The organism is Pseudoalteromonas sp. NZS127 (assembly GCF_015864805.1).
Classification (GTDB): Bacteria; Pseudomonadota; Gammaproteobacteria; order Enterobacterales; family Alteromonadaceae; genus Pseudoalteromonas; species Pseudoalteromonas nigrifaciens.
The window spans coordinates 173,015-216,111 of the sequence record NZ_JADYWN010000005.1; the positions used below are offsets into that span (position 1 = coordinate 173,015).

General features: G+C 40.3%; 34 protein-coding genes, 1 tRNA gene and 1 other RNA gene (1 of these 36 cut by a window edge). 11 read left to right on the plus strand and 25 right to left on the minus strand.

Going from position 1 to position 43,097, the window contains the following annotated elements:
* Nucleotides 1-310 carry the 5' end (the start) of an erythrose-4-phosphate dehydrogenase gene (gene epd / locus I6E78_RS07305; protein ID WP_089367797.1) on the minus strand. The gene continues 722 nt to the left of window position 1, outside the view, so 310 of the gene's 1,032 nt are visible here — the first part of the coding sequence; the start codon lies at nucleotides 308-310; its stop codon lies off the left edge, out of view.
* Nucleotides 311-821: 511 nt separating this feature from the next.
* Here epd and I6E78_RS18650 point away from each other — a divergent pair.
* Entirely contained in the window at nucleotides 822-1,178 is a 357-nt protein-coding gene (locus I6E78_RS18650) for a hypothetical protein (RefSeq protein ID WP_011327292.1), read from the plus strand.
* Nucleotides 1,179-1,235: 57 nt separating this feature from the next.
* Complete coding sequence (locus I6E78_RS07315) at nucleotides 1,236-1,976, plus strand: complement resistance protein TraT (protein WP_011327291.1); 741 nt, start codon at nucleotides 1,236-1,238, stop codon at nucleotides 1,974-1,976.
* Nucleotides 1,977-2,185: 209 nt separating this feature from the next.
* Here I6E78_RS07315 and I6E78_RS07320 read toward each other — a convergent pair whose 3' ends face one another.
* The 5 genes from I6E78_RS07320 to I6E78_RS07340 all read right to left on the minus strand — a co-directional run bounded on the left by I6E78_RS07320 (nucleotide 2,186) and on the right by I6E78_RS07340 (nucleotide 8,173).
* Nucleotides 2,186-3,283: a transporter substrate-binding domain-containing protein gene (locus I6E78_RS07320; protein WP_115121833.1), complete on the minus strand. Its 1,098-nt coding sequence runs from the start codon at nucleotides 3,281-3,283 to the stop codon at nucleotides 2,186-2,188.
* 266 nt (nucleotides 3,284-3,549) lie between these two features.
* A complete protein-coding gene (locus I6E78_RS07325) occupies nucleotides 3,550-4,173 on the minus strand; it encodes a 3'-5' exonuclease (protein WP_011327289.1) in 624 nt (207 codons plus the stop codon).
* 47 nt (nucleotides 4,174-4,220) lie between these two features.
* A complete protein-coding gene (locus I6E78_RS07330) occupies nucleotides 4,221-6,059 on the minus strand; it encodes a putative nucleotidyltransferase substrate binding domain-containing protein (RefSeq protein WP_089367795.1) in 1,839 nt (612 codons plus the stop codon).
* Between the two features lie 115 nt (nucleotides 6,060-6,174).
* A complete protein-coding gene (locus tag I6E78_RS07335; RefSeq protein ID WP_058372634.1) occupies nucleotides 6,175-7,899 on the minus strand; it encodes a sodium:solute symporter family protein in 1,725 nt (574 codons plus the stop codon).
* 10 nt (nucleotides 7,900-7,909) lie between these two features.
* Nucleotides 7,910-8,173 (minus strand): DUF4212 domain-containing protein, encoded by a 264-nt coding sequence (locus I6E78_RS07340; protein ID WP_011327286.1) that lies wholly within the window; start codon nucleotides 8,171-8,173, stop codon nucleotides 7,910-7,912.
* A 402-nt stretch (nucleotides 8,174-8,575) separates the two neighbouring features.
* On the opposite strand from I6E78_RS07340, the gene I6E78_RS07345 reads away from it, so the two are divergent.
* Entirely contained in the window at nucleotides 8,576-12,016 is a 3,441-nt protein-coding gene (locus I6E78_RS07345) for a PAS domain-containing hybrid sensor histidine kinase/response regulator (protein WP_197182217.1), read from the plus strand.
* Nucleotides 12,017-12,079: 63 nt separating this feature from the next.
* On the opposite strand, the gene I6E78_RS07350 is transcribed toward I6E78_RS07345, so the two are convergent.
* Nucleotides 12,080-14,725 carry a DUF2339 domain-containing protein gene (locus I6E78_RS07350; protein WP_197182218.1) on the minus strand — a complete coding sequence of 882 codons (2,646 nt, stop codon included), beginning with the start codon at nucleotides 14,723-14,725 and terminating at the stop codon, nucleotides 12,080-12,082.
* Between the two features lie 40 nt (nucleotides 14,726-14,765).
* A complete protein-coding gene (locus I6E78_RS07355; RefSeq protein ID WP_197182219.1) occupies nucleotides 14,766-15,350 on the minus strand; it encodes a YqaA family protein in 585 nt (194 codons plus the stop codon).
* A 193-nt stretch (nucleotides 15,351-15,543) separates the two neighbouring features.
* On the opposite strand from I6E78_RS07355, the gene I6E78_RS07360 reads away from it, so the two are divergent.
* Nucleotides 15,544-16,794: a TMEM143 family protein gene (locus I6E78_RS07360; RefSeq protein ID WP_197182220.1), complete on the plus strand. Its 1,251-nt coding sequence runs from the start codon at nucleotides 15,544-15,546 to the stop codon at nucleotides 16,792-16,794.
* An 82-nt stretch (nucleotides 16,795-16,876) separates the two neighbouring features.
* Here the strand turns inward: I6E78_RS07360 and I6E78_RS07365 are convergent, their stop codons facing one another.
* The 4 genes from I6E78_RS07365 to I6E78_RS07380 form a co-directional block, all read right to left on the minus strand.
* On the minus strand, nucleotides 16,877-20,014 hold the full coding sequence (locus I6E78_RS07365; RefSeq protein WP_197182221.1) for an efflux RND transporter permease subunit: 3,138 nt from the start codon (nucleotides 20,012-20,014) through the stop codon (nucleotides 16,877-16,879).
* 8 nt (nucleotides 20,015-20,022) lie between these two features.
* Nucleotides 20,023-21,249 carry an efflux RND transporter periplasmic adaptor subunit gene (locus I6E78_RS07370; protein ID WP_197182222.1) on the minus strand — a complete coding sequence of 409 codons (1,227 nt, stop codon included), beginning with the start codon at nucleotides 21,247-21,249 and terminating at the stop codon, nucleotides 20,023-20,025.
* Nucleotides 21,246-22,511 (minus strand): TolC family protein, encoded by a 1,266-nt coding sequence (locus tag I6E78_RS07375; protein WP_197182223.1) that lies wholly within the window; start codon nucleotides 22,509-22,511, stop codon nucleotides 21,246-21,248. The genes I6E78_RS07370 and I6E78_RS07375 overlap by 4 nt, the downstream gene beginning before the upstream one ends.
* A gap of 165 nt (nucleotides 22,512-22,676) precedes the next feature.
* A complete protein-coding gene (locus tag I6E78_RS07380; RefSeq protein WP_197182224.1) occupies nucleotides 22,677-22,997 on the minus strand; it encodes a hypothetical protein in 321 nt (106 codons plus the stop codon).
* Between the two features lie 97 nt (nucleotides 22,998-23,094).
* Here I6E78_RS07380 and I6E78_RS07385 point away from each other — a divergent pair, with 97 nt between their 5' ends.
* Nucleotides 23,095-23,481, plus strand: coding sequence for a Cd(II)/Pb(II)-responsive transcriptional regulator (locus I6E78_RS07385; RefSeq protein ID WP_011327275.1), 387 nt, complete (start codon nucleotides 23,095-23,097; stop codon nucleotides 23,479-23,481).
* Between the two features lie 59 nt (nucleotides 23,482-23,540).
* On the opposite strand, the gene I6E78_RS07390 is transcribed toward I6E78_RS07385, so the two are convergent.
* The gene (locus I6E78_RS07390) at nucleotides 23,541-24,686 is read right to left on the minus strand and encodes an iron-containing alcohol dehydrogenase (RefSeq protein ID WP_011327274.1); all 1,146 of its coding nucleotides are present in this window, start codon (nucleotides 24,684-24,686) and stop codon (nucleotides 23,541-23,543) included.
* Nucleotides 24,687-24,870: 184 nt separating this feature from the next.
* On the opposite strand from I6E78_RS07390, the gene I6E78_RS07395 reads away from it, so the two are divergent.
* Nucleotides 24,871-25,755, plus strand: a complete 885-nt coding sequence (locus tag I6E78_RS07395; RefSeq protein WP_041454651.1) for an AraC family transcriptional regulator — start codon at nucleotides 24,871-24,873, stop codon at nucleotides 25,753-25,755.
* A gap of 8 nt (nucleotides 25,756-25,763) precedes the next feature.
* Here I6E78_RS07395 and I6E78_RS07400 read toward each other — a convergent pair whose 3' ends face one another.
* Nucleotides 25,764-26,564 (minus strand): hypothetical protein, encoded by an 801-nt coding sequence (locus I6E78_RS07400; RefSeq protein WP_050754469.1) that lies wholly within the window; start codon nucleotides 26,562-26,564, stop codon nucleotides 25,764-25,766.
* A 312-nt stretch (nucleotides 26,565-26,876) separates the two neighbouring features.
* On the opposite strand from I6E78_RS07400, the gene I6E78_RS07405 reads away from it, so the two are divergent.
* Nucleotides 26,877-27,980, plus strand: a complete 1,104-nt coding sequence (locus I6E78_RS07405; protein ID WP_197182225.1) for a polysaccharide lyase family 7 protein — start codon at nucleotides 26,877-26,879, stop codon at nucleotides 27,978-27,980.
* Nucleotides 27,981-28,049: 69 nt separating this feature from the next.
* On the opposite strand, the gene I6E78_RS07410 is transcribed toward I6E78_RS07405, so the two are convergent.
* A complete protein-coding gene (locus I6E78_RS07410) occupies nucleotides 28,050-28,469 on the minus strand; it encodes a VOC family protein (protein WP_011327270.1) in 420 nt (139 codons plus the stop codon).
* A gap of 259 nt (nucleotides 28,470-28,728) precedes the next feature.
* On the opposite strand from I6E78_RS07410, the gene I6E78_RS07415 reads away from it, so the two are divergent.
* Both I6E78_RS07415 and I6E78_RS07420 read left to right on the plus strand, forming a co-directional pair.
* On the plus strand, nucleotides 28,729-29,094 hold the full coding sequence (locus I6E78_RS07415) for a hypothetical protein (protein ID WP_182683821.1): 366 nt from the start codon (nucleotides 28,729-28,731) through the stop codon (nucleotides 29,092-29,094).
* On the plus strand, nucleotides 29,094-29,489 hold the full coding sequence (locus I6E78_RS07420; RefSeq protein ID WP_011327268.1) for a hypothetical protein: 396 nt from the start codon (nucleotides 29,094-29,096) through the stop codon (nucleotides 29,487-29,489). The genes I6E78_RS07415 and I6E78_RS07420 overlap by 1 nt, the downstream gene beginning before the upstream one ends.
* A 4-nt stretch (nucleotides 29,490-29,493) precedes the next feature.
* Here the strand turns inward: I6E78_RS07420 and I6E78_RS07425 are convergent, their stop codons facing one another.
* A complete protein-coding gene (locus tag I6E78_RS07425; protein ID WP_193038825.1) occupies nucleotides 29,494-30,306 on the minus strand; it encodes a sterol desaturase family protein in 813 nt (270 codons plus the stop codon).
* Nucleotides 30,303-30,746 carry an SRPBCC family protein gene (locus tag I6E78_RS07430; RefSeq protein WP_089368931.1) on the minus strand — a complete coding sequence of 148 codons (444 nt, stop codon included), beginning with the start codon at nucleotides 30,744-30,746 and terminating at the stop codon, nucleotides 30,303-30,305. The genes I6E78_RS07425 and I6E78_RS07430 overlap by 4 nt, the downstream gene beginning before the upstream one ends.
* A 96-nt stretch (nucleotides 30,747-30,842) precedes the next feature.
* Between I6E78_RS07430 and I6E78_RS07435 the strand changes: the two genes are divergently transcribed.
* The gene (locus I6E78_RS07435; protein WP_197182226.1) at nucleotides 30,843-31,841 is read left to right on the plus strand and encodes an AraC family transcriptional regulator; all 999 of its coding nucleotides are present in this window, start codon (nucleotides 30,843-30,845) and stop codon (nucleotides 31,839-31,841) included.
* A 153-nt stretch (nucleotides 31,842-31,994) separates the two neighbouring features.
* On the opposite strand, the gene I6E78_RS07440 is transcribed toward I6E78_RS07435, so the two are convergent.
* Genes I6E78_RS07440 through I6E78_RS07455 form a run of 4 tightly spaced genes read right to left on the minus strand, consistent with a single transcriptional unit; the run spans nucleotide 31,995 to nucleotide 36,278 of the window.
* The gene (locus tag I6E78_RS07440) at nucleotides 31,995-33,161 is read right to left on the minus strand and encodes an FAD-dependent oxidoreductase (RefSeq protein ID WP_197182227.1); all 1,167 of its coding nucleotides are present in this window, start codon (nucleotides 33,159-33,161) and stop codon (nucleotides 31,995-31,997) included.
* Nucleotides 33,158-34,348 (minus strand): 2-octaprenyl-6-methoxyphenyl hydroxylase, encoded by a 1,191-nt coding sequence (gene ubiH / locus I6E78_RS07445; RefSeq protein WP_089367785.1) that lies wholly within the window; start codon nucleotides 34,346-34,348, stop codon nucleotides 33,158-33,160. The genes I6E78_RS07440 and ubiH overlap by 4 nt, the downstream gene beginning before the upstream one ends.
* 15 nt (nucleotides 34,349-34,363) lie before the next feature.
* On the minus strand, nucleotides 34,364-35,686 hold the full coding sequence (pepP, locus tag I6E78_RS07450) for a Xaa-Pro aminopeptidase (RefSeq protein WP_197182228.1): 1,323 nt from the start codon (nucleotides 35,684-35,686) through the stop codon (nucleotides 34,364-34,366).
* Between the two features lie 28 nt (nucleotides 35,687-35,714).
* A complete protein-coding gene (locus I6E78_RS07455) occupies nucleotides 35,715-36,278 on the minus strand; it encodes a UPF0149 family protein (RefSeq protein WP_182683824.1) in 564 nt (187 codons plus the stop codon).
* Between the two features lie 289 nt (nucleotides 36,279-36,567).
* Between I6E78_RS07455 and ssrS the strand changes: the two genes are divergently transcribed.
* A non-coding RNA gene (gene ssrS, locus I6E78_RS07460) (6S RNA) lies at nucleotides 36,568-36,749 on the plus strand.
* Between the two features lie 138 nt (nucleotides 36,750-36,887).
* Here ssrS and I6E78_RS07465 read toward each other — a convergent pair.
* From I6E78_RS07465 to I6E78_RS07480, 4 genes are all read right to left on the minus strand, one after another.
* Entirely contained in the window at nucleotides 36,888-39,971 is a 3,084-nt protein-coding gene (locus I6E78_RS07465; RefSeq protein WP_197182229.1) for an efflux RND transporter permease subunit, read from the minus strand.
* A complete protein-coding gene (locus tag I6E78_RS07470) occupies nucleotides 39,968-41,269 on the minus strand; it encodes an efflux RND transporter periplasmic adaptor subunit (RefSeq protein WP_197182230.1) in 1,302 nt (433 codons plus the stop codon). Before I6E78_RS07470 ends, I6E78_RS07465 begins: the two co-directional genes overlap by 4 nt.
* Complete coding sequence (locus I6E78_RS07475; protein ID WP_086993246.1) at nucleotides 41,259-42,677, minus strand: efflux transporter outer membrane subunit; 1,419 nt, start codon at nucleotides 42,675-42,677, stop codon at nucleotides 41,259-41,261. Before I6E78_RS07475 ends, I6E78_RS07470 begins: the two co-directional genes overlap by 11 nt.
* A 309-nt stretch (nucleotides 42,678-42,986) precedes the next feature.
* A tRNA-Phe gene (locus I6E78_RS07480) sits at nucleotides 42,987-43,062 on the minus strand.
* Nucleotides 43,063-43,097: the final 35 nt, after the last annotated feature.

The following is a 43,097-nucleotide window of genomic DNA, read 5'->3' on the forward strand; positions in this document are numbered from 1 at the left end:
GATAAACCCCAGTACATTCAAGTACTACGTCTACACCTAAGGTTTTCCAAGGTAATTCCGCCGGATTTGGCTCACAGAAAAGAGCAATAGCATCGCCTGCTACGCTAATGGTGTCCTCACCAAGCTTTACAGGAAAAGAGAAACGACCATGAGAGGTGTCGTATTTTAATAAGTGAGCAATAGCTTCAGGGTCAGCAAGTTCGTTAATCGCAACAATTTTTATCTCGTTGCTCAAACCTGATTCGTATAACGCGCGGACAATATTTCGACCAATACGACCAAAACCATTAATTGCAAGTTTGATTGCCATGAAATATAAAATCCACTCTTTTTGCGTGCAGATAAAGGCAATGTGCCTTTTAGATGGCGGTATTGTAATCGACCTTGAGCTTTATTATAAGAGGGAGCGATTAGAAACTTTAAATAAATGATAAGTTAAATATGTAACTCGCGGCCATTCGTTGTCAGAACTTTGCTTAATAAATTGCTCCCAGAGCAAAACAACGCCTGCCATTTTCACGCTAGCAATAACGCTACTATAAACAAAGCTAGTCGCCGTTAGTAACCAACCAGCAAAACCCTATATATTTAAGTTATTGTTAAATATAGCATTATTCATTTTTCAATCGCTATTTTATTTTAATACAAAAAACTTTAACTGCATATTTTGACGCTACAGCTGGATACTTATCCATTTAGTATCTACTGCGCATAAGTAAAAAATGTCCCCCTGCCACTCTGGTTGTTTTTTGAACAATGTTGACTATTATATAATTACTGCTACGCACATTCGCTTAAGCAACACTTTAAGGAGCAAGGTTATGAACAGTAGTCATGTTTCACTCTCCAACAGGTTAGTTTTACATCAGTTTCTAGCCATTTTTATTGCTATATGCGCATTTAATACCAACGCACAGCAAACCAAATCAGAAAAAAATGAATTGGCACGCATGCAAGCACAATTGAATGCTGAGGTTATGTCTAGACCCTTTTTGGCTGAAAAGCCTGAAGAGGTCGATGCTTATATAAAAAGTATGCTAGAGAAAAATATTAAACCTGAAGAATACAAAGGCACTTATTGGCGTAACGGCTATACCTGTCGAGATCTACTCAGATATAACTGGACTCAGTATCGTAATTGTCGTTACTACTACCGTTATCACGGCCGGTATTATTAGAGTAATGATTTTAGTTAATCTGTCTGATCCATAAATTCAAATTAGAAGGAAATTACTATGATAATGCATCAAATATATATTGTACTGTTTGCTGTTTTTACGCTTTTTATTTCGGGTTGTGGAGCAATTCATACCTCAATAGCTAAAAAAGATTTGGATGTACAAACCAAGCTCAGTACTTCTATCTTTGTTGATCCTGTTCCATCACAACAGAGAAAAATTTATATGGAGGTTCGATCTGCAGTAATGGAATTTGATCGTAATGTGTTTAGACAATCCCTGATCACTCAAATAGAGAGTAGTGGTAATGGCTATCAAATTGTCGATAGCCCTAGTGATGCGCAATACAGTATGAGTGTTTTTGTACGTAACTTAGAAAAGGCCTCTCCTACAGCAGCTGAAAACTATTTAAGCAGGGGTTACGAAGGCGTTGCTGCAGGTTCTGCAGTAGCATTTGCATCTGGTAGTGGATATCGCGGGGCCGCAGCCGGTGGCATAATTGGTGGCTTAGTTTCAACTGCCACAAATGCGTTTGTTAAAGACGTAACCTATCTTTTGGTGGCCGATATTCAAATAAAAGAGCGAGCTCGTAGTGGCGTAATAGTGCGTCGTGATTCAAAGACCAATACTAAAATATCTGACGATGGCGCAACAACTCAAACTTACTCAGAAGCAACTGATCAAAAAGAATACCGAACCCGTGTGGTCACCACGGCTAATAAAGCAAATTTAGAACTTGAGGAGGCCCAGCCACTTATGTTTGAAAAAACAGCCTACGCAATGGCTTCTTTTTTCTAATAATAATAACTAAAAGTACGGCATTATAGTGCCGTACTTTTATTTTACTTCTTGATTATCTAATCTTAATTACTCTCTAATCTCTAGGCATTTTCAAAACAAATGTAACTACAAAATAAAACTGGCACCCAATAATTTAAATTATTGATGATAAAGTAAATAATAATTAATTATTGCCTTAAGGGTAGCCCCTAAGGCTTATATAACAGTTATTTATCACCTAAATACTCTGCCATTATTTGTTCAATTTTTTGATCTTCTGCAAGCCTTAATAAAACTAAGTTAACGTCGTTAACTAGTTTACTGTCGGCTCTAAATGCGAAGCCGTAACCTTGCTTATAATACTCCGCACTTGGAATATGAATATTCTCTGCTTTATGTTTATTTTTATAAAACAACAATTGTGGACGGTCAAAAACAACGCCATCAACACTTTTATCTTTTAGTCTTTCCATGGCTTGGCTTAGGTTATTTACCAATACTTTTTGGCCTTGATGTTCTTCAATAAAGCCTATAGCTGGCGAGCCTGCTGATGCTGCAATTTTTTTACCTGGAAATTGTTCAACTTGTGTAATAGTAGAACTGCTAAAGCTTGATACGGTAAGAGTACTGGCAATACCTGCAATCATTGATGTAGCAAAAATTAATGAAATAATCATCCAACAACCAGCTACAACTCGGCCTTTTAAGCTCACCGGTGCCATGTCGCCATAACCTGTTGTACTCATAGTCACTATGGCTAGCCACATACCGTTAGCTATCCCTCTTTTTGGATCTGCAGGAAACTGCTCTGGAGAATGTTTGCGCTCAGCAAGCCAAAAGAGCAGCCCAACAATGGCTAGTAAAGATAAAAATATGGCAACAGCAATTAGTAATTGCATACTAAAAAAGGGTTTTATTTTACCCCAAATACTGGCATTTTCATCGCGCGAGGCAATAGTAAGACTCGATTGGTAATAAGGCTGAGAAAACAGAAACTTTTCCACTCGCTCCGAGGTAATACTAATCGGCCCAGCAAGTAAATCAACTTCGCCTTGCTGCAAAGCGGTAAGTGCCTCATCAACCGTAGTAAAATATTTATATTGGTATTCCCAATTTTTTTTATCGGCTATATTTTCCCAAATTGTAAGTGAAATCCCCTCTAGTGAATTATTTTGGGGATTGTGTATAACAAAGGGAGCATCCCCCGCTACACCAACGGTCAAACCTGTCTCTGGCAAAGCACTTTGAGCATGCACCGATAAGGTTAAAATTGCCATAAGGCTTAAAGCGCCTACACGTAATGAATTTAATATTTTTGTTAGCATAAAAACTCAATTGTTTGGGGTGATGTGAATAGCTTATAAGCTCACAAACATACTAATAGAATATGTATAAGGTTACGAAAGTGTAAAATAATTTCAAGCTAAGGTCAAAAATAGCTTGATTTAGCGCTTAATTTTCAGATGGTAGCCTTAGCTTTCAGATAAAAATAAAAGCCAAGTACGGTGTTTAAAATGCATAAACACTATTTATTAAAGAGGTTAAGAGTGCATAAAGTAGTGATTTAAATCGTAGCAAATAAAGCTAGCAACTAAACAAGCTCCCTCACTTTTAATCCTCTGCCACTACTTATTTGATGGCACTGCGCCAAAAATAACTCTGCTGTGGCTTGTGCGTCGGTAAGTGCGTGATGACAATGATAACTAGGCAGTTCGTAGCGATTACGACATTCGTTTAACGTTAAATCATCTTGCTTTATTTCGACGCCTTGATGTTGCAGGCGCTTTTTTTCTATTTGTAAGGTGCAGAGTATTAGTTTTGGCCGCGTAGTAATATTGGCATTTTTAAGCGCTGGTTTTAAAAAACCCCAGTCGAGCATGGCATTATGAAACACTAAAATACAGTCATTAAAGTGCTCACTAAGGTGCTCTAAAATACTATGTAAACTTTGCCCTGCAGCTACATTATCATTATTAATGCCGTGATAAACTGGGCTTTGTGCCAAGTTTTTAACCTCTTTATTAATTAAATGCTGCGACTGACTCATTTTTATACATTGATTTTCTATAACCACCCAAGCTAGCGACACTATTTCGTGCTGCTTGGCGTCAAGCCCAGTTAGCTCTAAGTCAATCACTAGGTAGCGCTGCTTTAAAGCAGCATGTGCCAGTAGCTGTCGCCTTTTAAAATAACGGGTAATTAAGCGCTTAACCATAATGTTTATTACTCGCTTTGTGCGCCGCTTTTTTATAAGCAGCCATACTATAAGCTACCACGGGCAAATTTAAACACAGCGGCTTGCTGCGCTTGTTTTACCAGATAAAATGCTTCTTTGAGTTGGTGGCGCTCTAAAGAGTTTAATTGGTCGGGGTTAATACAATTACTGGGCAGCCCTTCTTGATTTATTTGCGTGCTTAATCGCAGCTGGGTTAAAAAACGCCAGCAATCTTTTAGGTTATAAATATCTTCTTTGCTGAGTAAAGTGTGTTTTAACAATGCGTCTAAACGCTCTTGGGTATTGGCACGGCGAATCCCCGCTCTTAATGCATATAAACGCACTATGTCGTTAATTATTACTACGCCACGTTTTTTTAAGTCGATATATTTATAGTTTTTTTCTGTTTTTTCGGTTTTAAAATTATTAAACAAGCCTATGGGCACGCTGTTTGAGTCAATGTCGTTGGCCATGGCGGCGTAAAATAATTCGTTGCGTGACATGTGCGTAAGTTGCTCATAAAACTTACTATAAAGTGTGTGTGAGCCTTCGATAAAGCGTAAATCAAAAAATATTTTACAGTTGAGCATGGCTTGAGGGGTTGGGCTGCTTATCCATTTAAAAAAGCGCTCGCGCCAGTCACTAATACTCATTCGACACAACTCGCTACTGGCCATTATATTGCCAGGGCAACGTCTAATGCCGCACTCTACTAAGTTTTCGCAAACATATTCCCCCATGCCTTTAAAGTAGGCTAACTCATCGTCATTTAAACCATCGGGTAATAATAAGCCATTGTCTTGATCTGAATGTAGGGTTTGTTCTTCACGGGCTTGGGAGCCAAAACAAATAAAACTAAAACTACTTGGTGCTACTCCATGTTCTTGTTGATACAAGTAAATTAGCCGCGAGGTGAGTGCATCGGTTAGGCCACTGAGTAATTTGCCAATTAGCGATATGTCGTCAATATTATACGAAAAGCCGCGCAGCAACTCTGGGATCTCTTTGGCGTAGCGTTTTAAATCGACAATAGCGCGCGCTTTATAAATACGACCTATAAGTTGTACCGGGTCGCTTTTTTGCTGGCGTAATAAATCGGTACTGGTGATCATTCCCAAAGGTTTGTGGTTTTCGTCAAGTACTGGAATATGATGAATATTATGTTTAAGCATTAGGTGCAGCGCTGAAAAAACCCGGTTATTTTCAAAAATAAACTTGGGTTTTGCTGTCATTATGCTGCTTACGCTTTGCTGTGGATCAACTTCATCTGCCAGTACCCGATTACGTAAGTCGCGGTCGGTTACTACCCCAACTAAGTGCGCATCTTGGGTGATCATAATAGATGACACACCATACTCTTGCATTTGTTTTGCCGCGTGGCGAATACTCGAATCTGGCGTTAAAGTAATGGCTTTTCGGGTCATTAATTCCGATATTTTTCTCTCCGACCAGCTTTCAGTTTTACTTTTATAATGTGATGAGAGTAAGCGGTTTGCATGAGCGCGAACAAAATATTGCTCAAACGGTTTATATTCACGGCGCAAATAATCAAACGGCTCCTGAGGCAGCATATACACTATGCCCTCTTTTTGTACTTCCAACCTGTTTTGCATCGCCTCACCGGTTAATAACGATGGAAAACCAAAATAATCACCTTGTGCTAAACGCGTAACTATATCGCCTTTACTATCCACTAAATCGTATAAGCCTGAGCGAATTAAAAATAACTTAGGATGCTCACTTTGCAGCCATTGTGCTTGGTTTTCACGGTTGAGGTAAGCAATATCAAGGTGCTTTACAAAATAACTGCAAGCACTCGCCTCAAGCATGCTAAACGGGGCCTGCATAGTTACAAATTGGGTTATATCTTGCTGCTCTGCACTCATAGTTACGCTCGTTAAGTGATTTATATAAGGTTTAATGTAATCATTTATTAAACAAATAAAAAGCCCGACTTAAGTCGGGCTTTTGGTACTTTTATTGCCTGTTAAGCAAATAGATTTAGTGATCGTGAGCTTCACTAGACCCTTTAGGATTACGAATACCTTCAACCAACTGCTGAATTTCCAGTGGTGTCGGTTTAGTAAATTTAAGTACTATTGCAGCAACTGCAAAGTTAATTATCATACCTACTAAGCCAATACCTTCAGGCGAAATACCTAAAAACCAATGCTCGGCACTATTAAGCTCTGGGCTAACAAACTTAAAGTAAATAATATAACCGGCGGTAAAACTAATACCCGTTACCATGCCAGCAATTGCGCCTTCTCTGTTCATTGCTTTAGAGAATATACCCATAATAATAGCTGGGAAGAAACTCGCTGCCGCTAAGCCGAAGGCAAATGCGACCACCGATGCCACAAACCCTGGCGGGTTAATCCCAAAGTAGGCGGATATAACAATAGCGACCATGGCAGCTAACCTCGCTGCGAGTAACTCTTGCTTATCGCTAATATTGGGCTTAAGGGTTCGCTTGAGTAAATCGTGCGATACGGAGGTAGAAATAACTAACAGTAAACCTGCGGTTGTTGATAATGCTGCTGCAATACCACCGGCAGCAACTAGGGCAATAACCCATGCTGGTAAGTTAGCAATTTCTGGATTAGCAAGTACCATAATGTCGCGGTCAACATCTACTTCATTAGCACTGTTTGGATCGTTGATGCTGCCTGAAGTGTAAAACATTTTGCCATCACCATTTTTATCATTAAAGGTAATTAAGCCGGTACGTTCCCAGTTTTTGATCCACGTTGGTGCTTGTGCATACTCAGTACCGCTACCATCTTTACCGTTAATTGTATCAACCATGTTTACGCGAGCAAATGCAGCAACTGCTGGTGCTGTAGTATAAACAATAGCAATAAACACTAAGGTCCATGCCGCTGATATACGCGTATCTTTAACGCGAGGTACAGTGAAAAAGCGAACAATTACATGTGGTAAACCTGCAGTACCCACCATTAATGCACCGGTAATAGCAAATACATCAATCATGCTCTTAGAGCCTTCGGTATACTGAGAAAAGCCCAATTGCGAACTTATGCCATCTAGCTTATCAAGCACATAAGCACCTTCTCCGCCAATTAGTGTGGCACCAAAACCAGTTTGTGGCAGGAAGTGACCTGTCATCATCATAGAGATAAAAATGGCCGGTACTAAGTAAGCAAATACCAGCACACAATACTGTGCAACCTGCGTATAAGTAATACCTTTCATACCACCTAAAACAGCATAAAAGAATACAATAACCATACCTATGTATACACCGGTTTCAATTTCTACTTCTAAAAAGCGAGAAAAAACCACGCCTACACCACGCATTTGCCCTGCAATGTAGGTAAAACAAATGAATATGGCACATACAATTGCCACTAAACGTGCGGTACGTGAGTAGTAACGGTCGCCAATAAAGTCTGGCACAGTAAACTTGCCGAATTTACGTAAGTAAGGCGCTAAACACATGGCAAGTAATACATAACCACCTGTCCACCCCATTAAGTAAACGCCGCCGTCGTAACCCGCAAACGAAATAATACCCGCCATTGAAATAAACGACGCCGCGCTCATCCAATCGGCAGCAGTTGCCATACCATTAGCTAAAGGAGGTACGCCGCCACCCGCTACATAAAACTCTTTAGTTGAACCCGCTCGGGCCCAAATTGCAATGCCGATATAAAGCGCGAAGCTTAAACCAACAATTAAAAACGTGAGTGTTTGAACATCCATTGCTTAGCTCCTATTCGTCTACGCCATATTTTTTATCTAACGTATTCATTTTGACTACGTACACAAAAATCAAAGCCACAAAGGTATAAATTGAACCTTGCTGGGAGAACCAGAAGCCAAGTTTAAACCCAAAAAAACGTACTTCATTAAGTACATCAACCAGTAATATGCCAAAACCAAATGACACGACAAACCACACTGCTAATAATTTAAATAACAGTGAAATATTTTCCGCCCAATAAGCTTTTGCTTGTTCTTCATCTTTAAAAGCCATTTTTATTTTCCCCTTTAAGCATCACTAAAAAGTAATGAGTGGTTTATTTTTCATCTACCAATTTAGCAACGCAATGCAAATATTGAATTGCGACCATAGTCGTAACAGCCTGTTAACCTTTAAGTAAAAAATCAGCATTTAGCAGATGTTAAAATTAAAAAGCATTACTTTTCAGCTATTTAAAAATTTAATTAGAGAAGGTTTGTTAATATTTTGCGAGGATTTAGATTACATGCGACATTAGTCTTATACTGTATTGCTATAATTTAATGTTTATAAATAGTATTTAAAAACAACAACTTAAACTTATAAATAAATATCGCACCCACACTTAATTCAAGCTCTGGTATTGTGTATAGTCCATGCTAGTTGAGTGCATATTCAAAAAGGTTTAATAAATACATGACTGCCGTACTAATTTTTGTTGCTTTGAGCTATATAGGGGTGCTGTTTTGGCTCGCAAGTTGGGGCGATAAAACCACGCCTTTGGCTAAGCGTATTAGTCACCACCCTTTTGTGTATGCATTTTCACTGGGTATTTATTGTACATCTTGGACCTACTACGGCTCGGTAGGAACTGCAGCCACAAGCAGTTGGAGTTTTTTGCCAATATTACTAGGCCCCGCATTATTATTTTTTTTCGGCCAAGGCTTTTTACGTAAATTAGTTTTAGTGAGTAAAAAGCAAAATATTACTACCATTGCCGACTTTATTTCTGCCCGTTATGGCAAGCGCCAAACCACCGCTATTATGGTGACTTTAATCGCGCTACTAGCGACTATTCCGTATATTGCGCTGCAATTAAAAGCGCTCAGTTCGAGCTTTTTACTGCTGCAAACAAGTAATAAAATATCTGGAGATATAGTCGCCCTGTCGGCAACTTTAATTATGGCGTTATTTGCGATATTTTTTGGCACTCGAAAAGTTGATGTCACTGAATATCGCTCAGGGCTAATGCTTGCTGTAGCGTTTGAATCTCTCATAAAATTAATTGCACTCATGGCGGTGGCTGGGCTGGCTGTGTATTCTTTATTTAACTTACCTGAGTCTTATGCTAATCAAGTAGACGAGCCTTTGTGGACACACTGGGCCGACTTTGACTTTTTTAGTTTTAACTTTATTGGCCAGTCATTAATGGCTGCGGCGGCTATTATTTGCCTACCGCGTCAGTTTCATGTGACCGTGGTCGACAATCAAGACAAGCGTCATTTATTTACCGCGCGCTGGGCGTTTCCACTGTACTTATTACTTACCGCAGCAATGATTTTTCCAATAGCAACTGCCGCTATTCACCCAGAAATAGGCCGTAGCTTTTCACCCGACAGCTTTGTTTTAGCCCTGCCAATGCTGCACTATAATGCCTTTTTAACCACCTTCGTTTTTATTGGTGGCTTGTCGGCTGCCACTGCTATGATAGTGGTAGCAACACTCACTTTAAGTACTATGATTTCAAACGATGTAGTACTGCCCCTAATACTGCGTCGCAAATTTAAACGCAACTTAATAACCACCAGCTATAGATCGAGAATACTATTAGTACGACGCTTTGCTATTGCCGGTATTTTAACCTTGGCTTATTTTTATCAGCATTGGTTTGGTCACGGAAGTGCATTAGCGAGCATGGGCTTGGTGGCATTTTCGTTAGTAACCCAATTATTACCCGCTATTGTAGGTGGTTTATATTGGCGAAAAGGCCATGCTTATGGCGTTTATGCGGGCTTACTTGCAGGCTTTATATGCTGGGTGCTGTTTTTAATGCTGCCTATTTTAGATGCTGGCAACACGCTAAATAACGAGCTACAACAAACCCTTATGACCCGCGGCACGCTGATTGCGTTATTTGCTAACATAGGTTGTTATATTAGCTTTTCGTTAGGGGCTGAGGAGCGATTAATTGATAAAATTCAGGCCGCTGCATTTGTTAACCCAAAAGATCAGACTATTTTATCAAAGCGTTTAAATAAAGATGTTAAAGCCACAGTATACGACTTTAAAATACTGCTACAGACCTTTTTAGGTATTCAGCGCAGCCAGCAAGTATTAGCCAATTATGCCCTAGCCCATCATTTAAGTGACAACAACGCGCACCCCAAACCTGAGTTTATTGCTTATTGCGAACGTGCGTTAACCGGTGTGCTTGGTGCATCGTCGGCTCAGGCATTAGTGCACACTGTATCGTCTGGTAAGCGCATGGCATTTGAAGAAGTGGTTAACTTTTTTGATGAAACCACCCAAGCACTGCAATTTAACCAAAACTTATTGTTTACCTCGCTTGAAAACTTAAGCCATGGTCTTTCTGTGGTCGACAAAGATTTAAAACTTGTTGCTTGGAACAAACGCTATAGCGAAATGTTTAATTACCCTGAAGGCTTTTTAGAAGTGAGCCAACCGGTAGAAGACATAATACGTTACAACGCAGAGCGTGGTGAATGTGGTCCAGGCGAAATAGAACGCCATGTAGATAAGCGGGTTCGTCATTTAAAAAATGGCACCTCGCATCATTTTATTCGCCACCGCCGCAACGGCCAAGTGTACGAAATGATAGGTAACCCTTTGCCTGATGGCGGCTTTGTTACCAGCTTTTCAGACATAACAACACATATTAATACTCAAAATGCGCTGGAAGAAATTAATATCGATTTAGAAAACCGCATTGAGGCGCGTACTCAAGAAGTACAAACCATTAATAAAGACCTTCAAGCGCAAATAGATAGCCGAGTTCAAACTGAGCAGGCACTAACTTTAGCCAAGCGTGAGGCCGAAAAAGCCAACGACAGTAAAACCCGCTTTTTAGCACTGGCGAGCCACGATATTTTACAGCCATTAAATGCCGCGCGTTTATACCTTGCCGCCATTGACGAAAAGCAGCTCAATAGCACTAATCAAAATAATCTTGATAAACTAGGAGACAGCCTAGACTCTACCGTGCATTTAATGTCGGCTCTGCTCGAAATAGCCAAGTTAGAACAAGGCGCAATGGCGCCTACGCCCCGCCACTTTTGTATTGACGATATTTTGCAACCGCTTAAAAGCGAGTCGAGTATTTTACTCAGTGTAAAAGGGTTATCGTTCAAAGTGCTTTCTAACCAACAAATAGTGCACAGCGATATTACTTATTTACGACGCATTATCCAAAACCTGCTCTCTAATGCAATTAAGTACACACAAAGTGGTAAAGTTTTAATTGCCTGTAGAAACCGTAAACATAGCCTGCGCATAGAAGTATGGGATACAGGACAAGGGATCAGTGAAGCAGAGCAAGCTAAAATTTTTAATGACTTTTACCGGGTTGAGGCTGGCGACAATAAAGGCATAGGCTTAGGTTTAGGAGTAGTAAAAAGAATGGCTGACTTACTCAGCTTACCGCTTGATGTATGCTCAGAGCCCAATAAAGGCAGCCGCTTTAGTATTGAAGTACCTTATGGTGATGCAAAATTTGTACAGCATAAAAATATTGCTAATAGTGTAATGGAAAACCGCGCCGCCATTAATATTGTTGCCGTTGACGACGATCCTGCCAATCTAGCTGCCATGGCAAGCTTACTCAACAAATGGCAAGCCAATTACACCTTATTTGATAACGTTGAACAGGTGCTTGCGCACGCTAATGAGCACAGCGCACCCGATGTGATTTTAATGGATTACCAGTTAGGTAATGATTGCGACGGCATAACACTTATAAAAACCCTGAGAGATATTTGGCAACACCAAGTCCCTGCTATCTTAATAACAGCGGTGCGCGATGAAGAGCTTAAACTAGAAACTAAAGCGGCTAATATTCATTATCTAAGTAAGCCTATTAAACCGGGCAAACTAAAAGCGCTGCTAAATCACAGTACTTAAAAATTATACCCAGCCTGTTAGTAATAGCGGGCTGGGTTTTCCTTTACTTTATTTTATAAAGGCTTAAGCAAGGTTAGCGCGGCTTCTCAGCTTTTGAAACAACCAGCTAAGCCCGACTAAAGATAACCCTAATCCAATAAACGATATCGCTTTTAGTAAACCTGTTAAGTTTGCCATATCGATTAAAAATACTTTTAAAATAACCGCGGCCAATAAGCCTAAACCTACTTTTTGTATTAGTAGCTGATTTTTAAGATGGCCCACAATAACCGTACTTGCTCCCAGTACTAGCCAAATAATAGAATAGCTGTAAAGCTCAGCGTTACCTACCCCCTTAGATAAGTAAATATACGCCCCTTGCCAATATTGACGAATTAAACTGTTAATTGCCAAGAAGGTAAATATTCCCGCAATTGCGAGAACTATTGCAATTACCTTAGTATTTATAGCTTTGCTATTTATAGTTTTAAGTAACCTTGCTAACCACAAAGTTAACCCTGCAGGTACTAACCATAATAACAATAACCAGTTAAATATTGGCGTTGTACCAATATCTATTGCACTCAATAACGGATTGTCGTCAACTAAGGTTTTTAGTGCAAACACACCAGCTAAGCCCGCCAATGCAAAGCCACCAATGCGATACAGTTTTGCTAAACTCCCTGCTATTCGCGCGCGATATAAATACACACAACCTAACCCAAGCCAGTTACAAACCAGTAATACTTGCTCGTAAAAACTCAATGAATCAAATTGTGGATAATGCCCTACTAGCTGATAACTGGTTTCGGTGGTAATAAATAATGCCAAGCAATGCAGCGCTGCACCTTCTAGCCATAACTGCATTTTTGATGTGTTAAAACATCTTGCTGCAACATAAAATAGCACCGTACACAGCGGGTACACCACTATACTCCAGTGCAAACCAAAAATAGTAAGAGCCTCGTAACTTGGTGTCCACGGTGAGAAAGTTAGTCGCAATAATAATGCTGCCACCAGTGCTTTAATAGGCCAATGTGGCATAGGTATGCTGTGGCGTTTGATCAGCAAGCTAATCAATAACACTTGAATAGCCAGCGCTATGGTTAAGCCACTGTCGTTTAATAGCATAGTAATCGCGAGCGTAATATTAGCATTTGCTGCTATCCAGTAGGTAAAACGCTGATACAAACTAGCACTGTGCTGCGCACTTTTTATTAAAACAGCACTACCAACAAGTAATATAACTGCCCAAAGCGGATACGCTGTACTTAACGCTGAATTAGGAATAAGTGCGTATAACGTGGCTATCATTAAAAATAAACTAAATGCGCCGGTAATATGAAATGCCAAGCGCTTAGGAAACTTACGACCAAAATAAAGGCCATAAGCAGTCAAAGTAAAACCTAGTATTAAACCTAGTCCATATTCTTGTTTAAATATAAACAAGGCATCATCAAAATCAAAAGTTTGCTGGGTACTGACTAAAACGACCAGGGCTATGACTAAACACACAGCTTGCCATAAATCCCAGCGGCTATTTTTTAATACTAAAAACAGCATTAGCACTAAAGTTATTAAGCTAAATATCTGAAACTGCGCGTCGAACCTATGCAATAGCATCATCAAAATAAACGGTGCGGTAAACACTAACATTAACGGGTGATCGGGCAGTACATTAATTAAACGCTTTAAGCTGTGCGGGCGAAACTCAATTAGTGTAAACCTTACCCCTAAACGAGGGATAGCTACGAGGCCAATAATACTGGCGACTGCATAAACACCCAGTAACCAAATGGTGCTGCTTTCGAGTAAAACAAAACCCGCTAAGTACCAAAAAACATGCCCAGCCCAGAGTAAATACCACAGCCAAATACGCTGCACTTGGTGCGCCACTATGGCGGCAAATAAACTAACAAAGCCAACATACATAAATAAAGAAAATAAATTAACGCTATTACTACTAACCCAAATAGGCACGCTGTAGGCACCAATAATGCCCAAAACAGCAAGTAAAGGGCCAAACTTAATTGCCATAACGCTTGCACTTAAAGCTATAATCGCCAATAGCACAAATGCAACAGTGGAGCTAAGCATGGCGTAGTTACTGTAAGCAAGTAAGGCTAACGCAAAGCAGGTAATAAAGCCGCCACTAGCAAGGGCTGCCGGAATATAATTATTAAACCCTTCAAATACAATGCGTTTATAATGTAAATACCCTGCAGCTGCTATTAAACCAAGGCCAAATAGTGCACCTAAACTCAACCGCATAACGGGCGAAAGTAACCCAGCTTCTAAGCTGTATTTTGCTAAAAAAATACCGCCAAACGCAAGCGCTATCGCGCCTATCCAGGTCATCCAGTTTTCTTCAAATCCTGCACGTAATTTATTAAATAATGTATGTAAAACGCTAGGTTTTTTAGGGAAGGTATTTGTTTTAGCTGTTTTAGTAACTGCAGCTTCATTGCCGCTTATAGCCGCAGTTTTTACCTGCGTTGAAACAGTTGCTGGTGTGCTTACTCGTGGTTGTGGTTGCGCTTGTGGTGGCGCTTGCTTACTAGCAAGCGGTGTTAATTGCTCTTGTTGCTGGAGTAAACTATTAACTTTAGCTGTTAACTGCACAACTTGTTGCCTTAAACTTTTAAGCTGTGTAAGTGCAATAAACCCGCAAATAGCGCCTGCTATTATCGCTAATATAAATAGCCCTACTAACCCAATCAACTCATCCATGGCATGCTCTTATTATTTTATTTAATATAAATTAGCGGTATTAAATTACCGTCGTTAACCACCATATACCGATTACAAAAACAGTTAAAGTAATCATGGCTTTAGTTTTATGTTTACTAATAAGTTGCTCGGCTTTATTACCGGCGTAATACACAACTACCGCTAAAGCAAAATATCGTATAGCACGCGAAATTGCGCTGGCTAATAAAAATAACCCGAGGGAATATTTAGTCGCCCCCGCTGCCAGCATGGCTATTTGAAATGGAATAGGCACTATGCCTAGCGTTATTACAAACCAGAAGCCTTGATTGTGCATTTGTTGTTTAACATTTTCAAACTGCTCGGGGCTTGAGAAACTATTAATAACCCAATCGCCAACTGCATCAAATAAGTAATAACCCAGCGCATAACCAAATAACGCCCCCACAATACATCCCAAAGTGGCCATTAAAGCAATAAGCCATAATTTTTCACGACGCGCTTGCATTAAGGGTACTAAAACAGCTTCAAGCGGAATAGGTACCATGGTCGACTCTAAAAACGACGCCACGGTAATGCCACTGAGCATATGTTTAGATTCAATAAAATTACGTGTTTTTTGTTTAAGCTTTTTTTGAATCGCCATAATAACTCCCTTTCATTGTGAATAAAACGCGATTTCAGATGCTTTATCATTACATACTTAAGTTAATCTAGACTGAAAATATAAACCGTTAGTTATAAAACACTTTAATTATTAACAAATTGGTAATAGCTACGGCGATCTTTTATTATTGAGTTATATCATTGAATTTACTTATCACAGTAGTTATTAATTTATGCAAAGTGCGCGTTTTATTCCCTTTAGAAAGCAAGATATTGTTGATATGTGTAGCGAAGAGCTCAATAACAGCACACAACAAACATCGTTTAAACAGTTTTGTGATTTACTAGCTAGCCTTATTCATTACGATTACCACGCAACACTTGAGGCACTTAAAAACAATTATGCACCATTTGATCCCAACAGTGACACGCGATCGTTAGCCCCCGTATCGGCTGATCAAAAAGCACAGTGCCAACGTGAGTTTGCTAAAGACTTTGCCAAGGTACTTAACGCCGCTAATTTTGAAGTAATCACCAATGAAGACTTACAAGAGGCATTAAACGAAGAATCACTATTTAAAGTGCGCCTTGAAGTTGAATTTGACGACTTTGAAGAAGTGGTATTTTATCGCCGTGGCGAGTCGCAGCTCACTGAAACGATTACCAGCTTTTGGGGCTTGCGTAAAAAGCCGCTGCATTTTACTAATTACGATCGTGTTGCGGTGTTTATTCGCTTTAAAGATAGCGCTTATTTTGAAGCTAAAAACAAAACGCCACTGGGATTTGAGCCAAGCTCAACCATAGTAAAGTTGTTTCAAAATGTGCCTAAGGCCGATCTCGAAATGCTATTTCCTAATAGCGAAGTACGCATGCGCCCTATTGATAAGGTCATTATTGGATCGTCTGCTTTAGTTGGCGGTGCGGTGGTACTTATTACTAAATTGGGCGCATCAATCGTATTATTGCTTGCTCTGTTTGCTTTTTGGGGTGGTTTTAGAAGTGAAGCTGTAGAAATGACCCAACAACACTTTATTACCTTTGCTATCGGTATGGGCGTGTTTGGCAGCTTTATTTTTAAAGAATGGAGTAAGTTTAAAAACCGCAAAATAAAATTTATGAAAGCCCTAAGCGATAACCTCTACTTTAAAAACCTCGATAACAACGCGGGCGTATTTCACACGCTTATTGATGCCGCCGAAGAAGAAGACATAAAAGAAGCCTTGCTGGCGTATACCTTTTTACTAAAATCGGAAAGCGGATTAAGCGCACAAATGCTTGATGAGCAAATAGAGCATTGGTTTAAAAGCAAATACCAGTGCGTTCTTGATTTTGAAATTAGCGACGCGCTTGAAAAGCTGGTACGTATGCGTTTGGTAACGTGTAGTAACGAAATAGAAGGTAATGAAGTGTATAGCGCGCTGAGTTTAGAACACGCAAAAACCATTTTAGATAAGCGCTGGGATAATCTTTTTCAATATAATTAATGTAGTATTTTTACTAAATAATACTCAAAAAAAGCAGCTGAAACTTCAGCTGCTTTTACGTTATATATTAAGCAGCAACTAGCTAAGCTGCTTGATACTTATTAAACTTTGCATGCACTAACTTATAAAGCGCAGGCAAAATTAACAGCGTAAGTAAAGTTGATGAAATAATACCGCCAACCACTACCGTTGCTAAAGGTTTTTGCACTTCAGAACCCGTCCCCGAATTAAGCGCCATAGGTATAAAGCCTAAGCTCGCCACCAGTGCCGTCATTAATACCGGGCGTAAACGTTGTAATGCGCCATCATTTATTGCATCTATTAAGTTAAGTCCGTCATCTCGTAACTGCTTAATAAACGACAGCATAACCACGCCGTTTAATACCGCTACACCACTTAAGGCTATAAAGCCAACACCTGCTGAAATTGAAAGCGGCATATCGCGCAGCAATAACGCAAGTACACCACCCGTTAATGCCAGTGGCACACCACTAAATATAATTAATGAATCACGAAGCGATCCAAAGGCGCTATAAAGTAAGCCAAATATAAGCAGTAAAGTGACCGGCACAACTAATGATAACCGCTTACTTGCCGATTGTAGCTGCTCAAACGTGCCGCCATATTCAAGCCAATAGCCACTTGGTAAGTTAAGTGATTCATTCATGCTCGCTTGCGCATCACTTACAAAGCTTGCTAAATCGCGCCCCTCTACATTGGCAGTTACCACTACGTTGCGCTTACCACTTTCGCGGTTTATTTGATTAGGCCCTTTTTCAATGCTGATTGTCGCTACTTCGCCAAGCGGTACAAATGCAAGTTCTGGGTTGCTATCTTTAGGTAAAGCAACTGGCAAACGGGCAAGTGCTGATACATCGCTCGACCAACGCTTATCAAGGCGCACTAATAACGAAAAGCGTTTATCGCCCTCAAAAATTAGCCCGGTTTGCACACCACCAACAGCGGCGGCAAGTGTTTGTTGAATGTCGTTTACACTTAAGCCTAATAACGCCATGTGGTCGCGCATTGGTGTTACCGAAAGCGTTGGCAACCCTTCCATTTGCTCCAAACGTACATCGGTAGCGCCTGCAAGATTACGCATTAAGCCTGTGGCTTTTTCGCCAAACTCTTTAAGTACGCTTAAGTCGTCACCGTAAATACGCAGTGCTACATCGGCGCGCACACCAGCAATTAACTCGTTAAAGCGCATTTCTATTGGTTGTGTGAATTCGTAATTATTACCGGGCACATCGTTAACACGAGTACGAATTTGCTGAACCAACTCTTCTTTATTGAGTGCTGGATTTGGCCATTGTTTTTGAGGTTTTAACATTAAAAAAGTATCGGCTACGTTTGGCGGCATAGGATCGCTTGCCACGTCAGCAGTACCAATTTTTGAAAAAACGTTAGCGACTTCGGGTTGCTTTAAAATGGCTTGTTCAAGCTCTTTTTGCATTTGTACCGATTGCTCAATACCGGTGCCAGTAATGCGCAGCGCATGCATAGCAATATCGCCCTCATCAAGCTGCGGTAAAAATTCTGCCCCCATGTTTTTAACTTTAAAACCAAGCACTAATACTAATGCAGTGGCAATACCCACCATAAGCCACGGTAATTTAAGCGATATACTAAGTAATGGCTTATACACTTTTTTAACGCCGCGCATGACTGCGTTTTCGGTTTCATTAACCTTACCGCGAACAAATACCGCAATAGCAGCAGGTACAAAGGTAACGCCAAATATAAGCGCGCCTATTAATGCAGCAACTACAGTAAACGCCATTGGCTGAAACATTTTGCCTTCAACGCCGCTTAGTGCAAATAAAGGTAAGTAAACCAGCATAATAATAACAATACCAAATACAGCCGGTGTAAATACTTCTTTGGTGGCGGCGGTCACTACATTTAGACGCTCATTTAAGGTAAGTAGCCTGCCATGTTTATGCTGAGCTACACCGAGTTGGCGCAGGCAGTTTTCAACAACAATTACAGCGCCATCAACAATTAAACCAAAGTCGATTGCACCTAAGCTCATTAGGTTACCCGATACGCGATTACCCACCATACCTGTAACGGCAAACAACATACTCAACGGAATAACCATTGCCGTAATAAGCGCGCCCGTTACATTGCCCAGCAGTAATAGCAAAACTACTATCACTAAAACGGCACCTTCAAATAAGTTGGTTTGCACGGTTGCTATGGTTTTATCAACAAGCGTAGTACGGTCGTAAACCGCTTCAACAATAACGCCAGCGGGTAAGCTTTTTTGCACATCAACTAACTTATCAGCCATAGCTTTTGCCACCACGCGGCTGTTTTCGCCAATGAGCATCATGGCGGTGCCTAGCACGGTTTCTTCGCCGTTATAAGTCGCCGCACCAGTTCTAAGCTCTTTACCTAAAAGCACGTTAGCCACATCTTTAATGCGTACAGGTGCGTCGTCGCGCTTAGCAACAACGGTATTGGCTATGTCTTCTAGCGTTTTAAGCTGCCCTGGCGAGCGTACTAAATATTGCCCATCAAAGCGCTCAATATAGCCTGCGCCTCGGTTACTGTTATTAACCTCAAGTGCACTAATCACATCGCTAATAGTAAGCTTATAGGCAATGAGTTTTTCGGGCACTGGCGCTACTTGGTATTGACGCTCAAAACCACCTTGGCTGTTTATTTCGGTTACGCCTTTTACTTTTAAAAGCTGCGGACGAATAACCCAATCTTGCAAAGTACGTAAGTCTTCTGCGTTATATGGCGTGCCATCGTCTTTTAACGTATTAGGCTCTGTATGCACAGAGTAAGTAAAAATCTCCCCTAGGCCGCTAGCAATTGGTCCTAAGTTTGGCTCAATATTGGCTGGCAAGTCTGAGCGAATACTTTGAATACGCTCACCTATTTGCTGGCGCGCCCAATAAATATCGGTGCCTTCATCAAAAATAACCGTTACTTGCGAAAGCCCATAACGCGAAAGCGAACGGGTATAATCAAGCTTAGGTATGCCCGCCATGGCGGTTTCTACCAAATAAGTAATGCGTTGCTCTACCTCTAATGGCGTAAACCCCTGCGCTTTGGTATTAATTTGCACTTGTACGTTAGTTATATCGGGTACTGCGTCTACCGCTAAATTTTGAATATTGTATACACCAAATCCAGCAAATAAAAATGTAAGCGCAAGCACCAGCATGCGGCGTTTAACCGCAAAAGAAACTATCCAATTAATCATGGTGCCTCCTAGTGAGCGTGGCTTGCGCCGCTTTTTAAAATATCGGCTTTAATTACATAACTATTGTCTGTTACGTATTCGCTACCCGCGTTTAAGCCTGTTAGTACTTCTACCCATTCGCTATTTTTTGCACCTAAGGTAACGGGGCGCACTTCAAATACATTATTTTTACGAACAAACACACTTGTTTGACCGTTAAACTCTTGAATTGCGTGTGGCTTTACCCGCACGCTGGCATTTATTTTAGCCACACTTACATCGCTATTTATATGCATGCCTGGGCGCCAATGCCCGTCTGGGTTATTAAGCTCTATACGTGCACGGGCTATGTGCCCGCCAGTCATCATTGGGGCTATAAAAAACACTTTACCTTGCGTATTTAAATGATGATGCAAGTCGTACACTTTAGCGCTTTGCCCTATGGCTAGCTTTTCAATGTTTTCGGGAAAAGCCGACAGCTCAACCCATACTTTATCAAGGTTAACTACTTGCATAAGTGCGCTGGTGCTTGCAAGCTCACCACGCTTTAAATATTGCTCAGTTACAACGCCACTAATAGGGCTTTTAATGGTGTAGTTTTGCAGTGTTTCGCGGTTAGTGATACTTACAAGCGCCTCGCCTTTTTTAACGCTTTGGCCAATGCTTACAAAAATATCGCTGATCAATCCTGTATACGGCGCCATTACTTCTACTGTGCCGTGCTGGGTTGGCGCAATAACACCAAAAAGCGTGTCGGTAATATCTACCTCACCACTTTGCGCTATCTCAGTTTTAATACCTGCGCGCTCAATAGCTCGCTCTGTTAACGTGGTACGGCCTTCGTGTTGCTCGTACTCATAGCTAATACTCTCACCGTTATAATTAGCAGTAACGGCAAGTACAAATGAATGCGGTTCGTTAATTGATTGCGTGCTTAAAAGGTAGTCGCCCTCTGTTATGAACTGTATATTTTGCGGCGCTTCAACTAATCGTTTTAAACTCATTGTTATGTTTAAATCACTTATATTAATTGGCTTGCTTTGCTTGTAAGCGTATATACGCAGCTCAACATTACCGGCAAATTCTTGTAATTTAAGTTCAAGAGTTAACTTAGGATCAACTAATAAAAAACCACCGTGTGGACCTTGCTCTTGTTGCTCAGTTTCTCCATGCTCGGCTGATGCAAGTACACTGGTGCTTAACACGCTGCCAGCAAGTGAAAGTGATACTAATAATGCAATTATATTTTTATTCATGATTGGTAAGTCTCAATTAAAGATTGGCCAGTTAAACGCTCAAGAGTAAGTAGCACTTGGTACAGCTCTGCGTGGGTTGCAATGAGTGCGCGTTTAGAGTCAAAGTGTGCTTGCTGGGCATCGAGCAACTGCAACACCGAAATTTGCCCGCGTTGATAGCTGTTTAAGCTTTGCTCAATCAATGTTTGTGTCTGAGGAATTATTTGCTTATTTAATAACGTGGCTTGATTTGCTATCCCTTGATAATAAGCATACAGAGTACGTACTTGCTGGCGTAACTGAACTCGCAACTGCCCTTGCTGCTGGTTTAAAAGCGCAAGTTCACTTGCTGCTGCAGCAATATTACCGCTATTAGCATTACTGATTTGCAGTGGCATAGAAAACGAAAACAACAATGAGCTAGAGTCATTTTTTTGGTTGTAACGCACACCACCACCTACATTAATATCGCTTTGCCCATTGGCTTTTTGCAGCGCTAAGTTAGCCGTTTGCTGTATATATTGCTGCTGAAGTAAGGAAAATTCAGGTGCTAAATTTACCGCATCTAAAAGCGCTTGCTGTGACTTAAGCGGCGTGATGACGTTAATATTTCCCGCTAAAAAAGCACTACTTTGCTCATCAATCCAAAGCTCATTAAGTAATAAACGCGCGCGCTCAAACTCACTTGTTAGCTTTACTTGCTCAAGCTCTACTTGGCTAAGTGCATAACGCATACGACTTACATCGGCTTGCGATACAGCCCCGGCATTTGCTCTTTGCTCAATTGTTTTGAGCGCCTGTGTTACAACGCTTTTTCGCTCAACATTTAATGCTAATAAGGTTTGAAATTTAAGTGCGCTATAGTAACGCTCTGCGGTGGTAGCTAATAACGCTAAACGAGTATTTTGATACTGTATAGCCTGCGCTTTAATATTTGCAGTAGCAAAACCTACTCTACTTTGGCGTTTATCGCCCAGCTCAATAAGTTGGCTAAGCCCGAGCGTTATTTCAGCGCCTTTTACGCCACGCGCATCATTGGTGCCTAACACGTTTTCAACCGCAACACTAAGCACAGGGTTTGGCGAAAGTGTGGCTTGTGATTTAAGCGCGCTCAATATTTTTTGATGATAGGGGTAGCGTTTTAATATCGGATTTTGTTGCTCGGTATTACTCAGCGCTTGCTTAAGCGTGAGTATATTTTCACTGGCACTAACATTAGCCAGCGCATTAAATACCGGCAGCACGCAAAGTAGTGCCACCAGCATAATTGGTTTTTTATTCATATAGCTTGTCCGTTTTTTAACAAACAGGGTTAACTTACAAAATAATTTAAAATTAAAAATCGCAATGTAAATTTGTAAGCAACCTAAATATGCATATAACACAGCCTATATAGCGTCTAAACGCAGGCAGTAAAATGCACCATATTTTATTAAGGTAAATTAAAACTAGCTAAGTGAAATAGGAGGGCGCGACATAGGTGGATAAATTAATCCACAATAGCGTACAGGTAACGCGGGGTTACTCTGCTCAGGGCTGATTGAATGATTTACTGTACTGTAATAGCCACTATGACAATGTTGGTGGGCATGAATTTCGGCAGAGGCTTGAGCCTCATTTTGGCTACCATCGGCAGTTATATTACTTTGTAACTGCGCGCTGGTTATGTGATCCACGTCTTCTTGTAAATGATACGCAGCACCATCACAGCTAATAAAGCTGTGTACAAGTACTAAAAGTATCACTATTAAAAAATGCTTTGAATGCATTGTCTGCCTACAAACTCTAAAAAGAAGTCCCTTCTAAATACTTGAATATAAAAGGAGTCAGCAGCATAATAAACCTTCTAGTTACTGGAAGGTCAATATGCAAATCAAGCAACTTGCTCACTTAGTTAATATTAATGCAAAAACAATTCGCTATTACGAACAAATAAACCTTATTCCTGCTCCAAAAAGAGAGAGCAACGGCTATAGAACCTACACCCAAGCAGATACAGAGCGTCTTATTTTTATTCGACGCTGTCGCGATTTACAAATTCCAATAGACGATATTAAAACTCTACTTGTTGCGCAATCATACGGCGATAAATCGTGTGTTGAGGTTGACGATATTATCGAAAACCAATTAATTAAAGTACGAGCGGCACAAAAAGAACTTAAAAAGCTCGAGGTATCGTTAGCCAGCTTATTAACTAACTGCACCGCAAATACTATAAACGACTGCCAAATAATAAAAGAATTAAATAGTTAATATATATAAAAAAACCGCTAACCTGTAAGGCTAGCGGTTTTTATTAATAACACTTTAAATTAAGCGACTGCTTGTTCTAAAATTTCACGACTTTCTTTTAGCGTGATTGCTTGGTTTTCACCAAGGGCAAGCATGCCATGCGCTTCAAGTTTGCCAATAATATTGTCAATCGCTGCTGCTTTATCTTCACCATGTTCAGTAAGCTGCGTAGCTACATCAAGGCTATGGTAAAACGCTTCAATTGCTTGAATTGTTAGCTCTGCTAAATCGTCTGATTGTGCAAGGCCAAATACGTTTTTACCCATTTGCTCAAGTTTTGCTTTTTTAACTGCAAATTGATTGCGTAGTAAAGAAGGCTGAACTATTGCAAGCGAACGTGCATGGTCAACACCGTATGCAGCTGTAAGTTCGTGACCAATCATGTGGGTTGCCCAATCTTGCGATACGCCAGAACCAATCAAACCGTTTAATGCTTGATTCGCTGACCACATAAGATTTGCACGCCATGCGTCATCTTGGTTTTCAAAGTTATCGCCAAGTACTTTAAGTGCTTTAAGCAATGCTTCAGCGTAACCATCTTGTACTAATGCACCTTCAGGGAACGTTAAGTACTGCTCACAGGTATGCACCCATGCGTCTACTAAACCATTTACAAGTTGACGCTGTGGTAATGTTTTCATTACATCAGGGTCCATAATCGCAAATTTAGGTTGTACTGCTGGTGACATAAACGGGAGTTTTTGTTTTGTAGCAGCTTTGCTTACTACTGAGCCTTGGTTAGACTCTGAGCCAGTAGCTGGTAATGTAAGTACTGCACCAATTGGTAATGCGCTAGTTACTTTATGCTTACCAGTAGGAATATCCCAACCTTCGCCATCGTATACTGCTGAAGCTGCAATGTATTTAACGCCGTCAATTACTGAGCCGCCGCCAACACCTAGTACAAAGTCGATGTCTTGTTCTTTACAGATTTTTACTGCTTGATCTAGTACTTCAATTGTTGGGTTAGCGCCAACGCCCGAAAACTCTACCCAATCAAAACCTTCAAGTGCTGCTGCAACTTGGTCGTATACGCCGTTCTTTTTAATTGATCCGCCGCCGTACACAACTAGTACTTTTTGATCTTTTGCGATCAAATCAGTTAGTGAGGCTATTTGTTGTTGGCCAAATTGAATTAGTGTTGGATTTACGTAGCTAAATTTCATTATTTTATCCTAGGGTGACGATTAAATATGGTTCAACTTACTTAGTTACTAACTAAGTAAATTTTCAATGAGTGCATATTACTGGCAAAACAAACATAAAAAAAGCCCAATAACGCGCAAAAGCTTGCCTAAAACTATCAAGATTGTTATTTTACGTAAAAGTCAGCCATGTAAAGATGCTTTTATGTCCACCATTGCCAATATGTTGCAGCAGTACGCAGAACAAAATCAGTTACTCAGTTTTGAAGGCACGATGGAAACCATTATTACTGGGGTTTATTTTCATCGCGCCAGTAAAAGCTCGCCGCGACAGCCGCTTATTTATAACTCTGGGATTATTGTGGTCGGGCAAGGGCATAAAGTAATTCATTTTACAGATCATAAAATACAATATGGTGCGGGGGATTATTTAGTATTGGGCGTTCCTGTACCGCTAGAGTGCGAAGCCTTTACTGATGGCGACTTACCAGTGCTTGGGATTGCTGTTGATATTAACCCTGCGTTATTGCACAAACTCGTTAACCAAATGACTGAGCATAAACAATTTGCTCTGCCACCAACATGCGGGCAAATGAGTGGCGTGCAATCGGCTAAACTCGATAACGCGATGGAGCTGGTAACTAAGCGTTTATTAACCGTGTTAAATAACCCACTTGAAGCACAAGTATTTGGCGAAGATATAGTAAAAGAATTAGTATACCGTGTACTTTGCGGCCCCCAAGGACATACCTTGTTTGGCCTTGCTATGCACGACGGCCACTATGCACGTATAGCGCGCACACTGTCTATTATGCATAGTAATTATGCCAACCCCATCACAGTAGAAGGGTTAGCAGAGGACGTAAATATGAGCATTTCGTCGTTTCATCGCGCCTTTAAACAAGTGACTTTTGAGTCGCCGTTACAATATTTAAAAAAGCTGCGTTTAGCCAAAGCAAAAGCACTTATAACCGCCAGTGGCAGCAAAGCCAACGAAGCCGCATTAAAAGTAGGCTATACCAGCCCATCGCAATTTAGCCGAGAATTTAAACGCCACTTTAATAAAACACCAAAAGAAATGTTACTCTAAGCAAACCGCTAAAGCTGCGTTTTAGCGGTATTAAAAGCAACCGGATTAACGTATTTACGGTTTATAAAATGGCTAAAAATAAGCGTAAACAACACCGAGCTAATAGTTGCCACTGTATAAACTTGCCAAATTAAAATATCGTATTTTAATAGCAATGCAATGGCGGCAAAAAATATACACCCACCTAATGAGCCAATAATACCGCCGTTTAGTATTTTAAACGCTGAGTCTTTTTTATCACTGATATACGCTATGCTGCCCATTACCGCTAAAATAACCGGAAAAGTAGAAAGCAACCCACTCCATGCCGAGCCAATATGCTCAGAAATAAAGGTAACCAACATAATAAAACTAGTTACTAACACTATTTTTATTGGCAGCTCCCATTTTGAATTTAAAGGCTTTGCATCTATCGCTACTTTTAATTTTGTAGTAGCAAAAGTTAAAGCCAATAAAGTACTAATAGAGAACAAGCACGCTACAAAAATATTAACCGGTAAAAATAATGTCAGTATGCTAAATAAACACCACACACTCAGCGCTATTAACAACGACTTTGCTAAGCCACACTTATACGAAACCGCCATATACACAAAGCAAAATAAACCAATACCACTCATGCCATATAAAGCGCCTACCGCTGAGTTAGCTGCAAACAGTTTTCCTTGCTCTATAGCAATAAAATATGAAATAGGCCCAGAGGTGATTGGCAGGCCAGGAATAATACCGCTTATAAAACTACCAAACTTTTTTTGCGCGTAAGAAATAAAGAGCAGTAATAGCGGGGCAACCATTAATTTAACTAACATGACTAATAATAAAAGATGAGTAATGGCGCAAATTCTACTCACTTAGTTAATACAGTCAATCAATATTGAGTTGAATTTAAATCATCTCATCAGGGCGTATTTATCTTTTTATGACTAATTTATAGCTACTTTTTAATAACTTAAAATTATTTACTCAATTGAGAATGAATTGGCATTACAATTAAGCAGCTAAAAATCAAAGGTTTCAATAATTGGTAATATAATAATTGCACTTTGGTATGTTAAGTTGGTTTTAAATACGTTACAGTCATGTGCAACAATGTAAATATTTAACTTTATACTGAGGTACTAATGAATAAAAATAACATTACACATCTTATTAAGCCCGGCGCTTTAATTGCCCTCACTACCTCTTTGGTTATTGGTTGTGTTAGCCAACAACCAAAAAGCACTGAGCAACAAGCTAACCCATTAGTACCCGCCTCTAAATTTGATTTATCTCATTGGAAAATTAATGTACCGGTTGATTTAGATAACGACGGTAAAATTGATGAAATAGATGTTAAAGAAATTCAGACTTACTCACATCCTGATTTTTTCTACCTGGATGATAAAGGTTACATGGTATTCACCTCGCCAAACAAAGCACTCACCAGTGCCAATTCTACCAATACGCGCAGTGAATTTAGGCAAATGCTCCGCGGAGCAAATACCAAAATAAAAACCAAAAGTCCTAAAAATAATTTTGCTCTTGCTGTACACCCACTATCGGATCGATTTGGCTCTATTGGTGGCAAAATGGAAGCAACGCTAAAAGTAGATCATGTTGCATTACGTGCTACTGATCCAAGTAAAAATGCAGCCTACTCTGTTGTTGTGGGGCAAATTCACGCAGGTAAAGATCAGGCGCTTATTGACACTAAGCTTGGTTATGGCTGGGGTAACGAGCCACTAAAAATATATTATAAAAAGTGGCCTGGACATAAAACGGGATCGGTTTTTTGGAACTACGAGCGTAACCTACCAAAAACAGATCCTAACCGTACTGATATAGCTTATCCTGTTTGGGGTAACACATGGGAAAACCCTAACGAGCCAGGCAATGCTGGTATCGCGTTAGGTGAAGAGTTTAGTTACACAGTAAATGTGTATAAAAATGTGATGCACCTAACATTTAGCACAGCAGGCAAAAACGATGTTAGCTACTCTATTAACTTAGGTAATAACGTAGATGCGTATGGCAACGTAGACGAAAAAGATCACCCGCATGGGTATGCGGCTGATTGGCACTACTTTAAAGCAGGCGCGTATAACCAATGTAGTACCAAAAATGCTAAAGGCATTTGGTATCCGGGCTGTTTAGGTACGGGCGACTGGGCTACAGATAAACAAAACGGTGACTATGCACAAGTGAGCTTTAGTAAACTTGTATTAAGCCCCGCTAGCCCACAATAAAGGTAACTAAATTATTACTGCCCCGCTTGTTTGCCTTATTAAATAAAGTAAACAAGCGAGCGCGTACAATCAACTTTTCTTAAATAAAACCTCGGGGTTAACCATGGTTTTCATTTCGAGTACGTTACCGTTAGGATCTTCTATAAAAAATGTTTCTTGTTCAAACTCATCTCCTATAAAACGACGATATGGCTTATCTAAATACTCCAAGCCCGCGCTTTCAATACGTTGCTTTAACGCATTAAATTCGTTTTCAGATAAATGAATGCCAAAATGTGGTACGGCAACTGCGCCCATATCAACATCATGACGAACTGTAGGTAGGCGCTCAACACTTTGGTGCAGTGTTAACTCGTTACCCCAAAAATCAATATCTATCCAGCGTCCTTGCTCGCTATTTCCGGTTTTACAGCCAAGCACATCGCAATAAAAAGTTTTAGCTATATTTAAATCACCAGCCGGAATAGCCAGATGTAAACAGTTAGACATAAATTACCCTTGATAATAGCTTTTAATAAATTAAACAGTCAGCATTATACATGCTTTGTAATTTATAGAACATTAACGAGTATATTTTAGCATTTACAGCCCTTACAACTATTAGGCTAATAAAATGATTAAATTCTGACACCTACTATTTTTGGCAATTAGCTATTATTAGTTATGCTATAAAATTCTAGCTTTGAGCTATCAAACATAAAAGTGTTACTTTATTATACGCACGCTATAAGGTACTAATTTGCGCGCTATGATTAAATTTTTATTATTAAAGTCCATCACATTTTTTGCCGGCTGTATGTCGTGCTTTGTAATGCATACAACATTTGCATTACCACTTGTTATATCTGCAGCATTAACCGGGCTAGCTGGCTCGTTTATTCCTTTTCCTAAGCTTTATCAAAACCACCCTTATGCGGCCATATATGCAGGTAGCTTTGCCGGTATGTGCTCAACTAGCTTAATTACTAGCTACTGGGAAGTGGCGATAATCTCAATTATTGGCGCAACGCTATACACCCTTACCTTAAATGCATTTGCTGGTTTTGGTGGCCGATTAGGCAGCGTAGCCTTTGCAAGTGTTGCTTTGTATTCTTTAGCTAAAGGCTTAGTGTAATGAGTATTGAATATTCTATATTAGCTTTGATAGGCGCTTTTTTAACATTTTATTTAGCCAAGCATAGTCGTTTTGATGGTATTAGAGCTTCTGCGGCCTTATCTATAGTTACTTACTTAATTTTTTACTGGCTTAACCTTGATCCTGAGTTATACAGCGTTGTGTTTTTTGGTGGTACTTTTATTGGTATGAGCGCCCCACACCGCTTTGGCATATATACGCTTGCCAGCTCCGCTGTTATATTTTCGTTATTATTTGAGTACTTAGTACCCATACTCGACGGCTACGGCGGTGCTTTAGGTGTGAGTGCATTTTTGTCGGTATGTATTTGTCACTTATTCATTATATTAGGTGCACCACGCAGTAAAAACATTTCCTTTCGACGTGTTAAATAAGCAGTTAATTGGAACTTGTAGGGTAACCAAATATCACTTTTAGCTTTGCCGTTACCCCTTTTGCTTTAAATGCACTTTTTACTAAATAAGCCCATTGATGAAAAGTTATGGTCAGTGGGTTGTTACTATTTAACTGCCCAACAATACCGTACTTACACGGTTTATCGGCTTTTTCCTCGGCGTAAGTGCCAAATAACTTATCCCAAATAATGAGTACACCGGCAAAATTTTTATCTAAGTAGCCGGGGTTAATAGCATGATGTACTCGATGATGCGATGGGGTGTTAAATACCTTTTCAAACCAGCCTAGTGTATTTACCGTTTGGGTATGCACAAAAAACTGATAGGCCAAATTAAGCGCCACTACGGTAAATACACTCAGCGGATCAAAGCCGATTAATATCATTGGCAACCAAAATAACCACATACCCGCAAGCGGATACATTAAGCTTTGCCTAAATGCGGTTGAAAAGTTCATTTTAGTTGAACTGTGATGCACCACATGGGCAGCCCATAACCAATGAATATGGTGTGACGCTTTATGAAACCAATAATACAAAAAGTCTTGTAGTAAAAATGCGCCAAATATCGTCAGCACCGACAGTTCAATATCAAATAACCTATATTGATGCAACCAATAAAAAAATGGCATTAGCACAATTAAAGCAATTGCATCGGCGCCTTGGTGCATAAGCGCCAGTGCTGTATTCGCCAAGCTGTCTTTTATGTCGTAATAACGCCGATATTTAATAAATTCATAACTTACAAAAATAATAAATACAGGACTAAGGGCAAGTAAAATTATTTCTATGCTCATGATATGTTGCCCTTAAAGTTGGCTTTTAGTTTATTAAGCGCTTGTGCTATATCTTTTTTAATAAAAAATTTAATCACCAGGCTTGGCAGCCACCACGGTGTTTTACAGCGTATGTTATAGGTAACTTCGGTGCTTGTTGGGGCATTGTCACTAACGCAAAAATAAATATCGCCACGATGCTCTGCAACTGGTTTATTACCTATTATTTGATAACTAATATGATTGCTATCGGCGCTAATTATACGCTCTTCAAAGCGAACTCCTGCCATTATAACTTGCCTAATAGCACCTTTACCGCCAATAATTTCGCCTTCATTTTGCTTTTTTAACAGGACAAATTTAGCATTAAAAAAACGTTCTAATTGCGCATGATCAAGCAAAGCGTCTCTGACTTGTAGAGGCGTTGCTGCAATCTTTTGTTTTAAGGTTATTTGTATCATTTTTATATAATAAGTATTTTCATAATGCCCTACCATATAAAATTTTTTCGTGGCAAACTTGCTGTTACACGACCATTTTTTAGCTTTAGGCGACAAATGAGCACACTTGCCGATCATTATTTTTCAAGCTGTATTGATTACCTTGAAACACTTGGACTTAATAGCCAAGCTGTTTTGTCGGCTATTAACTTTAATGAATACAGTAATAAGCAAGCTCAGCAACTCGCGCCACGCATTAGCTTAAACAGTTACAACGCACTGCTAAATTATGCTCAGCAAACTCTAAACGAGCCTTTGTTTGGCTTTAAGCTTGGTCAGCAAATTCGAACTGCCGACTTTGGCATATTGGGTTACTTAATTGAATCGAGTAATAACTTAGCCAGCGCTATTACCGCACTACTTAACTACGACAGTTTAGTTGCAGATATTGGTAGAGCAGAGTTTGAACAGCAAGGTGAGTTGGCAATTATTCGTTGGCTACCTAATGCTAACTGTAGCCCACAGGTTATTTTACGTAATATGACCGCTTGGGTAAGTGTTATTCGACAACTATTAAATCCACAGCTATCGCCCAGTACTATTTATTTTACCCAAGCTTTTACCAGCAATGAAAAAACAGTACTCACACACTGGTTTAACTGCCCCGTTAAAACTAACGCACAGTATAACCAAGTGGTATTTCCGAGCAGTTATTTAGCACTGCCATTTAAAACCGACAATACGCAAATTAATTTAGTGCTTAAACAGGTTTCTGAGCAGCAACTTTCACGCTTTAAAAGCCAGCAGCTACTAACCGAAAAAATTAGCCAGTTATTTATAGCTAAAAATGACTTAATCGACTGCAGTTTAATACGCACAGCAGGCGCGCTAAACATGACCCCGCGCACCTTGCAACGCCATTTAAAGCGCGAACAAATATCGTTTGCCGACTTACTTGAGCAAGAGCGTAAAAGGCGCGTAATACTGTGCATTGGCAAAGAGCCATTAAGTAACATAGCAATTAAACTTGGCTTTAACGACCAAAGTTCATTTAATCGTGCTTTTAAACGCTGGTATAACTGCACCCCACTGCAATATATAAAAAACACTACCTAAAAATATTGGCTAAAAATTAAACGTTACTTAACTCTTTAATTCAACATAGGTAATAAAAAGCCGCGGTTAAAATAACCACGGCTTTTTATTCGCTTACTCGTGCGCTTACTCGTGCGCTTACTCGTGCGCTTACTCGTGCGCTTAATAATACGCTTACTTTCCTATCGCTTCTTTAGCAAACAAGTGCTTTATTGGGCCTAAGTTATCAACCATTGAAAGCCCAACTCCACGTATTAGTTTTTTAATTGGGTTAGCACCGGCAAATAACTCTTTTAAAGAGTACATCATGGCAATGTGTTTTTGCGCATCGAGTTTACGGGTGCGCTCGTAATCACGTAAAGTACGCGTGCTGGCAAATTCTTTATTATCACTTGTTAGTAACTCAATTAAATAAGCGGCATCTTTTAGGCCTAGGTTCATCCCCAAGCCTGCAAGCGGATGAATCGTATGTGCAGCATCACCAATTAATACGACTTTACCTGCAACCCATTGCTGGGCATAACGCATTTTAAGTGGAAATGTAGCGCGTACACTTTGCACTTCACACAAACCACATTGGCCGTCTATTGCCGCCATAATGGCTTTGTTAAACTGGTTGTCGTCCATTGCTAATAGCTCTTCACAATGCGTTGGATTTGTAGACCACACAATTGAATGGGTGTTGGCATCGCTCAAAGGTAAAAATGCTAATGGCCCGCTTGGTAAAAACACTTGGCGTGCGGTATTGGCGTGTGGCTCTTGGGTTTTAACTGTAGCCACCAATGCATGGTGGTCGTAGTCTTTAAAGCTCAGCGCCATATTAAACTGCTTTCGAATTGCCGAATTTGCACCATCGGCGGCCACCAGCAGCTTTGCAATGATTGGCTCACCACTTTTTAAAGTAACAAATACATCCGATTCGCTTTGATGTATTTGCTGATAACAAGTGTCGAACATCAGCGTAGCATTTGCCTGCTGCTCCAACTCCTTTATAAGCGCGTAGCAAATAATATCGTTTTCAACTATATGACCTAAATGATCAAGCTCTAGTTGCTCACTATTAAAAGCTATTTTGCCAAAGCTGTCGGCATCGCGCACATCCATATGGGTATAGGCACTAGCACGCAAAGCAACTATGTGTGGCCATACGTTTAATTGTTCAAGCAAGGTTTGACTCGCAATACTCAACGCACTTACGCGCATGCCGTATTTATCGGTTGGCGGTGTTTGCTTTGGCGCAGCGTCAAGTACGACTACGCTTATACCCGCTTTTGCCAACCCAAGCGCTAAGGTAAGCCCTACACTGCCACCACCTACAATACATACCTGTACTTGTTTCATAAACCTTGACCTTGTTTAACTTGCCCCATTAACTGCTTAGCCAATGGCGCTTTTAAAGAGGGGAATAAATCCATCGAAAACAACCCAATACTACGGCCAAGTGCCAGTATGCGTGATGAATTTGAAAAAAGCCTTACTAAACCATCTGTTAGGGTCATCACGTTATTTATATCAGCGCTGCGCTGCTGTGCATACTCGCGAGTAAATGCATAACTGCCTAAGTCATTTGGGCTCTGGGCAATTAAGTTACTAAGTACTTGTACATCTCGCAGGCCTAGATTAAACCCTTGCCCTGCAATGGGATGAATTGCATGCGCAGCATTACCTATTACTACCGTGCGGTGCGCAATAAGCGATTCTACTTGCCCATACACTAAGGGGTAATTAGCACGCATACCCACTTTAGTAAATTGACCACCGCGATAACCAAAGGCACTTTGTAGTGCGCTTATAAAGTCGTCTTCACTTTGTGCCATGTGCTGCTCAACGTGCTGTTGCTGCATACACCACACCAGTGAATAGCGGTTGTTGCTCATAGGTAATAGCGCCATGGGGCCATGTTGCGTAAATCGCTCAAAAGCATGGTTATTATGCCCACCAGCTACTTCTATATTGGCAATAATAGCCCCTTGCTCATAAGCTTGAGTGTTAAACTTAAGTCCAAATAAGCTACGAGTTGGCGACTGTGCACCGTCGGCAATAACTAACAGCTTGGCGGCTATTTGCTCGCCACTTTGCAAAGTAACTATATTATTATGTAATTGCTGCTCAATGGCACTTACGCTATCAGGGCAATATAAACTGATATTTATTTGAGCGTTTAATAATTGATGTAACGAGCGGCCAAACGGGTTTACTTCAACCACATAACCAAGGGCATCTTTAGCAAACTCTTCACAGTTAATATCTGCTTTACCAAAATGGTGACGATCAGACACACTTACTTTTTTAATTGCTGTAGCGTACGGTGAATTTAACGCAAATAAATTTAAGCCTTGCAAGTACTCTACCGACTGCTGAGCAAGTGCTATGCTTCTATCATCAAAGCTTGGGTGATAGTCATTACTTACTTCATTAGCCTCAACAACAGCAATACTAAGCGCGGGATTTATTTTAGCCACACTTAACGCACAGCTAGCACCGGCTAAACCGCCACCAATAACAACAACATCAAACTGCTTAGGCACTTTTTTCTCCTAGTCTTATGCGCTTTTATTGCTTTGCATAAGTGCTTCTATATCGCTTATGGTTTTTGGCGCACTTAGGGTGAGGTTTTCATAACCACTTGGGGTTACTAATAAGTTATCTTCAATGCGAATACCAATACCTCGGTATTTTTGCGGTGCATTTGAATCTTCGCTGATATAAAGCCCAGGCTCAATGGTCAGTACCATACCCGGCTCAAATGCACGCTCAGCGTTATTTAATTTGTAGTCGCCAACATCATGTACATCTAAACCAAGCCAATGTCCAAGCCCGTGCATGTAATATTCTTTACACGCACCTTTTGCCATTAGCTCGTCAAAGTCGCCGGTTAAAATACCCAAATCTAGTAGACCTTGGGTCATTACTGCCATTGCTAAAGCATTAGCATGCGACATATAACCGCCGGGTTTAATTTCTGCAAACGCCACTTCTTGCGCTTTAAGAACAATATTATATAACGCGGCTTGCTCGGGGCTAAATTTACCATTCACTGGAAATGTACGTGTAATATCAGCAGCGTAGCCTTGTAGCTCGCAATCTGAATCTATTAACACTAGATCGCCACTTTTAAGGGCGTCGCTGTTTTGGGTGTAATGTAAAATATTAGCATTGTCGCCACTACCAACAATAGTGCCATACGCTGGGTGCCGCGCACCATGCATTGCATAATGATGATGTAGCTCTGCTTCTAATTGATACTCGGTTGCACCGCTATGGGCAAAACACATTGCTCTAACATGGCCTTGCGCGCTAATTTCGCAGCCTGCGCGCATAATGTTTATTTCACTTGGCGATTTAAATAAACGCATTTCGTGAATTAACAAACGAATATCTTTAATGGTACTTGGCGCTGTGTCACCTTTTTTAGGGGCGCTGCGCAGAGTATTAAGCAAAGAGAAAACACGCCCATCAAAAGCCGAATATGCACCTTGCGCATAATATAAAACCGCTTTGCCATTGAGCAAATTAAATAACTGTTCACTCAACTCACTTAATTCATGGGTTGCATCAAACAAATATTCGTTTTTTGCTTTTTCAAAGCCTATTCTACGGCCATGCCATACTTCGGCTAGTTTATCTTTATTAAGGCAAAATAATGTACTGGGGGTGTCGCTATTTGGAGCAAGTACAAGTACGGCATCGGGCTCATTAAAACCAGTTAAGTAAAAAAAGTCACTGTCTTGTCTAAATGCATAGTGAGTGTCGCGGCTGCGCGTAACTTCGCTCGCCGCAGGTATAATTGCCACACTGTTACTATCCATTTTTGCAAGCAGACGCTCACGACGTGCTTTAAACTCTGACTTTTGTATTTCAACCATGTGCAACAAACCCGTTTAACTTAAACTATTAATGAAGTGTTTTTTTAGTGCTAGCAGCACTTTGATCTTTACCTAACTCTGCAAAGCAAAGTAATGCCGACACACGTACATATTCAATCACTTCATGTAGTGCTTGGCTGTCTTCTTCAGTTTCTTCAAAGGTAGTATCAAGGCGAGTAATTTCGCTAAAATCGGTAATAACTTCTTTTACATCGGCTGATAATTTACCGTAATCTTTTTGCTTTAAACCAAAGCCAAGCATAAAACCTGCAACCCAAGAAACCAAACCATTAGCCTGATCTATAAGTGTTTCATCGTCGCTGGGTAAAAACAAATCAAACGCAAACTCTTCATCATTAAAACTAGCAACGACCTGCTTATAAATGCTGCCAAAAAACTGTTTTAAATTATTACTAAACGAATCACCATCGTTAAACACATCGCTTAACAGCCCTAGGTATTCTTTGTCGTCAATCGTTAACCCACAAGCTAATAAACCACTAATTACACCGTGCGCTTCGGCCGGTGATACAAATATTTCGTTTTTTTCTAATAATAATTGGGCTTCTTCGTAATCTGGTAAATCGCTCATTGTCATATCTTCATTTTGCTAGTTAAGGCAATGCTACCACTCGATAAAAAGCAACTCCAATAAATTCTATAATCAAAGCGCTTAAGGGCCACTATTAAACGCTTTAATAGCGGCAGCTATTTACTGCTGCGGTATGACTTTATTAAGCTCAGTATATAAAAAACATATTTATGGCTAAAAAGCACACTCATAAGTAAATAACTAATGATAAGTGCACAATAACCACGCAAACAAAATAATATTTTGCTTTTGGGGTTTAAGCTTTCGATTATGTCTTATATACTGGATTTGTTCCCTGGGGTGCTGGAGCTTGGTTAAGTCCCTGAGCCGATAAATTTTATACCAGGGTTTCTGTTCGTATACTATTGTGCAAGCTCGGCATGTACCGAGAAGCCTACGGTAAACCGCAGATTCCCGCCCTGAAACCTCAAGGTTTCAGGACTGACACCAACACCACACTTTGGGGAACACCTTCTTATTTTTATAATCCCTCTTATTATTTATTTGTCTTTTTTGTTATAACTTTCTAAATTATTTTTATAATCTTTGGCAAAAAAAAGCTGCAAGTAATTCCTTACTTACAGCTAAACTCTAAATGCTTACACTTATTTACTTAAACCAACCCTGAAAACGCTCCATGAGCATATAATTTACCGGTACTAGCAATAAAGTAATGAAGGTGGCGAATATAATTCCAAAGCCTAAGCTCACAGCCATAGGAATTAAAAATTGCGCTTGAGTCGCTTTTTCAAATAATAACGGCATTAATCCTATAAAAGTGGTTAAGCTAGTTAGCATAACTGGGCGAAAACGTGACGCGCCGGCAAGTTTAACTACCTCAATTAATTCAATCCCTTCTGTGCGTTTTTTATTAATATAGTCAACTAATACCAGCGAGTCATTAACCACTACGCCAATTAACGCTAGCATGCCAAGCAAGCTCATAATGGTTAATTCCATTCCCATGATCCAATGCCCTACTACAGCGCCTATCATGCCAAAGGGTATAACACTCATTACTATTAATGGCTGTAAATACGATTTAAACGGTATCGCTAATAGCGCATAAATAATAAAAAATACAAATACTAACGCCCAAGCAAGTGAACCAAACGACTCTCTTTGCTCTTTTGCTTCTCCTTCTAATGCATAATCAACTCCTGGGTATTGCTGCATTAGCTCATCCAAATACTGGGATAAATCAGCTTGGAGTATGGTCATGTTAGTGTTGCTTTTTTCTATATCGGCGGTCACATTTAAAGTACGGTAACGATCGATTCGATTGATAGTAGACGGGCTTTGCCCTGTAATTAAAATAGCCACATGCGATAAAGGCACTGAGCCACCGGCAGGTGTGTTTATGAGTATATTTTGTAAGTCGGCTACCGAGCGTCTTTCATCAATAGGCAAACGTACCATTACGCGCACATCGTCTCGCCCACGTTGGATCCTTTGTACTTGCGAGCCAAAAAACGAGTTACGCACTTGCCCTGCTACATTTACTCTATTTAAACCCAGCGCTAAGCCTTGCTCTGTAAGCTCTATTTGTAACTCTTCTTTACCATCAGACATACTATCGGCAATATCGAATACAGTTGGGTAGGTCGATAAACGTGTTTTAATATGATCTGCCACGTCTTGTAAAACCTTTAACGATGTACCGCTAAGCTGCACATCTATTGGATCTGAACTACGACCTATTTCGGCTCTAAAGGTGAGACTTTCAGCGCCGGGAATAACGCCAATTAATTCGCGCCATTCACTGGCAAGCTCGCGTGAGCCTATATCTGAATCACGTTTTTCAGCTGGGGTAATTTCAAAGCGTACTGCGCCTGAGTTAGATACTCCGCCGCGCCCGCCCGTTGTTGCTAAAATATTTAAAATAACGCTCTCCCCCGTATCAGGGTCACGGTATTTTTCTTGTAATTGCTGCGCCTTTTGCGACATATCAATCACGTACTTATTAGTTACTTCAAACGGCGTGCCAGCAGGCAGGGTTAAGTTTACTCGTACGGTTTCGCTGGGAATACGTGGAAAAAATACAAACTTAGTCCAACCACTGGTGATCATAGTTAAAATAATTAAAAACACGCCAACAAATAAGCTCACCGTTGCCAGTTTATGGCGCAGAGCTAAATTAAGAATAGGTTGATAATATTTTAAAATCGCACTTTCAAAGCCATCAGCAAAACGTTGCTGTAGCAGATCAAACTTTGATTGCTTACTTTTTTGGTGACGTAGCTTTATATATTTTAAATGTGCAGGTAAAACAAATTTAGATTCAATTAAAGAAAACAATAATACCGGAATAACCACCACCGGAATTTGTGCAAATAATGCCCCGCGTGCACCTTCAATAAAGGCTAATGGCAAAAAGGCCGCTACCGTGGTTAATACACCAAAAGTCACTGGCGTTGCTACTTCTTGGGTACCTAATATGGCAGCTTGTTCGCCCGATTCGGCTGTTTTTAAATGGGTGTAAACGTTCTCTCCGGTGACTATGGCATCATCAACCACAATACCGAGTACTAAAATAAAACCAAACAAGCTCATTACATTAAGCGTTACGCCAAAAATAGGCATAGCAATAAATGCCCCCATGAACGACACCGGAATACCAATAAACACCCAAAATGCGATAGCTGGGCGTAAAAATAAGGTTAGCAGTGCCAGCACTAAAATACCGCCTTGCAAGGCGTTAGTGGTGAGTGTGGCAATACGGCTTTTAACTAGCTCTGAGTCGTCATCCCAATAACTTAATGCAAAACCTTGCGGCAATGAAGGTTGCTGGGCATTTATATAAGCTTTTACTTCATCGGCAACAGTAATTGCACTTTGTGGGCCTATTCGGTATACGTCGATAAAAGCGGCTTGTTTTCCGTTAAAACGTGTACGCACTGGGGTTTCTTCAAAGCCGTCATTAATTGTGGCTATATCACCTAAGCGAATAATAGTACCGTCGCTTTGGTTTTTAACCACTATGCTGGCAAATTCATCTTTTCGGTATGCTTGTCCTTTTGAGCTAATAAGTACATCGCCACCTTGGGTTTTTAAGTTACCCGCAGAAATGTCTGAGCTTGAGTTAGCAACCGCATTAGAAATTTGCGCCAGTGTTAAGTCATATTGGCGCAATGTATCTTGGCTTACTTCAATAGCCAGTTCGTAGTCGCGCACGCCACTTAACTCAACCTGCGTTACACTGGGTAAACGTAATATTTGATCGCGTACTTGCTCTGCATACTCGCGAGTTTCTTTTTCGCCATAATCACTAGATACAGTTACCGCTATAACCTCTCGTTTTCGCTCAGCTAGAGCAACGATGGGTTTTTCAGCATCCCCAGGAAAGGTATTAATAGCATCAACACGGCTTTTTATATCAGCGAGCAACTCTCGAGGATCGTAGCCGCTTTCCACTTCAACAGTGACAGAGCCCGAACCTTCAGATGAGCGGCTAAATATTTGCTTTATACCCTCTAAATCTTGTACAGACTCCTCTATACGTATAGTGACACCTTGCTCAACATCCTCTGGCGTCGCGCCACGTAAACTAACCTGAATGCTGATCATATCGGTTTCAAACGAAGGAAATACTTCGATCGGTATTTTCGTCGATAAACTAAACAGCCCAGACAGCAACAAAGTTACTAACAATAAATTGGCAGCAACATGGTTTTTGGTAAACCAAGCAATCATGGCTTATCTCCTTGCTTTGCTGCGCGACGTTTTTTTACTAGCTCTGCAACACTAATGCCTTGCTCTTTTGCTTGTTGTGCTAATTGCTCTGCTGTTGGGCGTTGCTTCATACTTTGTGGTTTAGTCGCTTTATTATCTTCGCCTAAAATATTCACTTGTGTACCCGAACTAACTTGCCCCAGTGGCGTAATAACAAGTTTATCACCTGCTTTCAAGCCGGTTTTTATCATTGCAAATGCGGCATTTTGCCATGCAAGCGTTATATCTTTACGCTTTAATACTCCCTGCTCAACAATATAAACGTAAGACCCCTGATAAATAGTGCTATTTGCAATAATAAGTGCATCAGAAACTGTTTTTCCGGTGATCTGCGCTTTAACGTATTGCCCTATTTTTATTGGGTATTGATTACTTTGTGTTGCTTTATAAGGGTCATTAATTTTAGCAACCACGTAGAGTTGCTGTGCACTTTCATCAATAGCACCTTCGGTACGCGCCAACTGCCCTTGCCATGTTTGCTCACCAACTAAATCAGAGCTAAATTTAATCACGGATCCGGCCTGGTTTTTAGCACCGTCGCGGTACTGCTCAGGTAAATTAATAAAAGGTAGATCTTTGTTTTTTATTGGCAACCGAATCTCTACGCTGTCTATTGCGTAAATAGTAGCGAGCTGAGTATTGTTGCTAACAACTTGGCCTAAATCTACATTACGACTAAGTACTCGTCCTGCAAAAGGCGCTATTATTTGGGTACGCTCTAGGTTTAACTTAGCTTTTTCAAGTGTTGCTTGCGCCGATAATACTTGTGCTTGTGCTGCAGCTAATTGTGGCTCACGTAGCACCAAGCTACTTGCAGGTTTATCATTACCTAAACGCTGCCAATCTATAATAGCCTGCTGCCCGCGGGCTTGTTCTTCTAAAAGGCCTTGCTTTGCTGTTAATAAGTTAGCCTGTGCCGATTTAACCTCTGCTTGATAGTCTCTATCGTCGAGTTGGATTAGTACCGCACCTTTTTTAAAAAAACCACCTTCTCTAAAGTCATCGCTTATATTTATAATTAAACCCGATGCTTGAGCAACTAATAAGCTTTGTGTACGTGGTTTTACTGTGCCGTAGCTGTCTACCATCACTTGATAGTTTTGCGGCTGCAACATTTGAACTGCTACATTAATTGATGCTTTTGGTGGTGCACCAAAGCGATTAGCTTCTGGCGGGTTACCTTTAATAAACATGACGATTAAAATAGTGGCAATAATAACCGCGATTGGAATAATAATTTTTGCTGTTTTAGTTTTCATTGCTATTACTCTGTAGTTCGGTTGAAGTGTTTGCAAAATCGCCACCAAGGGCAAGGTGTAAATTAACTCGGTTTGCTATCAATTGATTTTTAATACTAATTAAGGAGCTTTGAGCATCGAACGAGCGTCCTTGTGCATCAAGCACTGTAGTGTAGCTAACCAAGCCACTTTGATATTGCTCAAACGATAATTGCTCGGCAGCAAGGGCATTTTCTTGTGCTTCTAGCGTGCTTGTATATTGCGCTTTAAGTGATTGCTGTAGCGTAATCGCATTTTCTACGTCGCTAAAAGCATCGTAAAGTGTTTGTAAATACTGCTGCTCTTGTTTTTGGCTATTTAAACGCGCAATTTCTTCATTCGCTTTTAACCGGCCGCCATTAAAAATAGGCGCTGAAATACTGCCAAGTAATGACCATGCTAGGCTAGATGGCGAAAACAAATCACTTACTCTATCAGTAGTATCACTTAAACTTGCCGTTAAATTTAAACTTGGAAAACGTTGCTTATGGGCATAAGCCAAGTTTGCATCACTTGCTAAAAGCTGATACCAATTTGCACGTAATGTTGGCTTTCGGGTAATTAACTCTGAGGGTAAACCTAGTGGAATGTCGGTATTGATAACTGGTAGGTCATTATTTGCCGAGATAATTCCTTTCGGATAATCTCCCAATAAACGCTCAAGTACTCTTGCTGTAGTTAATAAGCTAGCTTGCTGAGTAGCAATACGTGAACGCTCATTATTTAGCTCGTTGCGAGCTAAATAAACATCGAGAGCTTCGTTTAATCCTTGACGATAACCTGACTCTATAATATCAAGATTTTGCAAAGCATTGGCTTCACGGCGCTTATATAAATCAAGTAATTGCTTTGCGGTTACTACATCAAACCAGCCCTTTACTACATCGGCAACTAGCTGTTGTTTGGCTTGTTCAAAGCGCGCCTGTTGCGCTAAGTAGTTTAAATTAGCTTGGCGATTAGAATCTGACAGCTTGCCCCATAAATCAACTTCGTAACCTAAATTCAAGCTCACTGAACTTGCATTATTATAACTAATTGGGCGGTTATTTTTACTACGGCTAGTACGCGCAGATAAGTCCAGAGTTGGCCACAACGCAGCGCCCGACACAATTAACTGCTGCTTTTGGATCGCTACATCGTAACTACTTTGTAAAAGCTGCTGGTTATTTTTAAGTGCCTGCTCCACAAGCTTATTCAGCTGTGGATTTTGTAATTGTGTAAGCCATTGCTGCTGTACGTGTAATACCGGCGCAGAGGTTTTTTGTTGCCATTGCTGCGGTACATTGTTAGGTGCTTGTTCGCGCTGCTGTGAATTTATATTGCTCGCACAGCCGCTGAGCAGCACAATACTGAGTGCCAATAAAGTTGGCTGGTATTGTTGCCAAATCATAATTAAACCTGAATTACTGCTATTTATAATGTAATTCAAGCACTTTGAACTAAAACGCTCAACTTACTTTACATAACATTACATAATTAGCCATAAACTATCGGATAACTATTTATACTCTATTTCGACATTAATGATCATTAAGAAAGTTGAAAGTAACTATAAGTGGTTTGTATCACTAAGGAGGTTGCTAAGTAGTGTACTGATAAGCTTAAAATTAGTCTGGAACAATTTTAAGCTGTATGGGATGCAGGGAAAAATAATCTTTATAAACAAAAAAACCTCACAAATGTGAGGTTTTTTAATAAATGGTGCCTCGACGCGGAATCGAACCACGGACACGAGGATTTTCAATCCTCTGCTCTACCGACTGAGCTATCGAGGCACATAAACTGTGCGAGTTAACTAAATATTCTAAGC

Coding starts and splice junctions, on each gene's coding strand:
- I6E78_RS07370 (WP_197182222.1), bottom strand. CDS start 21,249: ATGAATAAAAATATAATTGCATTATTAGTATCACTTTCACTTGCTGGC.
- I6E78_RS18650 (WP_011327292.1), top strand. CDS start 822: ATGAACAGTAGTCATGTTTCACTCTCCAACAGGTTAGTTTTACATCAG.
- I6E78_RS07400 (WP_050754469.1), bottom strand. CDS start 26,564: ATGTTAGTTAAATTAATGGTTGCCCCGCTATTACTGCTCTTTATTTCT.
- I6E78_RS07475 (WP_086993246.1), bottom strand. CDS start 42,677: ATGATTTGGCAACAATACCAGCCAACTTTATTGGCACTCAGTATTGTG.
- I6E78_RS07405 (WP_197182225.1), top strand. CDS start 26,877: ATGAATAAAAATAACATTACACATCTTATTAAGCCCGGCGCTTTAATT.
- I6E78_RS07435 (WP_197182226.1), top strand. CDS start 30,843: ATGAGCACACTTGCCGATCATTATTTTTCAAGCTGTATTGATTACCTT.
- I6E78_RS07355 (WP_197182219.1), bottom strand. CDS start 15,350: ATGGCGATTCAAAAAAAGCTTAAACAAAAAACACGTAATTTTATTGAA.
- I6E78_RS07395 (WP_041454651.1), top strand. CDS start 24,871: ATGTCCACCATTGCCAATATGTTGCAGCAGTACGCAGAACAAAATCAG.
- I6E78_RS07325 (WP_011327289.1), bottom strand. CDS start 4,173: ATGGTTAAGCGCTTAATTACCCGTTATTTTAAAAGGCGACAGCTACTG.
- I6E78_RS07365 (WP_197182221.1), bottom strand. CDS start 20,014: ATGATTAATTGGATAGTTTCTTTTGCGGTTAAACGCCGCATGCTGGTG.
- I6E78_RS07350 (WP_197182218.1), bottom strand. CDS start 14,725: ATGGATGAGTTGATTGGGTTAGTAGGGCTATTTATATTAGCGATAATA.
- I6E78_RS07320 (WP_115121833.1), bottom strand. CDS start 3,283: ATGCTAACAAAAATATTAAATTCATTACGTGTAGGCGCTTTAAGCCTT.
- I6E78_RS07330 (WP_089367795.1), bottom strand. CDS start 6,059: ATGAGTGCAGAGCAGCAAGATATAACCCAATTTGTAACTATGCAGGCC.
- I6E78_RS07430 (WP_089368931.1), bottom strand. CDS start 30,746: ATGATACAAATAACCTTAAAACAAAAGATTGCAGCAACGCCTCTACAA.
- I6E78_RS07360 (WP_197182220.1), top strand. CDS start 15,544: ATGCAAAGTGCGCGTTTTATTCCCTTTAGAAAGCAAGATATTGTTGAT.
- I6E78_RS07455 (WP_182683824.1), bottom strand. CDS start 36,278: ATGAGCGATTTACCAGATTACGAAGAAGCCCAATTATTATTAGAAAAA.
- I6E78_RS07390 (WP_011327274.1), bottom strand. CDS start 24,686: ATGAAATTTAGCTACGTAAATCCAACACTAATTCAATTTGGCCAACAA.
- I6E78_RS07420 (WP_011327268.1), top strand. CDS start 29,094: ATGAGTATTGAATATTCTATATTAGCTTTGATAGGCGCTTTTTTAACA.
- I6E78_RS07465 (WP_197182229.1), bottom strand. CDS start 39,971: ATGATTGCTTGGTTTACCAAAAACCATGTTGCTGCCAATTTATTGTTA.
- I6E78_RS07425 (WP_193038825.1), bottom strand. CDS start 30,306: ATGAGCATAGAAATAATTTTACTTGCCCTTAGTCCTGTATTTATTATT.
- I6E78_RS07335 (WP_058372634.1), bottom strand. CDS start 7,899: ATGGATGTTCAAACACTCACGTTTTTAATTGTTGGTTTAAGCTTCGCG.
- I6E78_RS07315 (WP_011327291.1), top strand. CDS start 1,236: ATGATAATGCATCAAATATATATTGTACTGTTTGCTGTTTTTACGCTT.
- I6E78_RS07340 (WP_011327286.1), bottom strand. CDS start 8,173: ATGGCTTTTAAAGATGAAGAACAAGCAAAAGCTTATTGGGCGGAAAAT.
- pepP (WP_197182228.1), bottom strand. CDS start 35,686: ATGGTTGAAATACAAAAGTCAGAGTTTAAAGCACGTCGTGAGCGTCTG.
- I6E78_RS07385 (WP_011327275.1), top strand. CDS start 23,095: ATGCAAATCAAGCAACTTGCTCACTTAGTTAATATTAATGCAAAAACA.
- I6E78_RS07380 (WP_197182224.1), bottom strand. CDS start 22,997: ATGCATTCAAAGCATTTTTTAATAGTGATACTTTTAGTACTTGTACAC.
- I6E78_RS07345 (WP_197182217.1), top strand. CDS start 8,576: ATGACTGCCGTACTAATTTTTGTTGCTTTGAGCTATATAGGGGTGCTG.
- I6E78_RS07415 (WP_182683821.1), top strand. CDS start 28,729: ATGATTAAATTTTTATTATTAAAGTCCATCACATTTTTTGCCGGCTGT.
- I6E78_RS07375 (WP_197182223.1), bottom strand. CDS start 22,511: ATGAATAAAAAACCAATTATGCTGGTGGCACTACTTTGCGTGCTGCCG.
- I6E78_RS07470 (WP_197182230.1), bottom strand. CDS start 41,269: ATGAAAACTAAAACAGCAAAAATTATTATTCCAATCGCGGTTATTATT.
- I6E78_RS07440 (WP_197182227.1), bottom strand. CDS start 33,161: ATGAAACAAGTACAGGTATGTATTGTAGGTGGTGGCAGTGTAGGGCTT.
- I6E78_RS07410 (WP_011327270.1), bottom strand. CDS start 28,469: ATGTCTAACTGTTTACATCTGGCTATTCCGGCTGGTGATTTAAATATA.